Here is a 57,473-nt window from a genome sequence, read left to right on the forward strand (position 1 = left end):
CCCCAGGGCACCTCCACGGTCGCGACGCGGGGGACCACCTGGCTGGCCAGCGGCAGGCTGCGCGGATCCACCTTCAGCGCATGGCGGCCGGGGCGCAGGTGCGGGCCGCCGGTGAGGTCCGGCACGCGCGAGTCCACGCCGGTGAGGTGGTAGCGGCCGAAGGCATCGGTGCGCACCTCGCGGCCGGTGGCCAGCACCAGGCGCACGTCCGAGAGCCCGGGCTCGTCGGGTCCACAGAGCCCATCTCCGTCCACGTCCACGCAGACGCGCCCGGCGATGGTCGCCGCCTGCGTCGGCAGGTCCGAGGACAGCGACTGCGCGGACGCCACGGTCGACAGCAGGAGCAGCGCGAGCAGGAAGCCCGCGGATGCGCCCGGCACCGAGGCCCTCCCCCCTGCCCTCAAGGCCGCACCTCTTCCACCGCCGTCACGCCGGTGCGCACGTCCGCCACGGAGACGCTCACAGGGGTCTTCACGCCCTGCACCGTGAAGCGCGTGAGCCCGTCCTGCACGGACACATCCCCCTTCTCACCCTCGGACAGCGCGACGTGCAGAGGGCGGTCCTTCAACACCTGGCCGCGCGGGTCCTCCACCCAGCACGTCACCCGGGCGCCCTCCACGCGCACGCGCACATTGACCGGCAGCGGCGGCGCCAGTTCCACCCGCGCATCGATGCGCGCGGGCACCAGCGGCTCGGACTCCGGGAACACCGGCCCCTGGGGACCCAGCACGTGCACCGTGACGTCGAGCCCCGGCCACACGGCGTGCGACACGCGCACCTTGCCGGGCACCATCCCGCCCACGAACACCGTCCCGTCTTCTCCCGTCGTCCGCGACATGCCGTTCATGAGCAGCGGCTGCCGGGGCACTGGCCAGCCCGCCAGATCCACCACGCCCGCGACGAGCCCCGCGGCCTCCCGCCACACCGCGAGCCGCGCGGGCTCCGTCCCGAGCGGACCGTACGCGCGCGCCATCACGGACGTGTTCGCCTGGGACCTGTTCTCCGGCGCGGTCCACGGGACCGTGAACGTCCCCGGAGGAGACTCCACCGCCGGCCCCACGGTCCCCGCGTTGGAGGCCACCTCCACCTTCGCGTCCGGCCGAGGCTGCCCGGCCGCGTCCCGCGCCGTCACCACCACCCGCGCCACCGAACCCGCATGTACCAGCTGCTCGGACAGCGACACCGTCACGTCGCGCACAGCGCCCTGCACCAGCTGCATCGGCAGCGACTCGCGCGAACCCGGGCCCCGCTGAGGCCATGCCGCCTCGATGCGCTCATCCGCCGCGAGCGTGCGCGGCGCCGTGTAGCGCCACTCCAGCATGCCGTTCGCGTCGCGCTGGGGCCCTTCCAGCCGGCCGTACTTCGCCTTCACCGTGACGCGCGCATCCGCGACGGGCTTCCCCTTCGGATCGCTGGTCGCGCACAAGAGCCGGGCCTGGGACACGCCGTCCGCGGGCAGCCGCTGCGGGTTGAGCACGCACGCCAGTCCATCCGTGGGCGGCAACTGGAGGTCGATGGCGATGCGCTCCACGTGGCCCGATTCGTCCTTCACCTCTCCCTGGGCCAGCGAGTAGCCCGGAGGCACCACCAGCGGCAGCACGAAGCGCCCTTGCGCGTCCACCGGCACGGGCCCGAAGCGCGTCCCCGCCACCTCCAGCGACACCTGTCCGCCGGGTTCGCTCTGGCCGGGCAGGTTCACCGACGTGGCCAGCGGCACCAGCAGCCGCCCATACGCGCCATGCACCGACTGGGGATGCGGCCACGCGGACAGTGCGACGAGGATGGCTGCTTCGGGAAGGCGGGTTGGCGGCAACACGTAGCGAGCGGTGTACGTGCCCGGCCCCGTGTGCTGAAGCCCCTCCACCTGCCCGGTGCTCGCGCGCAGCACCGGTGGCGCGCCGCTGTCATCCGGCGTCCCATCCGCCCGCAGCCGCCGCACCGTGAGCGTCGCCTCCTTGTCGCGCCCCTTCACCGGCAGCGGAGGCTCCAGCGACAGCTCCATGTGGCTCGCGGGCGGCCCCACGGCGTAGCGGGCCTGGGCCTCCTCGCCGTCGCCCTTCACGCGCACCACCACCTCGCGCGCCTGGGCCTTCGGCACCACGACCCAGGTGCGCAGCGGCGGAGCTTCCGGTCCGGGTTTGAGCTCCGCGCCCTCCGCCGTCACCGACGACGGGGTGAACGCCACCGGTTGGCCCCCGGCGTCCCGGCGCACCACCGCGACCGTGAAGCCCTCTGGAGGCACGGGCACGTCCGGGCCGAGCAGCTCCAGCGAAGCCGCCCAGACCGGGGCACAAACCAAGACCATCGCGGAGAGCAGGAGACGTTTCAGGGCTTCCCGACTCTACAAGGCCCTCCGCCGGGACTGCACCACTTTGGTGCCTCGGGCCGTGCGAAGGGACTCTCCGTCGAACCCGCGGACACTTCCGGCAACCCACCTCACCCGGCGGGTGGGCCCCTTCTTGGGGGACCCGCAGGCCCGCCTGGCGGATCAGGGTGAGGTGCCGTCGGAACTCTCTTGGAAGATCTTTGTATCGACCTTCATCGTCCCCGTCCTCGGTGGCGGTGGCGGCGGCGGCTCGAAGGTCAGCTCCTGCTGCTCGGTCTGGCGCGCACCGCCCACGTTCACGGCGGTCACCTGAACGGGGTTGGGGCCATTCTTGAGCGCGAGGTTGAGCGTGAACTTCCCATCCGCGTCGGTGGGCACGTTGGCGCCGTCCACCGTCACCCGGTTGCCCGGATCCGTGTGGCCGACAACGGTGACCTCGCGGTTGCGCTGCGTGCCCGTGGGCCACTCCATCTTCACGAACACGGTGCTGGGGATGGTGACTGGCGTGGTGGGCTCCTGGCCGGGGCGGACGATGGACCGCTGGCCGGCGCGGACGATGACGAACTTGCCCTCCTTGCCCGTCAGCTTCACGTCGCCTTCGCGCGTGCCCACGCTCACGGTGCCCTTGCCGTTGTTGCTCATGGTGAAGGTGCCCTGGGCGGTGCTGGCCTCCGCGTCGGCGCCCTTCGCCTTCAGGATGAAGGTGTGGCGGACGTTGGAACGGCCCCGCACCGTGGCGGTGGCCAGACCGCTGCCCAGCATCACTTTCGACAGCTCGTTCGAGATCTCCTCCACGGAGATCTCCGTCTCGGCCTCCATGCGCAGCTCCACGGACTCACCGTTGAGCACCACGGCCCAGGACCCACGCCCGGTGCGCACCACGTCCGTGGGCCGCAGCGGCATGTCCTTGCGCGCGGGTTCCCACGGTCCGTCGCCGTGCTTCACGTCCACCGTGCCTTCGAAGGAGCTCAGCACCAGCTCCACGGCCTTCTTCGCCTCCTCCTGCGTGACGGCGGGACGCGGCGGCGCCTGTGGCGGCAGCGGCGCGGGAGGCTCCCGCAGGAAGACGAACCAGCCCACCGGCAGCGCGGCCAGGATGAGCACGAGCCCGATGAGGAACGGCGCCTGTCGCCTGCGGGATGGGGGAGCAGCCATGCGTTAGCCCTAGCTACCACACGCGGCGGGCTTCATGCCCGGGGCAGCACCACGGTGAACCGGGCCCCCTGCCCCTCTTCCGAGCGGACCTCCAGCGTCCCCCCGGCCTCCGTGACGATGCGCCACGCGACGCTCAGTCCCAGGCCCACATTGGACCAGATGTCCTTGGTGGTGAAGAAGGGCTCGAAGATGCGCGGCCGGATGCTCTCCGCGATGCCCCGGCCGGTGTCCTCCACCTCCAGGGTGCACATCCCGTCACGCTCGCCCGTGCGCAGGGTGAGGCGCTTCACCGGCGTCTTCAGCATGGCGGTGCGCGCGTTGGACAAGAGCGCCAGCACCACCTGCGACAGGTGACCGGGGTCCGCCTTCACCCGAGGCACCTCCGTGCCCAGCTCCGTCACCAGCTCGATGCCCTCCCCGCGCGTCTGGTTCTCCGTGAGGCTCAGCGCGTCGCGCACCACCGCGTTCAAATCAATGGGCCGCAGGTCCGGGCGCTCGCGCTGCTGGGAGAAGCGCAGCAGGTTCTGGGTGATGTCCTTGCAGCGCTTGGCGCTCTGCTCGATCTTGCGCAGCGTTTCGAAGTCCATGTCGTCCGGCGCCCGGTCCAGCAGCAGCAGCTGCACGTTGCCCAGGATGCCGGCCAGCGGATTGTTGATTTCGTGCGCCACGCCCGCGCCCAGCTGGCCCACCGCCGCCAGCTTCTGCGCCTCCACCAGCTGCAGCTGCGCCGCGCGCAGGTCCGCCGTGGCCTCCTCCACCCGGACCCGCAGGTCGTCGTTCCAGCTCATCAGCCGCGCGCGAGACGCCTCCAGCTCCTCGCCCATGCGGTTGAAGGTGGACGCAAGCTCGCTCAACTCGTCGTGGCCCTCCACGCGCAGGCGGCGCTCCAGCTCCCCGCGCCCATAGGCCTCCGCGCCCTGCACCACGTCCGCGAGCCGCCGGTCCAACCGCCGCGTGAAGAGCGCCCCCAGCGCCAGGAGCACCACCAGCGCGCCCGCCACGGACGCGAGCACCGTGGTGCGCAGCTCCCGCACCGGCGTCAGCGCCAGGGCCTCGTCCTCCGTCACGACGATGCCCATCTCCAGCGTGTTCACCCACGCCACGCTCACCCTGCGCGCGGGGTCCTTCAGCTGGAAGCTGCGCCCGCCCTCCGCGCCCGGGGCGGACTTCAGCGCCTCGCGCAGCTCCGGCTCCAGCGCCACCATGCGCCGCGTGGCCAGGGAGCTGGCCACGACGCGCCCTTCGGAGTCCACCACGTCCAGGCGCTGTCCGTCGTTCGCGCGCCGGGCGAGCAGCGCCTCCAGCTGCGTGAAGACGAGCTCCGCGATGGCGTACGGCGCGTCCTCCGAAGCGCCCAGCTTCACCGCCACCGCCACGGCGGCCACGCCCGAGCCCGCGTGCACATACGCGCTGCCCAGCGCCGTCTGGCCCTTGCCCCCGTCCCGGAAGTTCTCCACCGGCACCGCGTGCGCCAGCTGACGGACGTGCGCGGCGTCGAAGGCGGGATGGCGCTCGAGCGGCTCCTCGCTCCGGAACACGGCGGGCCCCAGGGGCTGCCCGTTCGCGTCCGCCTGGATGACCGCGCTCACCGAGGTGGACTGGCCATACAGGAGCATCAGCATGCCGCGCACCTCTTCGGGCGTGGCGCGCTCCCAGGGCAGCAGCTCCGCGGAGCGGGCCAGGCCGTTGACGACCTCCATCAGGTTCGCCTCCACGGCCTCGGCGGTGGCGGTGGCGAGCGCGCGCTGCTGCTCGTCGATGCGCTGGGCCAGCGCGTGCTCCGAGCGCGAAAGCAGCAGGAAGCCGACGATGGCCAGGGGCAGCACCGTCGCGGCGAGCATGAAGAGGATGAGCTGCTGGTAGAGCCTCATCCAGTGACGGACCGGACCACGCGCTCTAAGTCGCTGCGCAGGAAGACGGAGCCGGGGATGGCCTTGGCCCGCTTCTTCATGTCCGCGGCCCGGCGCGCCAGCTCCGCGTGGTCATGCGCCACGCCGTCCGTCATCACCGCCACGACGGACACGCTCATGATGGGGAACTCGCGCTTCTCCCCGAAGCGGTCCTCCGCCTCGATGTGGCCGCGCTCCCGGTCCTGCCGGTCGTAGTAGAGCGGGATGATGCGGTCGAACTGCTCAATCGCCCGCTGGCACACCCGGTCCACGGACTCCACGGAGGTGATGAAGACGAAGTCGTCTCCGGCCACGTGGCCCAGGAAGTCCCCCGGGGCGCCCTCCTGCTGGAAGACCTCCCGCATCAGGTCGCCCGTCTGGCGCACCACGCCGTCCGCCTTCGCGAAGCCGTAGTAGTCGTTGTAGGCCTTGAGGTTGTCCAGGTCCAGGTAGCAGAACGCGAACGGCTGGCGCGCGCCCAGCCGGCGCTGCACCTCGCGCTCGATGGCGGTGGAGCCGGGCAGCTGCGTGGTGGGCGACGAGGACAGCTCCTGCTCCTTGCGCCGCAGCATGCTCTCCACGCGCGCGCCCAATTCCAGCGCGTCGAAGGGCTTGGTGATGTAGTCGTCCCCGCCCAGCTTCAGCGCGCGGACCTTGGACGACGTCTCCGTGCGCGCGGAGATGAAGATGACGGAGATGTGGCCGCTGGCGCGCTCGGCCTTGATCTCCTCCAGGAACGCGAACCCGTCGCCGTCCGGCAGCGTGACGTCCAGGAGCACCGCGTCCGGCCTGCGCTCGCGCAGGGAACGCCGCCCCTCCTCCACGCTGTGCGCGACGCCGACCTCGAAGCCCAGGCCCTCCAGGACCTCGCGGCAGATGGAGGCGATCTTCGCGTCGTCGTCCACCACCAGCACGCGTCCGTGCTGCGCCCCGGCGCGGCCCCGCGCCAGCGAGTCCACCGTGGCCAGCAGCTTGTCTCCGGCCAGGGGGCGCACGAGGAACGCGTCCGCGCCGGCCCGGAAGGCGCGCTGGCGCTCGTCGAACGCGGAGGTGAGCAGGAGCGGCGCGCGGCGCGTCTCCGGATCATTCCGGAGGATCTCCGCCAGCCGCAGGCCGTCCACGTCCGGCAGCCGCACCGACACCAGCACCACGTCCGGGTGGAGGTTGCGCGCGGCGGACAGGCCCTCCTCCGCGGAGGCCGCCAGGCGCACCCGGTAGCCCCGGGCGCCGAGCAGCGCCTTCATGATGTGCCCCACCTCGGGCTCGCCCTCGATGATGAGCACCTTGCCGCGCGAGTCCGCGCGGACGGGCTGCGGCGACGGCAGCAGCGTGTCCACGGCCGCCTGGGACAGCACGTCCTGGGGCGGCTCCGTGGGGAGCACGGCGATGAAGCGCACGCCTGCCTGGCACGGCTCGGACCAGATGCGGCCGCCGTGGGCCTCCACGATGTTGCGGCAGATGGGCAGGCCCAGGCCGGTGCCGCGCACGGTGCGGTTCGCCTGCGTGCGCGCCTGCTCGAAGCGGTCGAAGATGCGCTCCAGGCTCTCTTCCGGGATGGGGTCGCCGCTGTTCCAGCAGGAGAGCACCACGTAGCCGGGCAGGCTGGACGTGGCGCGCAGCTCCACGCGCACCTCGCCGCCCTCCGGCGTGAACTTCACCGCGTTGTTGAGCAGGTTGTTGAGCACCTGGTTCACGCGGTTGGGGTCCACCATGGCGCGCAGCGGGTGCTGTGGCAGCAGGGGCACCACGCGGATGCGCTTCTCCGCGAAGGCGGGCCCATACTTCTCCACCACGCGCTGGACCAGCTCCTCCAGGTAGATGCGCTCGAAGCTCATCTTCAGCCGGCCCTGCGCGTACTTCGACAGGTCCAGCAGGTCATCCACGATGCTGTTGAGCTTCTCCGCGGAGTCCTTGGCCAGCGACAGGTAGCGGTGCTGCCGCTCGTTGATGTCCCCCGCCATCCGGTTGAGCACCAGGTCCAGGGCGCCGGTGATGGAGGTGAGCGGCGTGCGCAGCTCGTGGCTCACCATGGAGACGAAGGTGTCCTTGCGCTCCTCCAGCCGCTTCTGATCAGTGATGTCGCGCAGCACCACGCACACGCCGCGCAGGGTGCCGCGCGCGTCGTTGACGGGCGTCACGGTGGTCTGCACGGTGCGGTCGAAGAGCTTCACGTCCTCGCGCAGAACCTGGTGGCCGCTGTACTCCAGGTTGCGGACCAGCTGGAACGGCTGGAAGCCCAGGCGCTCCTCCAAGAGCCGGTTGGAGGGCCCCTGCCCCTCCTCCCCCGCGTGCAGGATGCGGCGCGCCGCGGGGTTCATCACCACGATGTCGTTCTTCTCGTCGGTGAGCACCACGCCGTCCGCCATGGACGCGACCATGCGCTCCATGCGGTGGCGGGCCTCTTCCTCCGCGGAGCGCAGCGACTGGATGGCGTCCGCCGTCTGGTTGGCGAGCACGTCCAGCAGGAGCCCGTCGTCCTCCGTGAACGCGTCCGCGCGGTGGGAGAACAGCGACAGCATGCCCACGGGCTTGCCCGCGGCGGTGAGGTTCACCGTGAGCTGGTTGGGGTAGACGACGGGGGACGCGGAGTCCTGGGTGGTGGTGCCGGTGACGCGGGTGATGACCCGGTCCTCCGGCAGCGTCAGGCCGCTGCTCTTGCGGTACGCGCCGAGCATGGACTCCTTGACGCCCAGCAGCGCCTCTTCTCCCACGTTGCCCACGCAGCGCAGGCGCAGCGTGGCGCCCCGCTGTCCGTCCGGCGCGATGAGGGCCGCGCCGCAGTCGTACGGCAGCACGCGGGCCACGGCGGTGAGCACGCGGTCGATGATGGCGTCGTAGCTGGCCGGGTCGTTCGCGCTGGCGCGGCTGACCTCATAGAGGACGAAGAGGGCCTCCACCCGCTGGTGCAGCTGGCGGATGAGCTTCTCCTTGTCCTTCTTGAGCTGGGCGAACTCCACCGCGTTCTTCACGGTGATGAGCAGGTCGTTCACGTCCCAGGGCTTGGTGACGTAGCGGTACACCTGGCCCTGGTTGATGGCCGCGATGATGTCCTGCGGGTCCGTGTAGGCGGTGAGCAGGAGCGTCGTGACGTCGATGCCCTCCGCCCTGGCGGCGTTGACCAGGTCGATGCCGGTCATCTCCGGCATGCGCTGGTCCGTGACGAGCACGTCCACGGACTCCGTTCGCAGGATTTCCAGGGCTGCCTTGCCGTGGGGGGCGGTGAGGACGCGATAACGCCGCTGGAACATCCGGCTGAGGATGTCCAGGACGTCGGCCTCGTCGTCGACGAAGAGCAGCGTGTGGCGGAGGTCGGACACGGCGGCGCCAAGTGTACGCCGAGATCAACGCGCATCCTCAAGCGGCGAGAAAGACGGGCTGAGGGCAGCACGGGGGGTATGGGTGGGGGTACTGAACAGATTGACTCTACACGTATGTTCAGGGAGCATGGGCCACTGAAATTCTGTTGCCCATCACCGCCAGAGCAGGCGGGCGACCGAGCGAAGGAGTGCGGCCATGGAAGAGCTCACGGAGCGCCAGCGCGAAATCCTGACCTTCATCGTGAAGGAGACGGAGGTCCGAGGCTTCCCCCCGACCATCCGGGAGATTGGGGAGCACATGGACATCCGGTCGACCAACGGGGTGAACGACCACCTGAAGGCCCTGGAGCGCAAGGGCTACCTGACCCGGGGCGAGCAGCAGAGCCGCTCGCTGGTGCCCACCAAGCGGGCGAGGCTGCTCCTGGGCCTGGGGATGAAGAGCCGGGAGTCCGGCATGATCGAGATCCCCCTGCTGGGCAAGGTGGCGGCGGGTGCGCCGGCGCTGGCGCAGGAGCACATGGAGGACTCGGTCAAGATCGACAGCTTCCTGCTGGGCGGGGTGAACGGCCGGGAGGTGTTCGCGCTGAGGGTCAAGGGCCAGTCGATGATCGACGACGGCATCCACGACGGGGACTACCTCTTCGTGAAGAAGACGCCGTCGGCGCAGCCGGGTGAAATCGTGGTGGCGCTCATCGAGGACGAGGCCACGGTGAAGCGCTACTACCCGGAGCAGGACCGCATCCGCTTCCAGCCGGCGAACGCGACGATGCAGCCCATCTACGTGAACCGCTCGGACTTCCGCTCCACCATGATTCTGGGGCAGGTGGTGGGCGTGTACCGGAAGCTGCAGGGCGGCAGGACGTAAGCGCCGTGACTTTCCGCCCGGGCACGGTGAGCCCGGGCGGGAGGCGTCAGCGGACGGGGCAGGCGCCGCAGTCGAGCGCGGAGCCGCAGCCGTCCGGAACGACGCTGCCGCAGGAGCGGCCCAGGGAAGCGCAGGTCGCGGGCGTGCAGCAGGTGTTGTCCGCGGTGCAGGTCTGCCCCTGGGGACACACGCCACAGTCGATGCGGCCGTGCGTGGTGTCCTTGAAGCCGCAGGCGACCTGGAGGCTGGCGCAGATTTCGGGCGCGGGGACGCCGTTCATGTTCCTGCGGCCCCGGACCTTCTCCTTGAGCACCTCCACTGAGAGGTAGGAGGTGACGGGAGCATCGGCGGAGGGGGTCTGGATGTTCACGCCCCAGCCCTGGGGTCCCAGCGCGCGCGTCAGTTCTCTCTTGAATTCAGCTCCACGCAGGGTCGGGTCTTCCCAGGAATCGTACATCCACAGCCCGGCCTCGGTTCCAGGAGGGGGCGCTTCCGTGAGGAGGACGGTGGGCCAGAGACCGGAGGGCCAGGTGATCATCTCCGCGAAGCGGTCCCCCAGCACCATCAAAGGCGGCGACATGGCAGCACGGGGCAGGAACTCCACCGGGCTCAGGCCATTGATCCGGATCAACAGCCCTTCGTGGACGGTGACCTCTTCTTGCGTTTCGCCGCGGAAGACCGTGAAGCCCCGGGTGATGTGAACGCGCTCCACTGACGTCACGGTGCCAAGCCCGGAGTTCTGGGAGCGCGGCCAGGTCCGGGGAGTGGGGGGAGGTGGTGGCTCCGTACAAGCCAGCGTCAGGCCCAGCAACAGCAGACCGCACAAGCGCAACATGTGTCTCCCCCTCGGACTCCAGGCACGGCGTGACAATCAGACTTCGGTGAACCGTATTCCCGTGGCGCGGATGCGCTCCAGCGCGACCTTGATGTCCTCGGAGACGATGAGGGCGATGGACCATCCCCATGTCCTGAAGACCCGGGCATCGCCGACCTGGGCTGGGTCAATGCGCATCCCGTCAACGTCGCGATACTCCCCGACCCGCTCCGGCCGGCCATCTTGAGGCGCCCACCGGATCACCTCTTCGGAAGCTTCGTCATCGATGCAGCGGATGAGCCGGGTCGCCACGAGGATGGCATGCGGCCCCTCATGTCCCTGGACGTCGACGGGCACGAGTTGGATGTCCTGCGCTGCAAGCGCTGAAAAAACTGCTGCGACCCGCGCGCTCACGACGGGCGTACTGAACCCAGCCAGGGAGAAGTCGAGGGGCGTTCCAGGATGTTCAAGCGGAACGAGCAGCTCCTGTTGCGGAGGAAGAGGTCGACCCTCTCTGAACATCCAAGGGTCTTCGACCTCGCGCCCACCCGCATCCAAAGGGATGCCCAGCTCCCATCGATCTGGGAGGGTGATGTCATCAAGAAGCCGGAAGTAGCGCCGTGGCAAAGGTCACACGGGGGTGAAGTGCACGCCCGTGGCGCGTACGCGTTCCAAGGCGAGCTTGATGTCCTCGGAGACGATGAGGGCGATGGACCATCCTTCCAGCCGGAAGACCTTGGCCTCGCCGACCCGCAGTGGATCGATGTGCAGATCATCCACGGCGTAGTACTTCCCGACTTTTTCGGGCAGTCCATCCTCGGCGGTCCAGAATTGGACCTTCGAGCGCGGCTCGTCGATGCAGCGGATCAGCCGGGTCGCCACCAGGATCCGGAAGGGGTCTTCCTCTTCTTCAACGTTGGCGTGAATGAGCTGGACGTCGTTGGGAGCCAGGTTCGCGAAAATGGCCGCGACACGCTGACGGACAACCGGGACCATGGACGCGGTCTGCGTGAAGTCGAGCGCCTGCCCGGGATGTTCCACGGCAATCCGAATGCGCCCTTCGATCCGCACGCGATGCCCGCGATTGAAGTCGCGAGCGTCCTCCAGTTCCTGCAGACCCGCGTCCATGGGGTCATCCAGGTGCCAGCGTCCAGGCCAATAAACGTCATCTGCGAGTTCGAAGAAGCGTGCCCCCATCCTCATGCCTACGGGCACTTCACCACGCCACCATCCGTCGCCGCCGTGGCCACCCGGGCACAGGCAGCCTGCACGGTGGCCGTGTCCTTCAGGTCACGCGCGAGCCTCGCGGTGGACAACTGCAACTCCAGGTTCTTCGCGTGCCCCGGCTCCGCCCCCAGGCTCGTCAGGATGCGCAGCGCGTCCTGCTTGCGCCCCATCGCCGAGAGCAGGTCCGCCAGCGCCTGCATCTCCCCCACGTCCGCCCCCGACACCGTGTCCAGGGCCTTCTGCAGCTCCCCTTCCGCCGCCGCCCGGTCGTCCACCGTCAGGTGGGCCTTCGCGAGCGCCACGTGGACGACAGCGCGGTCCTTCACCTTCAGCGATTCGCCGTAGGCCTTCAGCGCCTCTTCGCGCTTGCCCAGCTTGAGCTGGATCTCCGCCACCAGCTCCCACAGCGTCGGATCCTTCGGCGACTTCTTCGCGGCCTCCTCGTACGCCGCCGCCGCTTCCGGCAACCGGCCCGCGCGCACCTCCGCGTCGCCCAGCGCCGTCAGCACCTCCGGCGTGCGCACGCCCTGCCCCGTCACCTTGCGCAGCAGCCCGAGCACCTCGTCCTGCCGCCCCTGCGTCGTCAGCACGTCCACTGCCCGCACCAGCAGGTCGGCCTTCGACGCGTCCGGCGCGGCCTCGGCCGCCTGCGTGAAGTCGCGCACCGCCTCGTCGTGGTCACCGCGCTCCTCGGCCAGCTCGCCCAGTTGCTCCAGCGCGTTGAAGTCCTTTGGATGCAGCACCAGCGCCTTCTGCAGCGACTGCCGCGCTTCGTCCTTCTTGCCCAGCTGCGCCTGGATGAACCCCAGCCGGCTCCAGTTGGTGGAGCGCTTCGCATCCAGCCGCAGCGCGACCTCGAACTCCTTCGCGGCCTCCTCCAGCCGGCTCATCGACAGGAGCACCTCGCCCCTCGCGGCGGGCAGGCGCGGATCCGCGGGCGCCAGCGTCTTCATCTCGTCGAAGGACTTGAGCGCCGCGTCGAGGTTGCCCTTGAGGTACTCGGAGTTGCCCTGGAGGTAGAGCCCTTCCGCCTGGTCCTTCGGGTCGAGCTTCGGCGTTTCGGTGCAGGCCCCGGAGGCCAGCAGGGCAATGAGCGGCAAGGCACGCAGAGGCGAGGACATGAGAGGCTCCGGAAGACTCAGAAGTGATACGCGATGCCGGCGTTGACATCGAAGTTGAGGCCGTCGCCCGCACCGTCGTCCGCGAGCCCCAGCACCGCCTGCGCGATGTTCGTTCCCAGCTCCAGCTGGAAGCCCACGTGGCCCGCCAGCAGGTACTCCAACCCCACGAACCCCACGACGGACGGCAGCGGGCCCGTGCTCTGGAAGATGCCGTAGTCGCCGAACGACAACTGCACGCCCAGGCCGAAGCCCCAGTACGGCCGCAGGTCCTTCTCCAGGCGGTGGTAGTGCCGCGCCCCCACGATGCTGGGCAGCACGTTGAGCTCGCCCTCGGCGTCGCCGCCGGCATGCACCCAGGTGAAGCCGACCTGGACGAAGCCCTGCCATTCCGGGTGGAACCAGTAGCCCATCTCCAGGTCCAGGCCCGGGTTCAAGGACGACACCTTGTCGATGAAGCTGTTGTTGAAGCGCAGCCCCAGTGTCAGCCCGCCCCCCGGCGACGACGCGACCGCGCCGCCCAAGAGGGGCCGGGCCTGGACGAGCTCACCGGGAGACTCCAGCGCGATGCTCAACTCGTCGGTCACGGCGACGACCGCGCGCAGGAGCTCGCCGTCCTCGGAGGCCTCCGTGCGCGGCCGAGCGAGGGTGCGGCCATCCCGCGTATCCACGAGGCTCGCGTCGAGGAGGTACTGCCCCCCGAAGCGATCCAACCGGCCCGTGAGGACGTAGCGCGCGCCCGTCAGCGAGGACAGCTCCTGGACGCACTCGCCCTTCTCGCAAGGGGCGCGGTCCACCAGCTCCAGCTGGCGCTCCGTACCGACCCGCTGCTGGAGCTCCCGCTGGGACAGCACGCGCAGCCGGGGCGACTCCGAGAGCCGTCCCGAGATGAGCGACGTGATGCCCTGCGCGGCATCCCTCCCCGCCGCGTTGGCCGCCAGGGGCAGCACCGCCACCGTGAGCGGCTCGGCGACGGCCGCCTCCTCCTGGGCGAAGACAGGCGACGACAGCGCGACGAGGCACGAGATGAAGAGCCGGGGGAGGCGGGACACGGCCGACACTCTACCCTCCTCCAGGCCCGCGCCCAGGCCTTCCGTGGCCGCTTCCCTGCCCGCTCACCCCTGATGGTTGAGCTTCGCCGCCAGGGAACGCACCACGACGCGCGGGCTGACCCGCACCGAGAAGGCCGCCAGCCAGTTGAGCACGCCGTGGATGGAGACCACCCGCCCCTTCATCATCGCCGCGTAGGCATGGCCCGCGACCTCGGGCGCCTCCGCCACGCCCGGCCGATTGAACAGGAGAGACTCCGCGTTGCCGGCGCGCCCGGCGAACTCCGTCTTCGTGGCGCCCGGGCAGTGGCAGGTCACCGACACGCCCGTGCCCTCCAGCTCGACCGCGAGCGCCTCCGTGAACGACAGCACGAACGCCTTCGTCGCGTAGTACGTGGCCATGTACGGCCCCGGCAGGAAGCCCGCGGTGGACGCGATGTTGAGGATGCGCCCCTGCTTGCGCTCGCGCATGGGCCGCGCGAACAGGTGCGTGAGCTTGAGCAGCGCGACGCAGTTGACCTCCACCATCTCCGCCTCGCGCCCCAGGTCCTGCTCCAGGAACGGCCCGGAGGAACCGAACCCCGCGTTGTTCACGAGGAAGTCCACCGCGAGCCCCAGCTCCTGCACGCGCGCGAAGAGCTGCTCTGGCGCGGAAGGATGTCCCAGGTCCGCAGGCAGCACGTGCGCCTTCACCCCGTGCGCCTGCTCCAGCTTGCGAGCCAGCTCCTCCAGCTTCGCCACGCCGCGCGCGACGAGGATGACGTCGTGCCCGTCCTTCGCGAACTGCTCCGCGAACCGCACCCCGAGCCCCGCTGACGCGCCGGTGATGAGCGCCACTTTCCGCGACATGGTGATGCCTCCCGACGGCCGATATAGCAGCACCGGTGAGCAGAAGGCCCCAAGCCCGCGCACAAAGCGGTTGCCCGTGGGGATCCACGGCCATATTCGGAAGAGGACCCCGAGGACGTGGAGCCCGGCATGGAGCGGATGGACACCCTCGAAGCGCTGCTCGCGCGCGGACGGACGGAGGACGTAGCGCTCGGTGCGCCCGGCAGGCAGGGCATGACGTACGGCGCGCTGCGGGACCTCACCGCGACAGTCCGCGAGCAACTGAATGCGTGGGGCCTGGGACAGGGAGACCGCGTCGCGCTGGTGCTGCCCAACGGCCCGGAGATGGCGGCGGCGTTCCTCGCCGTGGCCAGCGCCGCGACGACCGCGCCGCTCAATCCCGCCTATCGCGCGGACGAGCTCACGTTCTACCTGGACGACCTCCAGGCCCGTGCCCTCCTCGTGCTCGAAGGAGCGGAGGGACCGGCCCGCGAGGTCGCGCGCGCACGCGACCTCCCGCTCATCGAACTGCGTCCGACGCTGGAAGGGCCCGCGGGGCACTTCACGCTCGTGGCGGGGCAGCCGCTGTCGGGCATGGCGCTCCGTCCCGGCCCCGCAAGCGCGGACGACGTCGCGCTGGTGCTGCACACGTCGGGCACGACGGCGCGGCCCAAGCAGGTGCCGCTGACGCACGCGAACCTCCGCGCCTCCGCGCGGCACATCGGCGCGCAGCTGGGGCTGGGTCCCACGGATGCGTGCCTCAACATCATGCCGCTGTTCCACATCCACGGGCTCGTGGCGGCGGTGCTGTCCAGTCTGGCGGCCGGCGGTCGCGTGGTGTGCACGCCCGGCTTCAACGCCCTGCGCTTCTTCTCCTGGTTCGAGGAGGTCCGCCCCACCTGGTACACGGCCGTCCCCACCATGCATCAGGCGCTGCTGGAGCGCGCCCACCGCAACGCGGACAGCCTGAAGGACCACCGCCTGCGCTTCATCCGGTCCTCCTCCGCGTCGCTGCCGCCACAGGTGATGGAGGAGCTGGAGCGCGTCTTCGGCGTGCCCGTCATCGAGAGCTACGGCATGACGGAGGCCGCGCACCAGATGGCCTCCAACCCGCTGCCGCCGCGTCCCCGGTACGCAGGGTCGGTGGGGCTCGCCGCCGGGCCGGAGGTCGCCATCATGGACGACTCGGGCACGCTGCTGCCTCCGGGCACGACGGGCGAAGTGGTCATCCGCGGCCCCAACGTCATGTCCGGCTACGTGAACAACTCCGAGGCCAACGCGCGCGCCTTCACCCACGGATGGTTCCGCACGGGCGACCAGGGGACGCTCGACGCACAGGGCTACCTGCGGCTCACCGGACGGCTGAAGGAGCTGATCAATCGCGGCGGGGAGAAGGTGAGCCCGCTGGAGGTGGACACCGTGCTGTTGGATCATCCCGCCGTGCAGCAGGCCGTGACGTTCGCCCTGCCCCACCCCAGGCTCGGCGAGGACGTGGCCGCCGCCGTCGTCCTTCGCGAGGGCCACGCGCCCACCGAGCGCGAGCTGCGCGACTTCGTGGCCTCCCGCGTGGCGGACTTCAAGGTGCCCCGCCGCATCGTGTTCCTCACGGAGCTGCCCAAGGGCCCCACCGGCAAGGTGCAGCGCATCGGGCTCGCGCAGCGGCTGGGGCTCACGTCATGAGGATCGCCATCTTCGGCGCGGGCGCCATCGGCGGCTTCCTGGGCGTCAAGCTGCTCCAGGCCGGCGCGGACGTCACCTTCATCGCGCGAGGCGCCCACCTGGACGCCATGCGCGCCCACGGCGTCACGCTCACCAGCGGCGGCGAGACGGTCACCGTGCATCCCCATTGCACGGACTCGCCCGACGACGCGGGCCCGCAGGACTACGTCTTCCTCACCCTCAAGGCCCACGCCCTGCCCGCCGCGGCGCCCCAAATCGCCCGGCTGCTGGGCCCGGAGACGGCGCTCGTCACCGGCATCAACGGCGTGCCCTACTGGTACTTCCACGGACTCGAAGGCCCGTACACCGGCCGCCACGTCGAGAGCGTGGACCCCGGCGGCGTCATCCTGCGCACCCTGCCTCCCGAGCGCGTCATCGCCACCGTGGTGTACCCGGCCGCGGAGGTCGTCTCCCCCGGCGTCATCGTGCACACGTACAACGACCGCGTGACGCTGGGCGAACCCGACGGCGGCAAGAGCCCGCGCGTGCAGGCCCTGTCGCAGCTCATGATGAAGGCCGGGCTCAAGTCGCCCGTGCGTCCGCGCATCCGCGATGAAATCTGGGTGAAGCTCTGGGGCAACCTCGCCTTCAACCCGCTGTCCGCGCTGACCGGCGCGACGCTCGACGTGCTCGCCCGCCAGCCGGACCTGCGCGCCGTGGCCCGCACGATGATGCTGGAGGCGCAGGCCGTGGCGGAGACGCTGGGCACGCGCTTCCTCATCGACGTGGATCAGCGCATCCAGGGCGCGTCCCAGGTCGGCGCGCACAAGACGTCCATGCTCCAGGACCTGGAGCGCGGGCGCCCCATGGAGATTGATGCCCTGCTGGGCGCCGTCGTGGAGCTGGGCCAGCTCACCGGCAAGCCCATGCCCACCTGCGAGAACATCCTCGCCCTGGTGCGCGAGCGTGCCCGCCACGCTGGCGGCTACCCGCCGCGCGCGACGCCTCCCGCGCCCGAGGAAACCTAGTCTTCAGCGCGTCCAGCGCCTTCTTCTCCGCCTGCTTCAGCTCCAGTCCAGGAGGTCCCCCCTTCTTGCAAGTCCCGGGTCGACCTGCGGATGCTCGCTCGACGGGAGGAGCGGCGGCGCGGGCCTGGACGGTCCGCTCCGCCGTGTCGAGCGCATGGACCTGGAAGAGTTGCGTGCCTTTGTCGGCGTCGCGGAGACGGGCTCGTTCCTGGCCGCGGCGGACATCCTGGGAGTGTCCAGGACGACGCTGCGGCGTCGCGTCGAGGCGCTGGAGGCTCGCGCGGGCGTACCTCTGCTCAAGAGCACCCGAACGGGCGTGGTGTTGACGGAGGCGGGCGAGGTGCTCGCCCGTCGCGGCCGGCTGATGATGCAGGAAGCGCGCGCGCTGGTGGCCTCACTGCGCGAGGTCGGGCAGGCCCCCGCAGGGCTGCTGCGCGTGGTGTTGCCGGTGGGCCTGCCGCCACACCTTCTGTCGCCGCTGTTCGGCTTGCTGCGGAGCACCTATCCACTCCTGAGGGTCCACGCATGCTTCAGCGACCATCCGCTGGCGGAGCCGCTCGACGACGTGGACCTCGCGGTGCACTTCGGGGAGGACATGCCCCGTGGCCCCTGGGTTTCCCAGGTGGTGCTGCGGGTTCGCGAGCGCCTCTGGGCCGGCGCGGACTACCTGCGTGAGCGCGGTCCGCCAGACTCCGTGGAGGCCTTGCGGAGCCACGAGCTCTTCTCCTGGCAGGGCCCGGGGGGCGACGCATGCCTGTGGCCCCAGCTTCGCGGCCCCGCGTTCCAGGTGGAACCCGCCCTCATCTCCACGGACATCCATCTCATCCGGGCGTGCTGCCTCGCGGGGCAGGGCATCGGGCTGATCCCCAGCGTGGACCTGGCGGACCCGGGCGAGGTGGAGGGGGCGCTGGTCCCCGTGCTCGCGGACGTCGTGGGGCGTGAGCAGCCGCTGCGCGTGAGTGTCCCAGAGGCGCTCAGCGAGCTTCCGAAGATCCGGCAGGTGCTCGAACACATCCGGCGGATCATCGCTCCGTTGTGAGGCGCGCCCGTGGACTGAAGCCGGTCATCGGGTGGCCACTTTTGGCCATCCCGGGGGCAGGCGTCCACGCTACGCCATGAGGCGTTCCCCTCGTGCTGGAGTCCGCCATGCGAATCCCCATGTCCCTGACCCTCGTCCTGACCCTCGGAGCGCTGTCCTCCCATGCCAAGGACCCCGCGCTCGGCGCCACGACCTTCACCGTCTATGAAGCCTTCCTCAGCCCCGCTCAGGAGCCCGGCGAGGAGTCCGAGACCCCCAAGCCCCTGCAGAAGAGCCTGGGGGCCACCGCGCCCTCGACGCCGAGGGAGCAGCGCATGTCCCGGGGCCATGGGGTGCTGCGCTTCTCCAAGGACCTGACCCGGGCCTATGTCGAGGTCGAGATGACCGGCGTCAATCCCGCAGACATCCTCATGTTCCACATCCACTGCGGCCCGCCGGGCGTCCTGGGCCCGGTGGTGGTGGATTTCGGCGAGTCGGGCAACCTGACGAAGACGCTCGCCAACGGACGCTGGGCGGTGGAGCTGACCAACGCGAACATCACCTTCGTCAAGGACATGAAGGGCATGAAGCCCGGCCTCCCGGAGAGCTGTCCGGCGGAGCTGGGCTTCCTGGCCCAGACGCGGACGCTGGCCGGGCTCGAGTCGCTCGCGCGCAAGGGCGTGCTCTATTTCAACCTGCACACCAAGGCCCATACCTACTACGGAGAGATGCGCGGGCAGCTCTACGCCGTCCAACCCTGAGCGCCGCCCACATCCGGCGGAACGAGGACTAGTCGTTCGCGGACGGCATCACGCCCAGGTACTCCAGCGGATCCGCCGGCTTGCCGTCCACGCGCACCTCGAAGTGCACGTGCGGGCCGGACGTGCGGCCGGACTCGCCCACCGTGGCGATGACCTGCCCGCGCCGGACCTTCTGCCCCGTCTTCACGCGCAGGTCGCGGTTGTGCGCGTAGAGCGTGATCAGCGGCGACGCGTGCTCCACGATGACGATGAGGCCGTAGCCCTTCTGCTCGCCCGCGTAGAGGACCGTGCCCGCCTGCGCCGTCTTGATGGGCGTGCCCGCGGGCGCCGCCAGGTCGATGCCGTCGTGCGGCTCCTTGCCCTTCTTGCCGAAGCGGCCGTACAGCACGCCCCGCAACGGCCAGTCGAGCATCCCCTGCGTCGCGAGCCTCGGACGCGACGGCGCGCCCGGCCGCCCCGACACCACGCGCGCTCGCGGCGGGTCCTCGCGGCGCGACACCGCCGGCACCGAGCGGCGCGGCGTGGACACCGGCGCCTGCCCCGGCTTGGAGAGCACCAGCTCTGGCTCCTCGTCGGACAGCGGCCCCGGGTCGCCATACTTCGGCGGCTCGCTGCCCGGAATCATCAACTCCTTGCCCACCGCCAGCTCACGCGGATCCTTGATGCCGTTGGCCTGCGCCAGCTCGTCCACCGTGATGCCGTACGTCTTGGCGATGCGGTACATCGTCTCGCCCGCCGCCACGCGGTGGCGCACCGCCACCAGCTCCGGCTCCTCGTGCGTGGGCCTCAGCGCGAAGGACAGCGGCTTGCCGTTGCTCGTGGCCTCCGGCCGCACGCCCGCAGTGTCCAGCTGCGAGGAGGAGGCGGCCTGGGTGCCCGCACAGCCGCTGAACAGCGCGGCCGCGAGCAACACCCAGAGCGCCCTGCCCGCTCGGCTGGAGCCGCCCGGCCCCAACCTCAGGCACCGCCGCCGGAACCGTGCCGCTTGAAGCCCTGCAGGTTCCACCCCGAGAGCTCGGGGATGCGACCGTGGTCGGTCATCTCGAAGTGCAGCGGTGTCACCGACACGCGCTTCTCGTCGATGACGGTGTTGCAGTCGCTGCCCGGGATGTCGTCGTGCGCGTACTCCGTGCCGCCAATCCAGTAGTACTTGCGGCCGCGCGGGTCCTCCTTCTCCACGACGTTGCTGCCGTAGGAGTGCCGCCCCTGCCGGGTGATGACGTAGCCGTCCGGCTCCACGCCGCCGGGGATGTTCACGTTGAGGAGCATCCGGGGCGGCAGGGGCCGCGTCAGCGCCTCCGTCACCAGCGCCCGCGCGAAGCGGCCCGCCGGCCCGAAGTCGAACGGCCCCCGCGTCACCAGGCTGAACGCGATGGCCGGGATGCCGAGGAACGCGGCCTCCATGGCCGCCGCCACCGTCCCGGAGTACATGATGTCGTCCGCCAGGTTCGCGCCGTGATTGATGCCGGAGACCATGAGCTGGGGACGATTGTCCTTCAGCAAGTGGTTCACCGCCAGATACGAGCAATCCGTGGGGGTGCCGTCCACGGAGAACCACCGCTCGCGCACCTCCTTGATGCGCAGCGGCCGGTGCAGGCTGATGGCATGGGAGGCGGCGCTCTGCTCGCGGTCAGGCGCCACCACCCACACCTCGCCCAGGGGGCTCACCGCCTCCACGAGCGTCTGCAGCCCTTCGGAGAAGTAGCCGTCGTCGTTGGAGACGAGGATGCGGGGGCGAGAGGTGCTCACGGTCACTGCTTCTTCGCGAGCGAGCGGAAGGCGGTGCGGCCCGCGTACCGCGCACCGGCGCCCAGCTCCTCTTCAATGCGCAGGAGCTGGTTGTACTTGGCCACGCGGTCGGAGCGCGACGCCGAGCCCGTCTTGATCTGCCCGCAGTCCAGCGCCACCGCCAGGTCCGCGATGGTGGTGTCCTCGGACTCGCCGGAGCGGTGGCTCATGATGGACGTCATGCCCGCCTTGTGCGCCATGCGCACCGCGTCGAACGTCTCCGTGAGCGAGCCAATCTGGTTCACCTTCACCAGGATGGAGTTAGCCGTGCCCGTCTCGATGCCCTTGGACAGGCGCTCCACGTTGGTGACGAAGAGGTCGTCGCCCACCAGCTGCACCTTGTCGCCCAGCGCGTCGGTGAGCTTCTTCCAGCCCTCCCAGTCATCCTCCGCCATGCCGTCTTCGATGGAGATGATGGGGTACTTCTGGGACAGGCCCCGGTAGTACTCCAGCAGGCCCTGCGAGTCGTACTCCTTGCCCTCGCCCTTGAGCTTGTACTTCTTGGAGCCCTTGTCGAAGAACTCGCTCGCGGCCACGTCCAGCGCCAGGAACAGCTGCTCGCCCGCCTTGAAGCCCGCGGCGTCGATGGCCTCCATGATGAGCTTGAGCGCCTCCTCGTTGGCCGGCAGGTCCGGGGCGTAGCCGCCCTCGTCGCCCACGCCCGTGGCCAGCTTGCGGGCCTTCAGGATCTTCTTGAGCGCGTGGAACACCTCCGCGCCCCAGCGCAGGCCCTCCGCGAACGTCTTCGCGCCGGCGGGCACCACCATGAACTCCTGCACGTCCACGCGGGTGTCCGCGTGCGCGCCGCCGTTGAGGATGTTCATCAGCGGCACGGGCAGCGTGCGCGCCTGCAGGCCGCCCACGTAGCGGTACAGCGGCAGGCCGTGCGCGTCCGCCGCGGCGCGCGCAGTGGCCATGGAGACGGCGAGGATGGCGTTGGCGCCCAGCTTGGACTTGGTGGACGTGCCGTCCAGCTCGATCATCCGCTGGTCCACGGCCACCTGGTCCACGGCGTCCATGCCGATGAGCGCCGGCCCGATGGTGTCGCGCACGTGGTCCACGGCCTTCTTCACGCCCTTGCCCAGGTAGCGGCCCTTGTCGCCGTCACGCAGCTCGTGCGCCTCGTGCTCGCCGGTGGAGGCGCCGGAGGGCACCGTCGCGCGGCCACGCGAGCCGCCCACGAGCAGCACTTCGGCCTCCACGGTCGGATTGCCACGGGAATCGAGCACTTCACGCGCCAGGATTTGAGCGATCTCGGTCATAGGGCGCCGGTTCTACGAAGCACGGGCGGAACGGGCAAGCACGCTCGCACCGGCCGCCTGCTACAGTGTCCAGCCGTCGAATGCCTCCTCCTCCCAAGCGCCGCGCCACGGGCCCCGACCCGCTCCCCGGGCAGCGCGCCCGGGGCGCCCTCCTGGGCCTCGCCATCGGCAATGCCCTGGCCGTCCCCACCGCGGGGAGGCCCTTCTTCGCGCCGGCCTTCCCCCAGCTCGCCGAGGGGCCGTACCAGGGCATGCACGGAGGCGGCCCGCACGACCTGCGCAAGGGGCAGGTGACGGAGCCCACCCAGCTCGCGGTGGCGCTGGCCCTCAGCCTGCGGGACATGAAGCGCTACGACGCGGGGGATGCCCTCAAGCGCTACCGGGCCTGGCAGTCGCACGCCATCTCCGTCAGCGAGCCCATGAGGGAGCTGTTCCAGGAGTGCGACGCGAGCCTCCCGCCCCACCTGAAGGACGCCGGCAAGCGCGTGTGGCAGAAGAACCTCCGGCGCCTGGCCCCTGCGGGCGCCCTGCCGCGCGTGGTGCCCCTGGGCGTGCTCCTGACCCGGGACTCCTTCGCCCTGGCGAAGGCGGCGCTGGAGGACACCGCCCTCACCCACTTCGACCCGCGCAGCCAGCTGGCCAGCGCGGGGCTGTGCGCCGCCATCGCCAAGGCGGTGACGGGCGGCCCGGACCTGAAGGCCGCGGACCTGCTGCCCGCCGCGGAGGTGGGCATCTCCCTGGCCGCCGCCGCCCTGGGGAAGCAGGAGAAGGACTACGTCCAGGAGGTGGCCTTCGCCGCGAAGCTCCTGCGCGAAGACCTGGCCCTGGCGGCGCAAGACGACCCGCAGCTCTACGGCCCGGAGTTGCACATGCACCGGCCCGGCAATAACGCGGTGCGTGCAGCGTTCCGGCTGGCCTTCTGGGAGCTGCTCCATGTCCCCACCGCGGAGGCGGCGCTCCTGGACGTCATCCACCGGGGCGGCGACACGGAGGTCCACGGCGCCGTCACCGGGGCGCTGGTGGGCGCCTTCCACGGCGAGGGGGCGCTGCCGGAGGAGTGGCGCCAGAAGGTCCTCCTGGCCCTCCAGCCCTACAACCCCCTCCAGAAGGGGACGGTGCTGTGGGAGGTGTACCACCCCCGGCACCTGCTGCTGCTGGCCCCGGCGTGAGGAGGCCCGCAAGTGCGAAGCCCGCGGGGGCTGTCCGCTGAGGGACAGCCCGGCCGCGGGCTCCGGGACACGCCGTGGCACCGGGGCCACGGGTGGGATGGGTCATCAGCCGAGCAGGTCGATGACGACGACGCCTCGTGACGGCTTCTCTTCCTCGGTGTCCGTCCTCCGGTGGGGACGGTCATCGGGTGCAGGCAGTGGGAGCTCCACCACCGGCCGCTCGTAATCCTCGCGGCGGAGCCGCTCGCGGCGCTTGATTTCTTCAATGATGAACGCGTCGAGCATGGGTTCGGTTTCTCCCTCAGCCTACGTACCCCAATGTACGCCCGCCGTCCCGCCCCCTTACCACTTCCACATCTCTTTGATGCAAATTAAGAACCCCGGTTTCTTTCTGGGGATGGCGACCTGATTTCGCATGGCTGCTCGTCCAGCTCCCGACATCCGGGACAGGGCGACCGTGCCACGGATGTCAGGGAAGCGTCCGTGGACGTTCAAAATTCGCCTGATCCTAATGCGTCCGCCGCGCGCCGCAATACGACTCATTTCAGGTGGCCCCCCTCCGCTCGCGCGGCACGGCTCCAGCCAAAAAGGGCCCGCCCGCCCCCCTGCTCCCGTGCACGGCACGGGCCGTACGGGATGACAGGCAGGCGGGCGGGAAACTGACGCGGACCGTCAGCGGTGACGAAAGCCGTCGACGACAGGCGTCAGGGGGCTTCCGCGCGGCGCTTGAAAGCCTCCAGCATCTTGGGGAGCTGGGTCTCCGTCAGGGTGTTGATGATGGCCTTGGGGATGAGGGCGCCCAGGGCCATCTCCACGTTGTAGGTCGCGCGCGTCTTGCCTTCGCCCTCGGGCTCCAGCGTCCAGCTGCCCTTGTTGTCCTTCATCACCTCGCCCTCGACGAAGGTCCAGGACATGCGCTTGGGGCGCTCCTCGGTGACGCGGATGGTGTAGCGGATGCGCTTCACCACATCGACCTCGTAGTGCACCTGGACGGTGTTCCCCTGGCGCTGGGAGGTGGAGACCTTCTTCACCTCCGGGAGGAACTCCGCGTAGCGGTCGTAGTTGGTGACGATGTCGAAGACCTTCTCGACGGGAGCGTTGATGGTGATGGTGCGCGTGGCGCCGGCCATGGTGGTGTCTCCGGTGGAGTGAGGGACGAGGCTGACGGACAGCTTACGGCGCGTAGCCCGGCTTCTTGTCGAACTTGTGGTTGGACTGGATGAAGCGGACGGTGCCCGTCTTGCTGCGCATGACGACGGAGTGCGTCTCACAGCCGCCGCCGAAGAAGCGCACGCCCTTGAGGAAGTCGCCGCTCGTCACGCCGGTGGCGGCGAACATCACCTCGCCGCGGGCCAGCTCTTCCGCGGTGTAGATCTTGTGGATGTCGGTGATGCCCATCTTCTTGGCGCGCTCGATCTCCCCCTGGTTGCGAGGCACCAGCCGCCCCTGCAGGTCGCCGCCGGTGGCGCGGATGGCGGCCGCGGCGATGACGCCTTCCGGCGCGCCGCCAATGCCCATGAGCACGTCCACGCCGGAGCCCTCGAAGCAGGTGGCGATGGCGCCCGCCACGTCACCGTCCTCGATGAGGCGCACGCGCGCGCCCGCGGCGCGGACCTCCTTGATGAGGTCGGCGTGGCGCTCGCGGTCGAGGATCATGACCGTGAGATCCTCCACGTAGAGCTTCATGCGCTCCGCGATGGAGCGCAGGTTCTCCGTGGGGGACTTCGTCAGGTCGATGGCGCCCCTGGCGCGCGGGCCCACGGCCAGCTTCTCCATGTACGTGTCGGGCGCGTTGAGCAGGCCGCCCTGGCTGGACATGGCGACGACGGAGATGGAGCCCGGGCGGCCGTAGGCGCACAGGTTGGTGCCCTCGAGCGGGTCCAGGGCGATGTCCACCGAGGGGGCACCGGCGGTGCGGGCGCCCACGCGCTCGCCGATGTAGAGCATGGGCGCCTCGTCGCGCTCGCCCTCGCCGATGACGACCGTGCCGTCGATGTTCAGCGCGTCGAAGGCGCGGCGCATCGCGTCCACTGCGGCCTGGTCGGACTCGTCCTTGTTGCCGCGGCCCATGAGGCGGGCGGAGGCGATGGCCGCCATCTCGGTGACGCGCACGACCTCCATTGCCAGGTTGCGATCCATTGTCGGGTGCTCCTCGTTCGGGATTTCAGGAAGGGAAAAAGGTCAGGTGTCGGAGTCGTCCGCGGCCTTCAGGCGGGCGATGGCTTCAGGCAGCCGCTGCGGTTTGCCGTCGCGCCCCACGCAGGCGTGCATGGTGCGGCCGGTGCAAAGCAGCGTGGGGGAGTCACCGTCGCGCAGCAGCTCGTAGGTGAACACGAGTGACGCGCGGCGCAACTCTCCCAGGGTGGCGCGGATGAGGAGCATGTCGTCGTAGCGCGCGGAGGCCTTGTAGTGGGCGCTGGCCTCCACCACGGGCAGCAAGAGCCCGGTGCTCTCCAGTTCGCGGTAGCTGCCTCCGTGGGCACGGAAGAACTCACTGCGGGCGAACTCGAAGTAGCGGAAGTAGTTCGCGTAGTAGACGACCCCCATCTGATCCGTGTCGCCGTAGATGACGCGCAGCCGTGCCTCGACCATTGAGGCGGCCATATCAGGGCGGGGTGACGTGTCCAAGCGGTGGGCGTGCATGTTGGTTGCTTCTGTTCATCCGGCCGGAGAGGCTGCCGCACCATGTCGCGCCTGATTGCCGCCCTCCTCGTCCTGTTCGCCCTGCCCGCCTCCGCCAAGGCCCCGAAGCTCACGCTGTTCATCAGCGTGGACGCCATGGGCAGCGACGTCCTGCTGCGAAACCGTCCCCGCCTGACGGGGGGCCTGGGCCGGCTGCTCTCCACGGGCGCGTACTACCCCTACGCCCGGTATGCCTACGCGGAGGCCCGGACGGCGCCAGGGCACGCCACGCTGGCCACGGGCGCGAACCCCTGGCGCCACGGCATCGTGGACAACGACATCTACGACCGCGCGGCCGGACAGGCGGTGCAGGTCTACACGGACCCGACGCATCCGGTGCTCAACGGGGCGACGCCTCCCGGGTCGGACACCAGCCCGGTGAACCTGCTGGCGGAGACGCTGGCGGACCGGCTGCGCGTGTCCACGCAGGGCCGGGGCAAGGTGGTGGCGCTGTCGTACAAGTCGCGGGCGGCCATTCCGCTGGCCGGGCGCCAGGGCCAGGCCTGGTGGTTCGACGAGTCGACGGGCCGGATGGTGACGAGCACCTGGTACGCGAAGGCGGAGCCCGCGTGGATGCAGGCGTTCAACGCGCGCAAGCTGCCGGACGCGGCGTTCAGCAAGACGTGGGAGCTGCTGCGTCCGCGCGCCGAGTACGTGGGCGAGGACGACCGCCCCATGGAGCCGGAGGCCTACGGCATGGGGCGCGTGTTTCCCCATGCGTTGAAGGGCGGGCAGCAGGCGCCCGGGCCGGCGTCGTACCGCGCGTTCGCGGTGTCGGGGTTCTCGCATGACCTGCTGGTGCAGGCGGCGAAGGCGGCGCTGGAGGGCGAGGGCCTGGGCAAGGACGACGTGCCGGACATCCTCGCGGTGAGCTTCAGCGGGACGGACGCGGTGTTCCACGCGTTCGGGCCGTACTCCTGGGAGATGCAGGACACGATGCTGCGGTTGGACCAGGCGATGGGAGAGCTCATCGCCGCGGCCGAGCGCGCGGCGGGGGGCAAGGCGAACCTGGTCATCGCGTTGTCTGCGGACCACGGCGGCGCGGAGATTCCGGAGGCGTGGGCGCAGGCGGGCGTGCCGGCGGCGCGGCTCAACCCGGTGGAGGCGGCGAAGGGGCTGGCGCAGGAGCTGAAGGCGAAGTTCGGCGTGGACGTGACGGTGAAGCTGCTGGAGTTGGACGTGTACCTGGGCGGCAAGGCGCTGGAGGACGGCAAGGTGGACGCGGTGGCGGTGCGGCGCGCGGCGGCGGCGTGGCTGGCGAAGCAGCCCTATGCCGTCTGGGCGGTGGCGAAGGATGACCTGGACACGGCGCCGGACCAGGGCGGACTCATGGCGGCGATGCGCCGGGGCTACTACCCGGTGCGCAGCGGTGACGTGGTGTTCATGGCGAAACCGTTCCAGGTCGTCAGCGACTATCCGCGCGGCACGAACCACGGCACGCCGTATTCGTATGACACGCAGGTGCCGGTGGTGTTCGCGGGCAAGGGCGTGAAGCAGGGGCTGTACCTGGAGGAGATCAACCCCGTGGACGTGGCCCCTACCCTGTCCGCGCTGCTGGAGATGGGGATGCCTGCGTCGGCGGAGGGCAAGCCTCGCGTGGAGGCGCTCACCGGCGCGCGGTGAGCCCCCGCCCTCCACACCGCGAATGAAGCCCTGCCTCCGCCCTACGCGGAGCGGGGCTTGCGCGCGGGCTTCTTCGTCGTCGCGATCTCCAGCGACAGGTCCATGGCCCGCGCCGAGTGCGTCAGCGCGCCCATCGACACGAAGTCCACGCCCAGCTTCGCCAGCCGCGGCAGCCTGTCCAGCGTGACGCCGCCCGACACTTCGATGGGCACGCGGCTCGCCGTCAGCTTCACCGCTTCGCGGATCTGCGCGTCGTCCATGTTGTCCAACATGATGACGTCCGCGCCCGCGGCGATGGCCTCCTCCAGTTGCTTGAAGTTGGTGACCTCCACTTCAACCTTCACCAGCCGGGGGCCGTTCAGCTTCGCGCGGCGCACCGCTTCGGTGATGTCTCCGCCCACCGCCGCGATGTGGTTGTCCTTGATGAGGATGCCGTCGAAGAGGCCGAAGCGGTGGTTGGAAGCGCCGCCCATGCGCACCGCGTGCTTCGCGAGGCCCCGCATGCCCGGCGGCGTCTTGCGCGTGTCCAGCACCCGCAGCTTCGAGCCCCGCACGGAGGTCATCGCCTGCTGGGCCAGCGTCGCGATGCCGGCGGCGCGCTGCACCAGGTTGAGCGCGGTGCGCTCCGCGGCCAGCAGCGAGCGCAGCTTGCCGTGGACGCGCGCGGCGACCACCTTCGGTTTGATCTCCTCGCCGTCGCGCTTGAGGACCTCCACCTCCACCTCCGCGTCCACCATGTGGAAGACGCGGACGAAGGCGTCCAGGCCGGCGACGATCATCTGCTCCTTCGCGACCAGCTCACCGCTGCCCTCCGCTTCGGCGGGGACCACCGCCAGCGAGGTGACATCCCCCGCAGCACCCAGGTCCTCGTCGAGGGACAGCGCGATGAGCCGATCGAGATAATCCTGCTGCACTTCCGCCTCCTACCGGCGCGCCTTGCGAGCCGGCTTGCCCCGAGTGGTCTTCTTCGCCGCGGCCTTCTTCGCGGCGGTCTTCTTCCCCGCCGCCTTCTTCGCCGAAGCCTTCTTCGCAGGGGCCTTCTTCACCGCCGCCTTCTTCGCGGCCGCCTTCTTGCCCGCCGCCTTCTTCGCGGAAGCCTTCTTCGCGGAAGCCTTCTTCGCCGGAGCCTTCTTCGCGGCGGACTTCTTCGCCGGAGCCTTCTTCGCGGCGGACTTCTTCGCCGAAGCCTTCTTCGCAGGGGCCTTCTTCACCGCCGCCTTCTTCGCGGCCGTCTTCTTGCCCGCCGCCTTCTTCGCGGAAGCCTTCTTCGCCGGGGCCTTCTTCACCGGCTTCGCCGAACCCTCCGGCGCCTCGCGGGTGTCGCCGCCCTCCTTGGCCCGGTCGAACTCGCGCATCGCGTCGTCCACGAGGCCCATGCTCATGTACGCGACGCCCAGGTCGTGGTGGTCCGCCGCGGACAGCCCTTCCTTGGTGCCCTCGCGCAGCTTGTTGAGGGCCTCCTCCACCACCGGATCCGCAGCCTGAGGCTCCTGAGCGGCCTCCTCGGCTTCAATCTCGCCCTTCAGCTCCTGGCCCAGGTTCACCGCCTCGTCCTTCGGTGCCCGCGGCTCGGCGGCCACCTTCACCTGGGCGGTCTCGGGCGCGACGGACTCGGACGCTTCAGGGGCTTCGGACTCGGTGCTGCCCGGTAACGGTGACGGCGTCTCGGACATGGGGGGCTCCGGGGCGATGCGCTGGAGGTGATCCTGCAGCTTGACCGTGCGCTCCTGGAGCTCCGTCACCCGGGCCTTGTCCTTCTCCACCACGTCCGGCGGAGCACGGGCCACGAAGTTCGGGTTGTCCAGCTTGCGCTGCAAACTGGCGAGTTCCTGCTCGGCGCGGGCGATCTCCTTCTTCAGGCGGTCGCGCTCCGCGTCCAGGTCCACCAGGCCCGCCAGGGGCACGTAGATCTCCAGGTTGCCGCTCACGAACGCCGCCGCCTGCGGAGGCTTGGCGCCCGGGGGGCCCACCACCACCTCGGACAGGCCCGCGAGCGGCATCAGGTACGCGCGCCAGCGCTCCAACAGCTCACGCGTCGTCGCGTCCGGGCTCTGCACCACCGCCTTCACCTTGGCGGACGGCGGCAGGTTGCTCTCGCCGCGCAACGTGCGCAGGCCTTCGATGGCCGCGATGACCGGCGCCATCTCGCCCTCCGCGGCCGCGTCCACCCACGCCGTCTCCGGCTCCGGATACGTCGCGATGCAGATGCTCTCCGTGGGCCGGGACATCGGCAGCTTCTGCCAGATCTCCTCGGTGATGAACGGCATGAACGGGTGCATCAGCCGCAGGATGCGGTCCAGGCACGTCACCAGCACCGCGCGCGTGGTGTCCTTGGCCTCCGCGTCCTCGCCGTACAGCGAGCCCTTCGCCAGCTCGATGTACCAGTCGCAGAACTCCGCCCATAGGAACTGGTACAGCGTGGACGCGGCCTCCGCGAAGCCGAACGCCTCCAGCGACGCGCGCGTCTGCTCGGTGGCCTTCTGCAACCGGGAGAGGATCCACCGGTCCGCCAGCGTCAGCTTGCGGCCCTCCAGCGGCGTCTTGTCCAGGTTGAAGTCGCCCATGTTCATCAGGGCGAAGCGGCTGGCGTTCCACAGCTTGTTGCAGAACGCCTTGTAGCCACCCAGGCGGTCCATGGACAGCTTGATGTCACGGCCCTGCTGCGTGAGCGACGCGAGCGTGAAGCGCAGCGCGTCCGCGCCGTGCGCGGGCATGCCCTGCGGGAAGCGGTTGCGCAACGACGGCTGCAGCGCGTCCGCCTTCGCACCCAGGATGACGTCCAGGGGATCAATCACGTTCCCCTTCGTCTTGGACATCTTCTCGCCCTTCTCGTCGCGCACCATCGCGTGCAGGTACACGGTGCGGAAGGGCACATCGCCCATGAAGTGCAGGCCCATCATCATCATCCGGGCGACCCAGAAGAAGATGATGTCGTGGCCCGTCTCCATCACGGAGGTCGGGTAGAAGGTCTGGAGGTCCGCCGTCTGCTTCGGCCAGCCCAGCGTGGAGAACGGCCACAGCGCGGACGAGAACCAGGTGTCCAGCACGTCCGGATCCTGCATCAGGTCCTTGCCGCCGCACTTCGGGCAGGACTCCGGCGCCGTGCGCGACACGATGACGTCCGCCGTGTCCTTGGCGCGCTCCTCCGCCGGGGTGCACGCCGCGCAGTACCACGCGGGGATCTGGTGGCCCCACCACAACTGGCGGCTCACGCACCAGTCGTGGATGTTGTTCATCCAGTGGAAGTACGTGTTCGTCCAGGACTCGGGGACGAACTTCGTGCGGCCCTCCTCCACGGCCTGGATGGCGGGCTTCGCCAGGGGTTCGATCTTGATGAACCACTGCGGCGACAGGCGCGGCTCCACCACCGTGGCGCAGCGCTGGCAGGTGCCCACGTTCAGCTTGTGCGGCTCCTCCTTGTCCAGCAGGCCCTGCTCCGTCAGGTCCGCCAGCACCTGCTTGCGAGCCTCGGTGCGCTCCACGCCCGCGTACTTGCCGGTGTCCTTCGTCATCCGCGCCGCTTCGTCCAGGATGGACAGCATCGGCAGCTTGTGGCGCAGGCCCGTCTGGTAGTCGTTGAAGTCGTGCGCGGGCGTGACCTTCACCACGCCGGTGCCAAACTCCATGTTCACCAGCTCGGCGTCCGCGATGACCGGAATCTCGCGGTCGGTGAGCGGCAGCGCCACGCTCTTGCCGATGAGGTCCTGGTAGCGCGGATCCTCCGGGTGCACGGCGACGGCCGTGTCGCCCAGCAGCGTCTCCGGGCGCGTCGTGGCCACGGTGAGGAAGCGCTCCGTGCCCTTCACCGGGTAGCGGATGTGCCAGAGCGAGCCGTTCTTCTCCTCGTGCTCCACCTCCAGGTCGGAGAGGGCCGTGCGGCAGGACGGGCACCAGTTGATCAGCTTCTGGGCCCGGTACATCAGGCCCTCTTCGTACAGCCGGACGAACACCTCGCGCACCGCGGCCGAGGACTGCTCGTCCATGGTGAAGCGCTCGCGGCTCCAGTCCAGGGACGCGCCCAGGTAGCGGTGCTGCTCGCCGATGCGCGCGCCGAACTTGCCCTTCCACGTCCAGACGCGCTCGAGGAACGCCTCGCGGCCCAGGTCGTGGCGGCTCTTGCCCTCCGTCTTCTTGAGCTCCTTCTCCACCACCATCTGCGTGGCGATGCCCGCGTGGTCCGTGCCCGGCAGCCAGAGCGCGTTGAAGCCGCTCATCCGCTTCCAGCGCGTGAGGATGTCCTGGATGGTCGCGGTGAGCGCGTGGCCGATGTGCAGGCTGCCCGTCACGTTGGGCGGCGGCAGCACGATGCTGAACGGCGGCTTGGAGGAAGGGGCTTCGGCGCGGAAGTAGTCACGCTCCAGCCAGTGGTTGTACCACCGCGCCTCCACCTCGGAGGGCTCGTAGGCCTTGGACAGTTCAGTCGTGTCAGTCATTGCGAGCGGCCGGCCCCCGACGGGGCCGGCGGGGAATCAGGGGGGACTGCGAATCAATGCTGGGTCTCGCGGTCCTTGATGAGCCGCTCCAGCTCTTCCCGGATGATGGTCTCCGCCAGCTGCGGTACGACCTCCCAGGCGATCTTCTCGATGACCTCGCGGGACGCCTTCGACAGCGCCTCGCGAAGCAGGGCCTCGCCGCCATCCGCGGCAGGACGGGCGCGCGCGGGCGGAGTCGCCGGCGAGGGGCCGCCGATGTCCAGGGAGATCTCCTCCGCGCCGCTGGGCTCGGGCAGCGAGTCCTCGATGCGGATGCTCTCCGTCCGCGCCTGCGCGGCGGGCGGAGCGGCCGGAGCGCCCAGCCCGAACGGATCCCGGGCACGCGCAGCCGGAGGCACCGCGGCGGGCGGGGGCGCGGCCGGCAGCGGGGCGGCGCCCGGAGGACGCGGGAAGCCGCCCGGGATGTTCGGGGCGCCAGGGCCCGGAGGACGCGCGGCCATGCCCGGAGGCGGCGCACCCGGGGGACGCGCGCCCGGAGGCACGGCACCCGGCGGAGGACGCGCACCCGGCGGCATGGCGCCCGGAGGCGGCGCACCCGGAGGACGCGCGCCCATGCCCGGAGGCGGAGCACCCGGCGGAGGACGCGCACCCGGCGGCATGGCGCCCGGAGGCGGCGCACCCGGAGGACGCGCGCCCGGCGGCATGGCACCCGGCAGCGGACGCGCGGCGCCCGGAGGCGGCGGCACACCCGCGCCCGGAGGACGCGCACCCGGAGGCGGCATACCCGCGCCCGGAGGACGCGCACCCGGAGGAACAGCGCCCGGAGGCGGCGCACCCGCGGGACGCGCACCCGGAGGCGCGGCGGCGGCGGGCGGCGGACTGGCCGGGGCCACCGGAGCGGCGGTCTGGGGCAGCACGCGCGTCGCGGCGGACGCGGGCATCGTGTTGGACTTCTGGCCCACCAGCGCCTTCACCTTGTCGAGGAGGATCTGGCTCTCGAAGGGCTTGGTGATGTGGTCGTCCGCCCGGGCGGCCTTCGCGCGGTTCTCGTCGAACGCCTCGAAGGTGCCGGCCAAGAGCAGCACCGGGATGGCCTGCGTGGAGGGGTCGCTCTTGAGCGCCTCGCAGACCTCGTAGCCGCTCTTGCCCGGCATCATCACGTCGGCGAGCACCACGTCCGGACGCAGCTCGCGCGTGCGGGAGATGGCGTCCAGCCCGTTGTCCACCGCGGTCACCTGGAAGTCTTCCGTCGCGAAGATCATCCCGATCACCTTGCGGATGGTGAGCGAGTCGTCGGCGATCAGTAGATTCTTGGGCATCGGCTCCGGCCTCGGGGGGCGCATACCCCCCTGAATTCGTTTGAGATTTCGGGCGAGCAAGCCTGCCTGCACGCCCTGTGTCAATCGGAGAAGCTTAGGATTCGCGCTTTGGGCCGATCAAGAAAACATGCGCTGCAGGTCCAGTAACATCACCGGATCCGGCAGCCCCGGCGCCCGGAACGTTCCGGGAAGCTCGGCCGGCTTGAACTTCTGCAGCACACCGAGCACCCGGGTGGCCGCCAGCCCCACGTTCCGCCCCGCCAGTTCCGTGAGGACGAACAGCTCCTCCACCCGGGCCGGCGCTCCCAGCAGCGCTGGAATCGAACAGATGGGCCACAGCGCCTGCGCGTGCGGATAGACGCCCGCCACCGGCCCGCTCTGCACGGGGAGCACGCTGAACGCCTCGCCCCGGGGCACCACCTGGGAGACGCAAGCGAGCGGGACGCCGAACAGCACCCCCTGGGACTCCAGCACCAGCGCCCGCTCCGGGGGCTCGTCCGCCCAGTGCACGGGCCGGGGCTCCGGCGGGGTCGCGCGGGGGCCCGCCCGGTGCGGCAGCGCCTCCACGATGAGCTCCAGGTACAGCCGGTCCTTGTGCAGCACCGCGCCCCGGCTCAGCGGCGCCAGCGAGTCCGCCAGGCCCGGGGGCAGCAGGAAGAACGGATCCCTCGCGACATCCCCGACCTCCACCACGGAGCGCACCCGCACCGCGAGCGTGGGGCTCACATCCAGGACCACCACCATGCCCGGCACGTCCTCGGGCAGGCCGCCGAGCAGCGCGGAGAGGTCCTTCACTTCCAGTACGCCGCGCAGGCTCGCGCCGCGGGCGCCCGGCATCGCGACCTCGATGACGGACGTGGCCTCCACCGCGTAGCGCGTCTCACCGGCCTCCACCAGCAGGCAGAGCCGCCGTCCGCTTTCAAAGGGCACGGCTGGGGACCCTAGCAGCCTTCCAGCGTTGGGTGCTAAGCCCTGAACAGTCATGGCGCGACTGCTCCTCGTCGACGACGAAAAGATCGCCCGCAATCTCTACGGCGACTACCTCACGGCCGCGGGACACCTCGTCACTGCGGTGCCCACCGTGGCGGACGCGAAGGCCGCCCTCTCCGCGGAGCGGTTCGACGCGGTGGTGACCGACCTCATCCTCCCCGGCGGCGACGGCATGGAGGTGCTTCGCCACGTGCGCGAGCGCTACCCCGGCGTGGAGGTGCTGGTCATCACCGGCCTGGACAAGGTGGCCCCCGCGGTGCGCGCCATCAAGAGCGGCGCGGCGGAGTACCTGGTCAAGCCCGTGGCGCCGGAGGCCCTGGAGCACGCGCTGCGCCGCGCGCTCACCACGCGCGACCTGATGCGCGAGAACGCGTCCCTGCGCCAGCACGTCGCGCTGCTGGAGGCGGGCCAGAGAATCGCCACCACGCTCGACCGCGAGCGGCTGTCCAATGCCGCGTCGGACGCGCTGGAGTCCATGGCCAATGCCTCCGCGGTGATGCTCCTGGAGCGCGACCCCAACGGCGCGGGCTTCCGCTCGCACGGCATGCGCGGGCTGCCGGTGGACCTGCACGAGGCGTTGGTGCCCCAGCTCATCGAGCGGCTTTCGGGCGCGCGCACCCCGGTGGAGCTGGACGGACTTCAAGTGCCCTGGCCGCGCACCCTCTCCTTCCCCGCCGTGGACGGAGAGCTGGTGCTGGGCCACGCGGTGCTCTTCCACGACAGCGCGCCCGCGGAGCACCACGCGGAGACGGTGGGCTTCCTCGTGCGCAACTGGGCGCTGGCCCTGCGCAACCTGGGCCGCTTCGCCGCCGTGGAGGACCTGGCCTACGTCGACGACCTCACCCGCCTGTTCAACACGCGCTACCTGCACCTGGTGCTGGACCGCGAGGTGAACGAGGCCCTCCAGACGGAGCGCCCCTTCTCCCTGCTGTTCCTGGACCTGGACCGCTTCAAGGCCATCAACGACACGCACGGGCACCTGGTGGGCTCGCGGGTGCTGGTGGAGGCCGCGCGCGTGCTCAAGGGCTGCGTGCGCGACCCGGACGTGGTGGCGCGCTTCGGCGGTGACGAGTACGTGGTGCTCCTGCGCGGCACGGACTCCGGCGGGGCCCTCAAGGTCGCCGAGCGCATCCGCCGCACCATGGAGACCCATCAGTTCCTGGGCCGCGAGGGGCTGGCGCTCAAGCTCACCACCTGCATCGGCGTGGCCAGCTTCCCCGAGCATGCCCAGGACAAGGACCACCTGCTGGACCTGTCCGACCGGGCCATGTACCGGGGCAAGCGGGGCACCCGGAACGTCGTCTACATGGCGGCGCAGGACCTGGAGGCCACCCCGGCCGAGCGCCGTCAGAATCCCCCGCCCCCGCAAGGACAGGGCTGAAGGCCGGACGCGCGCGCTACTTGCGCAGGCTGCCCACGGTGAGCCGCTTGGGCAGCTCCACCTCCGCGGGCGCGCCGCCACCGCCCTCACCCACCGCCTCCACCTCTTCGTGGGAGGCGCCGGTGGTGATGAGGCGGTACTTCTGGGACGCCTCGCGGTCGTGCTGGGCCTGCTCCGGATCCAACCGCGCGATGAGCTGCCAGAAGAGGGCCGCGTGCTCGCGCTCCTCGTCCATGACGTGCCGCAGGATGGCCTTCGCCTCCTCGTTGTCCGTCGCGTCCAGGTGCGCGGCGTAGAGGTTGATGGCGTCCAGCTCCGCCTCGATGTTGAGCCGGATGGAGCGGGCCAGTTCGGAGTCCGTCAGCTTCCGGGGCACCAGCGAGTGGAACGGGTTCGTCTGCGGCATGAGGACCTCGGCGACCAGGGCCGGGCTGGAGGGCGGGCGCGAGCATCCGTTCGGCCGCAGGCGCGGTCAACCGAATCCCGCGGGGGGTGCGTTGCGCGTGAACACCTGCCTCCGCCATGCTCCCGGGCATGGAGACCCCCTCGCCGCTCGCGCAGCTGCTCCAGGCCCTGGACGCGGGGGACCTGGAAAAGGCACGGCTCGCGGCCGTGGCGCTGCAACGCGCGAACGCCCACACCCATCAGGTCGCCGCGGAGGTCCTCCACGAGCTGCGTCAGCCCCTGCTGGGCGCCAAGGCCTACGCCCAGCTGCTCGCCGAGGAAGGGGGCTCCAGCGGCCCGCTGAAGCTGCTGCTCGCGCAGGTGGAGCGGATGGAGCAGATCGTCTCCGACTTCATCCGCCTGGCCAGCGAGCGGCCGGCCCCGCAGCAGCGGCTGTCCCTGGCGGCGCCCATCTGGGCGGCGGCGAAGGTGTTCAGCGTGAACCCGGACTCGGCGCGCATCTCCCTGGAGGTGGAGGCCCCCGAGGACCTCACCATCCAGGGCAACGCGCGGCTGATAGAGCAGCTCACGCTCAACCTGCTCAACAACGCCCGCGATGCCATGTCCGGCCGGGGCCGCGTGAAGGTGACGCTCGCGCGCGACGGCGCGTCCGCGGCCCTCTACGTGTCCGACTGGGGACCGGGCATCCCGGACGAGCTCAAGACGCGCATCTTCGAGCCCTACGTCTCCGCCAGCAAACGCGGCACGGGCCTGGGGCTCGCCGTCTGTCGCCGCATCGCGCAGGAGCACCACGCGCAGATTGCCCTGGTGCCGCCCACGACGCTGCGCGAGGTGCCGCCTCCCGCCACGGTGTTCCGCGTGCTCTTCCCGCCCACGGACGCGCCGCGCCCGCCGCGCAAGCGCCTGCTGGTGGTGGACGACGAGGGCATCATCCGGATGGTCTTCAAGGACCTGATGGACAAGGAGTGCGAGGTCATTGAAGCGGCCACGGGCGAGGCCGCGCTCGAAATCCTCCGCTCGTCGCGCGTGGACCTCATCGTCACGGACAAGAACCTGCCTGGCATCTCCGGCCTGGAGCTGGCCCAGCACGCGCGCAAGCTGGACCCCGCGTCGCGCGTCATCCTGATGACGGGCTACCCGTCGCTGGTGACGACGCAGCAGGCGCTGCAGCTGGGCGTGGTGGACTACCTGCTCAAGCCCTTCGACGACATCCGTCAGGTGCGCGCGCTGTTGCGGCAGGCGCTGTACACGCCGGCCGCGCCGCCCGTCCCGGCCCCCAGCGCTGGCGTGCGCCGGGTGGACGTGCTGGAGGACAATCCGGCCACCGCGCGGCTGATTTCGGAGGCGCTGGCCCTGCTGGGCCTGGAGGCGCGCATCGTCGCGGGCGCGGAGGTGGCCGCCATGGAGCCGCCCGTGGGCGTGGTGGTGTCGTGGGACTTCGCGCCGGCCTACGGCAAGAAGGCGCTGGAGCTGGCCCGGGCCCTGAGCCAGGGCGCGCCCTTCGTCGTCCTGGCCGAGCACCTCACCATGGACACGGCGCTGGCGTCGCTGCGCGCCGGGGCCGCCGCGTGCCTGCCCAAGCTGCTCTCCGACACCCCGGCGCTCAGCCGCGAGCTGGGCATGGCCTTCAAGAAGACCGCCTCCTGAAAAGACTCCGGCCCCGGGCGCCCCGCTTTCGCGAGGCCCACCGGGGCCGGAAAACCCTTTACGGAGCTACTGAGCCGTCAAGCCGGCTCAGTAGTCCATGTCGTCGCCGCCGTACTCCGGCATGGCGCCGCCGCCCGCGCCGCCCTTGGCCTTCTTCTTGGGGCGCTCGGCGATCATCGCCTCGGTGGTGAGCAGCAGGGACGCCACGGAGGCGGCGTTCTGCAGCGCGGTGCGCTCGACCTTCGTCGGGTCGATGACGCCGGCCTTCTCCAGGTCCTCGTAGACCTCCGTGCGCGCGTTGAAGCCGAACGCGCCCGTGCCGTCCTTCACCTTGTTGATGACGACCGCGCCTTCAACGCCGGCGTTGCTGGAGATCTTGCGCAGGGGCTCCTGCAGCGCCTTGCGGATGATGTCCACGCCGAAGTCCTGCTCGCCGCCCAGCTTCAGCGTGTCCAGGGCCTTGAGGCTGCGGATGTAGGCCACGCCGCCGCCGGGGACGATGCCCTCTTCGACGGCCGCGCGGGTCGCGTGCAGCGCGTCCTCCACGCGGGCCTTCTTCTCCTTCATCTCCACTTCGGTCGCCGCGCCGACGTTGATGACCGCCACGCCGCCCACGAGCTTCGCCATGCGCTCCTGGAGCTTCTCGCGGTCGTAGTCGCTGGTGACCGTCTCAATCTGGGTGCGGATGAGCTTGATGCGGCCCTCGATGTCCGCCTTCTGGCCGGCACCGTCCACGATGGTGGTGTTGTCCTTGTCCACCGTGATGCGCTTGGCGCGGCCCAGGTCGTTGAGGGTCAGGTTCTCGTACTTGTGACCCAGCTCCTCGCTCACCACCATGCCGCCCGTCAGCGTGGCGATGTCCTTGAGCATCTCCTTGCGGCGGTCACCGAAGCCCGGCGCCTTCACCGCGGCCACGTTCAGCACGCCGCGGATCTTGTTCACCACCAGGGTGGCCAGGGCCTCGCCCTCGATGTCGTCCGCGATGATGAGCAGCGGCTTGCCCGAGCGCGCCACCTGCTCCAGCACGGGGATCATGTCCTGCATCGACGAGACCTTCTTCTCGCTGATGAGGATGTAGGGGTCGTCGTGGACGACCTCCATGCGGTCGCGGTTCGTGACGAAGTACGGCGACACGTAGCCGCGGTCGAACTGCATGCCCTCCACCACGTCGAGCGTCGTCTCCAGGCCCTTGGCCTCCTCGACGGTGATGACGCCCTCCTTGCCCACCTTCTCCATCGCGTCCGCGATGATGGTGCCGATGGTCTCGTCACCGTTCGCGGAGATGGTGCCCACCTGCGCGATGGCCTGCTTGTCGGACGTGGGCTTGGAGAGCTTCTTCAGCTCCGCCACCACCACCTCCACGGCCTTGTCGATGCCGCGCTTGAGGTCCATGGGGCTGTGGCCGGCGGCCACCAGCTTCAGGCCCTCCTCATAGATGGCGCGCGCGAGCACGGTCGCCGTCGTGGTGCCGTCGCCGGCCTTGTCGGAGGTCTTCGACGCGACCTCCTTCACCATCTGCGCGCCCATGTTCTCGAAGCGGTTCTCGAGATCGATCTCCTTGGCGACGGTGACGCCGTCCTTGGTGATGGTGGGCGAGCCGAAGCTCTTCTCGATGACGACATTGCGGCCCTTGGGACCGAGCGTCACCGCGACCGCGTCCGCGAGGACCCGGACGCCGCGCAGGATGGAATCGCGCGCGGACTGGTGGAAGAAGATTTCCTTCGCTGCCATCGCAACCTCCTAGAATACTTGGGGAATTTCTACGAATGGGGGTGGCCGTTAGCACTCGGCCATGTCGAGCGCCAACATAAGGGCCGCATCGACGATGTCAACGGAAAGGGGCAGGCGTGTGGGCCTGAGGACGCCTTCCGGCCCGCCCGGGTGGGGGGCGCGGGCAGCCGAAAGGAAGGCCCTACTCCGCGAAGCGCACGAGGTTGAGCAGCTGCCCCATGTCCAGGGGCTTCTGCAGGGTGATGGCGACGCCCTTGCGCAGGCCCCGGTCGGAGATGTTCTCGTCCCTGCTGGCGGTCATCATCAGGACGGAGATGTTCTGGAAGCGGGGGTCCGCCTTCAGCATCTCCGTGAAGTGGATGCCGTCCAGGTGGGGCATCAGGTAGTCGGTGATGACCAGCCCCACGGGGTGACGCTCCATGATGTCCAGGGCCTGGAGCGCGTCCGACGCCGAGAACACGGTGTAGCCATGCATCTCCAGGTAGCGAGAGAGCATGGTGCACAGCTCGTAATCGTCGTCGACGACCAGGATGTTCACGGGGTTCGGGCCGAAACGGGGCGCTGGAAGGTAACAGCGACGCCGGTCGTTGACAACGCGAAGGGCGGCTTCTTAGCTGCCTGCCCGTATGGCGAAGCGCATGGCGAAGCAAGGGGAGGCGCGGGACCTGGACGCGCGGCTGGAGGGGGTCGCGGACGCCTTCGAGGCGAGGGACTTCGAGGCCGCGCTCGCCAGCGCCGACGCCCTGCTCCGGGACGTTCCAGACTCACCAGAAGCCCTGCACTACCGGGCCGCCGCGCTGGTGGAGGTGGGCCGCCTGGAGGACGCGGGCAAGGCCTACGGCGCCGCCCTCAAGATTGCCCCGGAAGACCTGGAGATCCTCTTCGGCGCGGCGGAATTCCTCGTCTGCCGCACCGGCGAGGACCGCGAGGCGGTGGAGGAGGGGCTGGAGTGGTGCGGCCGCGGGCGGAAGCTGGCGCAGCGGGACGACGACGTGGAGCTCGTCTACGAGTTCCTCCTCCTGGAGGGCATGGGCCTCAACCAGTTGGGGGAGTGCGAGTCCGCGCTGAAAATCCTGGACCAGGCGCTGTCGCACATGCCGCGCTCGCCGGACGCGCAGCTGGAGCGGGGCATCGCGCTGTTCGAGCTGTGCCGCTTCGCCCCCGCGCAGGAGGCCTTCGAGCGGGTGTTGAAGGACGCGCCGGACGAGGCGTGGGCGCACCACTACCTGGGGCTCATCGCCGAGCGGCGCCAGGATGCGAAGGAGGCGAAGAAGCGCTTCCTGCGGGCGCAGACGCTGGCGCCGGAGGAGCTGCCGCCGCCCGTGGCGCTGGAGGAGGCGGCGTTCGACCGCGCGGTGGAGGACGCGATGCGCGCCCTGCCCTCGCAGGTGAAGCAGTACATGGACAACGTGACGCTGGCGGTGGAGGACCTGCCGTCGGATGAGGACCTGCTGGGTCAGCAGCCGCCGCTGTCGCCGTGCATCCTGGGGGTGTTCCGGGGCACGCCCGTGGGCGAGCGCAGCGTGATGGACGCGGCGGATCACTTCCCGCCCGCCATCGTGCTGTACCAGAAGAACCTGGAGCGCTTCGCGCGCACCCGCGAGGAGCTCATCGAACAGATTGGCATCACGGTGATGCACGAAGTCGGTCACTTGATGGGTCTGGATGAAGACGACCTGTGGGAGCGGGGTCTGGACTAGCGCCGTCCTCCCCTGCCCTGATGCGCGCCATGCATGCATGGACGAAGCTGGGGCTGATGGCGGTGCTGGGCCTGACGGGCTGCCTGGGCGACGACACCGAAGAGCCGCGCACGTGTCCGCAGGTGGTGGTGTTCGCGCGCTCGGACAGCGAGACGTGCCAGTCCTTCCCGACGCCGTGTGACGTGCCGGAGGGGTACGTGGAGTGCTGCGGCGGCCTCTTCGGGGGCTGCGCGGGGAACGTGTCCGGGAACACCTGCGTGGATGATCCGACCGACACGTGCCAGCCCGGGGGCAGCGCGGACTGCCCGGGCATCTGCCAGTAGGCGTCAGGCGGCGCGCGAGCCCTTGTCCTCGAAGTAGGCGCGGCGGGCGCGGGCGCAGGCGGGGCACTGCCACTGCACCAGGGTGAGGTGGCGCTCGCCCAGGACGACGGCCTCGTGGCGCAGCGACTCCCGTGGGGCCTCGCCGGTGGCCCCACAGGCGCAGCGCAGCCGGTCCAGCGTGGACAGCAGCTCCTGAGCGCTGGTGATGGGGATGGCGGCCCCTGCGCTGTCGCCCCGGTGGTCGGCGTCGAACTTGCGCGCGAAGGCGCGGCGCCGGCCCCAGGCGCGGCCCTTGCGCCAGAGCCCCACCGGACCGCCCTGCGCGATGACGAACCACAGACCGAGGCACGTCGCGACGACGCCCAGGAAGAGGGCCCCCGCCTCACCGGACGGAGCGGACGAGCCCTGGCGGCGGGCGGCCCGGCGCCTGAGTTGGATGGCGTAGCCTCGCTGGTCCTCGGTGGCGCGCACGGCCTTCACGTGCTCGGCGATGCGCTCGGGCGGGACCGAGTCCGCCGTGCTGCGGTAGGTGTAGTCGAGCAGCAGCGTCTGGCCTCTGGCGCGGGTGTCGGCCACGAAGCGGAAGGCCGGACCGTCCACGACCTCGTACTCCGTCCTGACAGGGGGGAGTTCGCCGGCCTTCAGCGTGATGCGGTGGCGAGCGAAGACGGGGTGCTCCACCGCCAGCGGGAAGGCGCGGTGGGAGTAGTTCGGCACGGCGAGGGACTGGCGCAGGCCATGCGCGCGGAACTCCCGGCGGCCGTCCGAGGTCCAGAAGTCCTCGATGCGGTAGTGCTCTTGCGTGACGAGCACGTTGTTCACGGTGTCGTCGTCCACCGACATGGGCTTCGCGATGGAGATATTCGCGTCCGTCTTCGCGTAGAAGTTGAAGTAGAAGCGGGACACCTCGGACAGGGACGTGCCCGCGAGCGCGCGGCGCATGGCGTTGGCGGACTCCCCCGTGCGCGTGGTGACGACGTCGAGTGTCGCGGCCCCGTCGCGGTCCATCGCGACGTAGGTCTCATCCACGAAGAACGAGGGCTCCGTCAGCGTGGGCGTGGGGATGACGGAGAGCGCCGTGGTGCCAGGGGCGACCAGGAGGGCCCGGCCGTAGGAAGGCGGCGCGTAGCTGTCGAGCCCGCCGCGCTCCAGCGTCGCCGTGGGATCCACCCACAGCTCGCGGCCGGACACGGTGGCGTGGACGATGGCGTGGTTGAACGCGGTGGCGGTGGGACGCAGGCCGTCCAGCAGCTGCGCGAGGTCCGTGCTCACGAGCGCCGGCTGCGCGTCGATGCCCAGCCCCTTGAGGAGCGATACCAAGAGGAGCGACTTGTCCTTGCAGTCGCCGAAGCGGCGCTGGAGGACCTCGTCGGGAGGATGGGGCTGGTGGGAGTTGGGGCCCATCTCGATGCCCAGGTAGCGCACCTCGTCCTGGACGAAGCGGAGCGCGGCGAGGAAGCGCGCCTCGGGGGTGGGCTCCTTCGAGAGCCGGCGGACCTCCTGCGCCACCGCCTTGGAGCGGGCGGGCACCTGGAACAGCGTGGAGGCCCAGCGCGCGACGTCGTTCCAGTCCTTGTATTCGCTGAACTGGATCCACGGGTAGACGGGCTGCCAGCCGGGGACGTCGTCCTCGTGGCGGACCGCGGGCACGTGGTGGCGCTCCAGGATGATTTCGCGCTCGCCGTTGAGCATCGACTCCGAGCGCGACAGGCCCGGCGCGGCGAAGTCCCGGATGAAGAGCGTGCGCCCCCGCCCCTCCGGCCACAGCAGCCGGTAGGCGAAGTGGACCACGGGATAGGGATGGCCCACGCCGACGACGTCGGAGAAGCGTCCGCCAAAGACAGGGTTGGCGCCTTCGAAGGAGTACGCGACCTCCACGGTGTCGCCCACGCGCACGTCGCGGAGGAAGGGCACCACGGAGAGGGCGCCGTTGTAGAGCCGGTTCTGGAGCTCGGTCTCCTGCTGGATGACGCGGGCCTCGGCGGGCTGGAAGACGTCCTCGCGCCGGCCGTCGCGGATGCGCCAGATGCCGTGGACGGTGAGCTTCTGGTACGTCGGATCGAAGCGGAACTGGATGTCCGTGACGCGGTCGATGCCCCGCGGCGAGAGGACCTTCTGCGCCGAGTGCAGGTAGTGCTCGCGCGAACGGCCGGACACGCGCACCTGCTCCTCGATCAGCAGCCGGGAGACGCTGGTCTCCTCCTCGCCCTCGGGCGCCGGGCCGGGGTCTGGAGGAATGGGCAGCGGCTTCACCCACACGGCGGGAGGCCCGACGCGGAACGGCCGGGCGTTCGTCGCCGGTGCCGCCCCGGCGCGCAAGGACAGACACAGGCACAGCAGCAGGACGGACGCCGGCAGGAAGCCCGGTGCCAGGGGGACGGGACGGAAGGTTCGGCGCATGGCGGAAGAGGGCGCCCATCATGGAGCCCGGAGGACGCGCCGGACAAGGCGCCCCCTGGGACGGAGGGCGGGCGTCCCCTCACCTTTCACCAGTGAAAACCGGCAGACAGGTCAGGACCGGAATCGCCGTGACAAGGACTAGGGTTCCGGCGGTCGGATGGAAGGCCCAGGAGGCTGGCGATGGTCAACGTGAGGCAGGTCGCAACGAGGCTGAAGAGTGCGCTTCTGGCGGACCCGGAGCGTTTCTACACGAACGAGACAGGGGCCTGGGTGGCGGGGATGCCGACGCCACAGGACATCCGGGTGACGACGGGCCGTGAGCCCTTCTGGATCAACCTGGGCTACTGGAAGCACGTGGAGAAGGTGGACGACACCAACGTCGAGCGCGTGGGGGAGCTGTTCCGGTCCGCCCAGGCGGAGATGGCGCGCCTGCTCGCGAGGACGGCGAAGCTGGGGCCTGGGGATGCCGGCCTGGACTGCGGCTTCGGGTACGCGGACCAGGACCTGCTGTGGGCGGAGGAGTTCAGGCCCGCGAGCATCCTCGGGGTGAACATCACGCCGAACCAGGTGAAGGTGGGCCGGGAGCGCGTGAAGCTGACGGGGCTGGAGGACGTGGTCCGCCTGGAGGTGGGGAGCGCGACGGCGCTGCCGGGTGCGGGGGCGTTCGACGTGGTGTTCGCGCTGGAGTCCGCGATGCATTTCCGGACGCGGCAGGACTTCCTGCGCGAGGCCTTCCGGGTGTTGAAGCCGGGAGGCCGGCTGGTGATGGCGGACATGGCGCAGAAGACGGACCGCGAGTCGGGCGCGGGGCTGCGGGCCAGGCTGCGCTACCGGTACTGGCGGGGACTGATTGCGTTTCCGGAGGAGAACGTCTGGTCGACGGAGCGATACCGGGAGGAGCTCAGGCGGGCGGGGTTCCAGGACGCGAAGGTGGAGTCGATTGCCGACGACGTGTACCCGGCGGTGAACACGGCGCTGGCGGCGCTGCGGGGCATGACGCAGTTGGAGCGCAATCCGGGGAGCACGTCCCTGCACCAGGTGCGCGCGGACGTGCACAAGGCGATGCGGATGACGCCGGAGCAGCTCCAGTGGCCCGCGCTGTTCAACTGCGACGAGTACGCCGTGGTGTTCGCGCGCAAGCCGTGACGGTGGTTGACGGACCAGGCCGGAGCGGCGGTAATCGGAAGCGGTAGGGCCTCCGGACCTGGTGGCCGGCCCGGTCTTCAAAACCGGTGGGGGGCTGCGAGAGCAGTCCCTGGCGAGTTCGATTCCCGTGCCCTACCGCCAGTATTCTCCTTTGTAACCAGGCGCCATGGTTTTCCCTTGGGTTCTCGGCCTCGTTCGCTCCCTCAGGGGAAAAGGCGGTCGGCCAGCATTGAGCCGCAGGCATGACGAGGTCCGGGCAGTGGAGAGCGGATTGGTGCCCAGGAAAGCAACGCGGAGGCTAGACCTGTGGGTGCTCGTGACAGCCCTGCTGGTTGGCGCGTTGGGCCAGAGCGGATGCGCCCACGGACGTGGCTTGGTCATTGGACGCATTACACCGGGACATTTCCGCTTCAAAACAGTCGTCGCGGTGGACACCGCCGAGATGCAGCCTGATGGCTGGCGAGCTGTCTGCATCCATGCGCGCATCACGGAAGGCGATTCAGGAGCTACCGATGTATGCAAATTCGAGGTAGGTGTTCCGATCCGCAACGCCCAGCAGGGAGAAGTTCCTCTGGAGGTTGCCCAGCAGGCTGCTGCCTATCTGGCCAACGCGGCAGCACATGAGGTTCTATCCAAGACTCAGCCAGGAGAGCTGATTGCCATCCTGTGCCGCCGATTCAAGAACAAATATGAGCACCCGATCAGAGAACGCATTGCCGGAGCGCGTGTGTCGAAGTGCCAGACCCCAGGCTTGGAGCCCATCTACTTCGACATTCCACGGAAGGGAGCGGCGAATGACTGAAGGCTCGCAAGAGTCATTGATTGAGTTCGCGCAGCGGCACTACCCAACCGGGTTCCCAGTGGAAGAGGATGAGCCAGCCCACCAGCGCACACCTGAGCATGCAAGGTTCATGGCGGCATGGGACAAGGCCTTGAATGGGCCCCATTGGAAGAACCTCATGAAGGGACTCAAACGCGCCTTTCCAGATGAAAACATCGGTAACGGAACCCAACCCTACGTCTCGGCGTGCATGCGCTGTTTTCTCTACCGCACAGAGCCGCTGCCTGGAGGCGAGCGACTCGCGACACGCATCGCCGCGGCAGTCAGTGTCCTGGCGCCTTTCTACATTGTCTATGTCACGACCCAGGTCTGGCATCCCACCTATACTGAATACCCCACTGCGGCGGCCCCCCACCCCAAGAGAGGGGACGCAGGCGATGAGTCCTTTCACCTCCAGCACTTTTCCCCACCCCAGCTCACTTTTGATCCGCCCGCGACAGTCAGGCAGGAAGTCAATGCGCTGGAACACCAAATAGAGGAAGTGCTCGGCTATCGCCGCTTCCCCTTGGCTTTCGCGGGGGTGGCGCTTCCAGGGCTTCAAGTGGGCTTCTTCAATGGCGAAGATCCTCCCACGCTTTTGGATGCGCTCTTCTCCGACAATCTCGCCTACCTGCCTTGACGAACCGCATTCGCGGCATTGCTTTACGGAACCTGTCAACACTTCGGGCTTCTGGCCATCGAGAACGTGAGGAAGGGGCTCTGGTGATGAAGTTGCAGGACCTTGTCGAGCAGTTCGTCGAGAACGTGGTCGCGCAGAACGAGGCCATCTTCCGGGGAGACGCCAAGACTGGAAACAAGCACGCCAGGAAGTACGGTGCCGCCGTCGACAAGCTCCTGGCCCACGGCAATCCCGGACGTGACGCGCTCTGCGTGCTGCTCAAGCATGAGCGCATGGACGTGCGCGTGATGGCTGCCGCGCATCTGCTCCGCTATCGGACGGCCGAAGCCAAAGCGGTCCTGGAGGAAGCTGCCAAGGGGCAGGGCCTGGTCCCGTTCGGAGCGCAGCAGGCATTGAAACGCTGGGAAGAAGGAACCTGGGCGCTTGATCCGGAGTAGCCCGCGAGAGCCGTCCCTGGCGAGTTCGATTCCCGTGCCCTACCGCCATGCTCCCATGCCCCATTCAGGCATGGCGAGCACGAGCCCCACTGGCAGGAACCGCTCCCCCAGCACCGCCGCGTATCGCAGCAGCATCGCGGGGTTCTTCACCGCGAGAGACAGACACTCACCCCAGCGGCCGGCGTGCAGGGGTTCGCGGAAGCTTGCATCCCCCAGCTCATCCCACTTGCGCCGCCGGTAGCCTTCCAGCGCAGTGACAATCTCTCCGTGTGTCTTTGCATCCACGTCGCGGATGAGCGCGTCCGTCATCTCAAGAATCCGCGAAAGACAGCTCACGGGGCTGGCGACGAGCGAGTCACTTCGCGCCCTGTAGAAATACAAGGCTTCATGCGACACCACCATCCTTCCGGAGGCCAGCAGGCACCGCAGCAGCATCTCGAAGTCCTCGCCCGCCCGGAACGCGGGGTTGTAACGGATGCCATTGGCGATCAGGAACTCACGCCGGAAGAGAGGCTTCAGGATGCCATAGTCATCCACCACCATCTTCAGCGCTGACACCTCGAACGGACCGTCAATCCGCCCCAACCGCCCGGCGTGCACCGTGAACAACGTGGACCGCGGCTCATGCGCCCCCTCCGGGACGAGCAGCAGGTCATCACAGACGATGTCGGCCCTGCGCTCCTCGGCCAGGGCCAACAGTCGCTCCAACCGCTCCGCCCTCCACCAGTCATCCGAGTCCAGGACGGCGATCCACTCCCCCCTCGCCTGCGCGATGGCCGCGTTCCGGCTCCAGGCGGGCCCCTGGTTCCGCTCATTCTCGAAGACTCGCACCCGGGCGTCGCCGTAGCCCCTGGCCACCGCCACCGTGCCGTCCGTCGAGCCGTCGTCCACCACGACGACCTCCACGTCCTCCACCGTCTGCCCCAACGCCGAGTCCAGGGCCGCGCCCAGATAGCGCTCCACATTGAAGGCAGGAATGACCACGGAGACTTGAGGCCTCATGAGCTCCAGGTTCCTCATCTTGCGGGGCTTCCCATCCTGCCTGTCTGATAGCGTTCCAAGCCATGGCGAAAATCGTCTTTCTTCCGCTTCCGGAGGCGGGACACATCCACGCGACGTTCGGCCTGGCGAAGCAGCTTGCGTCGCGCGGGCATGAAATTGGTTACATGGCGCCTCCCGACGGCGAGGCCTTCCTGCGCCGACAGCCGTGGCCCTTCACCCCCATCCTCGAGGACGTGCTCCCCCGGGGATATCAGGCGGAATTGCACTCGCGGCTGGCCGACCCGGACCTCACCCCCGCCGCCCACAAGGAGCTGACCCGTGAGTTCATCCGCCGACGCGGTGAACGCAACCGGGAGATCCTCTTTGGCCCCACCTTCGAGTCACGGCTGCGTGACAGCGGGGCCGACCTGCTGCTCGTGGATGCCACGTTCACCCTTCCGGCGCTCGCGGCCCACAAGGTGGGCATCCCCGCGTTCCAGCTCTGTACCAACCTGGCGCTCCATCGCGACGCGGCTGTACCTCCCCTGACGTCACACCACATTCCAACCGGCAGCCTGCGCTCCCGGATCCGCATCCGCGCCGCGTGGGAGTGGCTCTACCTGCACACGTTCATGCCCGGCGGGGAACGGATGCGCGCCCCGGTGCGCGAGTTCTACCGCCGGTACCCTGAAGCAAGCCCTGGCGACTTCCACGCCCACCTCCAGATTGGCCCGCATCTGAAGGTGCCCACCCTGGTGACGTGCACCCCCGGGTTCGACTTTCCCCGGGCCTCGGGCGGCATCCACTACCTGGGGCCCTGCGTCGACCGCGAGCGCACCGAGCCTCCGCTTCCTCCAGAAGCCGCCTCCGGGGAGGCGCCCCTCATCCTGTGCTCCCTGGGCAGCCACGGCGACCGCGTCCGCGCGCACCGCCACTTCTTCCAGGCCGCCATCGACGCCGTCGCGCGCAGGCCCCAATGGCGGATGCTCATGGCGGTGGGGGGACAGGTGGGCGCCGGGGGTTTCGGCCCCCTGCCCCCCAACGTCACCGTCGTGGAGCGCGTGCCCCAGCTCTCCGCCCTGAAACGCGCCTCGGTGATGATCACCCATGGCGGCCTCAACAGCGTCAAGGAGTGCATCTGCCTTGGCGTCCCGATGATTGTCTATCCGCTCGTGTTCGATCAGCCGGGCAATGCCGCCCGCGTGGTCCATCACGGCCTGGGCCTGCGCGGCGACATCCGTCAGGCCTCGGTGCAACAGCTGAGCGCCCAGCTCGATGAGGTGCTGGGCAACACCGCCTATCGCGCCCGCGTCCAGGCCCTCCAGCGGGACTTCCTGGACGCCGACGACTCCGGGCTCGGGGCCCGGACGATTGAGCAGCTCCTTCCGCAACCCGAAGCCCGCGCCACCCCGCGGCGAAATCGAGCCACCCCATGACCCGTCGCGCCACCCTGTTCCTGGAGGCGGCGCCCTACGCGAACGCCTCGGGCTACATCAACGCCCTGCTCGCGGAGGAGCTGTCCCGGCTGGGCTACACCCACGAGGCCCACGTCGGGCAACACCCCGTCGCGGGCAACATCGTCACGCCCCTGGCCACCGCGGACCGGCTCCGGCGCATCCGAGCGGCGCCGAAGGCCGACCTCGCCATCTATTGCGACCGCGCCCTCGCCATGCGGCTGCCCACCCGCGAGCAGGCTCGCAAGACGCTGGTGCTGTTTCACGGGCTGATGGGCACACCCTCCACGTGGCTCGAGTCCCCTGTCATCGACGGACACTGGGTGCTCTCCCCCTACATGGAGCGCGCGCTGACGTCCCTGCTCGCGCTGCCGGACTGGCGCCGACGTCAGTGCCTGCACCCCCGGGCGTTCCAGACCGTGTCCCTGCTCACGCCGCCCCTCCCCTGTGTCGATGAAGCCCGGGGCCATCCCGAGCTGAAGGGCGCGGAGCTGCCGCCCCACCTTCGCGAGGCACTGGAGTCCACGGACGTCATCGGCCATGCCGTCCAACCCGGCAAGCCGGACTGGGGCGCCGTCACCGCCATCATGCTCAACCTCAATGCCCTGGCGCGGGAACATGGCCAGCGGCGCCGCTTCCGGCTCGTCATCGAGGCGGAGGACTTCGCGCTCGTGAGGCACGCCTTCGCCCGGGGCGACGGGAGCGCCGAGGCCGCGCGGATGGGCCTGGACGCGCTCGGGCTCACCCTGGAGGACGTGCTCGTCCCCGTGGAGAAGCTCAGCCAGCCGGCCCTCTTCCAGCTGTTCCGCTCGGCCCGCTTCGGCCTGGCCTACAACGGCTTCCCGGAGCCCTTCGGCTTCTACGTGCTCGAGTCCGTGTTCAACGGCTGCCCCGTCTACACCAATGGCAGTGGGAACAACCGGTTCGCCCTTCCCCCGGACCACGGCATCCATGTCCACGAGACCGCGGGCATGTCCTTTGGCGACGTGGGCGCGTTCGCGGAGGTGGCCTCGCGCATCTTCGCGGATCTGGAGGACCCCGAAGCGCAGGCCGCGTCCTGCCTCCGCGGCCGCGAGCACATCCAGCGCACCTTCACCCGCGCCGCCTTCGCCCGCTCCGTGGAGACGTGCCTGCTGCGGCTGGAGGGCTCACCCGCGGAGCCCGTCCCCTTCGAGACCCTGGAGGTCGAGTCCGGCCCGCTCGTGCGTTGCCTGGACGAGGAGGGACACGTCGTCTCCGACTTCGAACACGTCGTCCTGGAACCCGCCGAGCTCCAGCTCCTGCGCGACGTGCGGGGCCGCAACGCCGGCGAGGTCGCGGCCCGCCTTCCTCCAGAGAAGACAGACATGCTCCAGGAGCTCTTCTCACGCGGGATGCTGACCCTGAGGCCCCCCGCGCTGTGACATTTCCTGTCACAACCTTTTCTCAGGACCCGAGAAGCGCAGCTGGCTTGTTTCTCAGTTTTAACGGAAGTTCCTTGACCAGAAATTGTTCACTCACGGTAAATGCAGCGGAGGAATGGCGACCTTCGTAATCTCTCCGATGGATGACCATGGACATGTCAATCCGACGCTCCGGATTGCCAGGGTCCTGCGTTCGAGGGGACACCGGGTCGTCTACTGCGGGATTCCGGACCTGGAGACGCTGGTCGCGCCCGAAGGCTTCGAGTTCCTTCCCGTCCTGGAGGAGCTCTGCCCCAAGGGGTTCCAGGCGGAGATGCTGGCCCGCGCCAGCGAGCTGCGTGGACTGAAGCTGCTGCGCTTCGCGCGGGAGGTGCAGCGCCACGAAGACCGCTACCACGCGGCCTTGCTGGCGGGCGCCTTCGACAAGCCGTTCGCCCAGCTGCGACCGGATCTGCTCCTGTGTGACGTGCTGCTGCCAGAGCCCCCGCTGGCCGCGCACGGGGCGGGCGTGCCGTGGCTGCTCCTGAATACGACGCTGCCGCTGCGGCAGGAGGCGGGACAGCCCCCGCTGACGTCCCCCCTGCTGCCTGACGGAGGCGTCGCCTCCCGCGTCCAGCTGCGGCTCGCGTGGTGGCGCGCGACGTACCGCCACCGGCTGGGGCTCTGGTTCCGCTCCCGTCCGGTCAGCCACCTGCTGCGCCTGGCCCGGCACCATGGCTTTCCTCGCGAGCGCCTGGACTTCGACGGCATCACCCTCAAGCCCTGGGGGCCGGAGCTGGTGCTCTGCCCCCGCGAGTTCGCGGAGCTGACGCCGCCGCGGGGCGCGACTCGCGGCGAATACCTCTACGCGGGCCCTTCCGTGGACCTGGAGCGCCAGGAACCGGACTTCCCATGGGAGCGGCTGCGCGACGGCCGGCCGCTCGTGCTCGTGTACCTGGGGACCCTGCCCTACGTGACGGACCTGGATGCGCGCCTCTTCCGCGCGGTGCGCGACGCGGCGGCCCTCAGGCCCGGCTGGCAGTTCGTGCTGTGCGTGGGCCGCAAGTTGGATCCGGCGGCCTTCGACGGTGGCGCGCCCAACGTCATCGCCGTGCGGCGCGCGCCCGTCGTGTCGCTCTTGCGGCGGGCCGCGGCGATGATCACCCACGGCGGCTTCAACAGCGTGAAGGAGTGCATCAGCCTGGAAGTGCCGATGGTGGTCCTCCCCATCCAGTACGACCAGCCCGGCATCTCCGCCCGCGTGGTGCACCATGGCCTGGGGGTGCGCGCCGCGCCCGCGAGCGTCACCCCGCGGACCCTGCTGCGCCTCTTGGACGAGGTCGTCACCGTCCCCCGCTACCGCGAGAACCTCCGCCGCCTCCGCGCCCGCTTCGAGGAGGCCGAGCAGCAACGGCCCGCGGCCGACGTCATCGAGGACTTCCTTCATCACCCCAGGCGGCCCGCCGCGAGGTCCGCCGGACCGCTTTCTCCTTCCGTCCCTACCGCCCGAGCCCTGCCATGAGCCCCCAGCCTTCCGCCTCCACCGACTCCGCCACGACGGTGTTCGAACAGCGAGAGTCCAACGTCCGCCTGTACTGCCATTCCTTCCCGGCGGTCTTCACCCGCGCCAAGGGCTCCACGCTCTTCGACACGCAGGGCAAGCGCTATCTGGACTTCTTCGCGGGCGCGGGCGCGCTCAACTACGGACACAACCCGGAGCCCATCAAACGCAAGGTGATGGAGTACCTGGAGTCCGACGGCATCGTGCATGCGCTGGATGCGTACACGGCTGCCAAGCGCGACTTCCTGACGCACTTCGAGAAGACGATCCTCGCCCCGCGCGGGCTGGAGCACAAAGTCCAGTTCTGCGGCCCCACGGGCACCAACGCGGTGGAGGCCGCGCTCAAGCTGGCGCGCAAGGTGACGAAGCGCACCGGCCTCTTCGCCTTCACCGGCGCGTACCACGGGATGACGCTGGGCAGCAGCGCGGTGACGTCCAGCCGGGGCGTGCGCTCGGCCGCGGGCATTCCGCTGGGCCACACCACCTTCATTCCCTATCCGGAGGGGCCCAAGGGCGCCTTCGATTCGCTGGCCTTCATGGAGCGGATGCTGGAGGACAGCTGCTCGGGCGTGGACGTGCCCGCCGCCGTCATCGTCGAGAGCGCGCAGATGGACGGGGGCATCTACGTGGCCAGCGAGGAGTGGCTGCGCGGGCTGCGCAAGCTGACGGAGAAGCACGGCATCCTGCTCATCGTCGACGACATCCAGGCGGGCTGCGGCCGCTCCGGCCGCTTCTTCTCCTTCGAGCGCGCGGGCATCGTCCCGGACCTGGTGACGCTCTCCAAGTCCATTGGCGGCTATGGCTTCCCCATGTCCCTGCTGCTCATGAAGCCCGCGTTGGATGTGTGGCGGCCGGGCGAGCACACGGGCACCTTCCGCGGCAACCAGGTGGCGTTCGTCGCGGCCACCGCGGCGCTCGACTACTGGGCGCAGGATGACTTCACGCAGGGCCTGACGGCGAAGTCGCGGCTGCTGGGGGAGCTCACGCGCCAGGCGGCCCCCGGGCTGGAGGTGCGCGGCCTGGGCATGGCGCACGGCATCGACCTGAATGGCCACGGCGGCCACGAGCGCGGCCTGCGCGTCCAGCAGCGCTGCTTCCAGCGCGGGCTCATCCTGGAGCTGTGTGGCCGCGACGACACGGTCATCAAGCTGCTGCCGCCTCTCACCACCTCCGTGGACGAGCTCCGCGAAGGCACCGCCATCCTGGCGGCGGCCCTCTCGGAGGGCTGAGGCAGCGCGCCCCTGCCGGCGCCTTCAAGCGCATGGCCTGGGGGCTCCTCCCCGTAGGAGCCCCACACGCTGGCGCCATGTCCGTTCCTACTTGAGCCCGCCGGTCCTCCCGGCGGGTTCGTGATCCCCTGGCCGGGGGCGCGCATCGCGCCCCGGCGCACCTCTTCGCGGTCCCCCGAAGGTCCCCATGGCACCGGTCCCGTCCAGCGGCTCCCTGGAAATCCCCACGCTGATCGACCTGCTCCAGCGGCGCGGCGAGCAGCGCTTCGGGGAGGATGCGTACATCTTCCTGGAGGACGACGGTCCGCTGCCGGTGACCTTCGGGGAGCTGGACCGGCGCGCCCGCGCCGTGGGCGCCCTGCTCCAGCAACAGTCCGCCGTGGGCGAGCGCGCCATGCTCCTGTACCCGCCGGGGCTGGACTACGTCGCGGGCTTCTTCGGGTGCCTCTACGGCGGCGTCATCGCCGTGCCCGCGTACCCGCCGGATCCGTCCCGCCTGGAGCGCACGCTGCCACGGCTGATGGCCATCGTGCGCGACTCCCAGGCCACGGTGGTGCTCACCACGTCCTTCATCCTCTCCATGGCGGAGGGGCTGTTCGAGATGGCCCCGGAGCTGGCGAAGCTGCGCTGGGTGGCCACCGACGACGTGGCGGCGGGCATCGAGTCGGCCTGGAGCAAGCCCGGCGTGGGCCCGGACTCGCTGGCCTTCCTCCAGTACACGTCCGGCTCCACCGGCACGCCCAAGGGCGTGATGCTCAGCCACGCCAACCTGATGCACAACCTGGAGGCGGCCCGGCAGAAGATGGGCGGCCACCCGGGGACGCGGTTCGTGTCCTGGCTGCCGCCCTACCACGACATGGGGCTCATCGGCGGCATCCTGTCCCCCATCCGGTGGGGCTGCGAACGCGCCGCCGTGATGATGTCCCCCTTCACGTTCCTCAAGCGGCCCCTCCGCTGGCTGGAGGCCATCTCCGAGTACAAGGCGACGCTGTCGGGCGCGCCCAACTTCGCCTTCGACCTGTGCGTGCGCAAGAGCACGCCCGAGCAGCGGCGGGCGCTGGACCTGAGCACCTGGGAGGTGGCCTTCAGTGGCGCGGAGCCCATCCGCGCGGAGACGCTGGAGCGCTTCGAGGAGGCCTTCGCGCCCTCCGGCTTCCGGCGCCAGGCCTTCTACCCGTGCTACGGGCTGGCGGAGAACACGCTGATCGCCGCGGGCGGCGTGAACGTGGAGGCCCCCATCGAGCGGACGGTGGAGGTGGAGCCCCTGGAGCGCGGTCACGCGGTGGCCTCCAGCCCGGGGCGGCCCGGGACGCGGCGCCTGGTCAGCTCCGGGCGCACCCTGTCCGATCAGCGGCTGCTCATCGTGGATCCGGAGTCGCTGAGCGCTCGCGCGGACGGCGAGGTCGGGGAGATCTGGCTGAAGAGCCCCAGCGTGGCCAATGGGTACTGGCGGCGGCCCGAGGAGAGCGAGCGCACCTTCCAGGCTCGCGTCGCGGGCACCGGCGAGGGCCCCTTCCTGCGCACCGGCGACCTGGGCTTCGTCCTGGACGGTGAGCTCTTCATCTCCGCGCGGCTCAAGGACCTGGTCATCCTCCACGGGCGCAATCACTACCCGCAGGACCTGGAGGCCAGCGTCGAGCAGAGCCACCCGGCGCTTCGGCCCGGCTGCAACGCCGCCTTCTCCGTGGAGGAGGCGGGCCAGGAGCGGCTGGTCGTGGTGCAGGAGATGGACACGCGCCACGCCTTCGACGTCGAAGAGGTCGTCCAGGCCGTGCGCGCCGCCGTGGCGGAGCGCCACTCGGTGCAGCTGCATGGCCTGGCGCTCATCGCCGCGGGCAGCATCCACAAGACGACCAGCGGGAAGATCCAGCGCCGCGCCACCAAGGCGGCCTGGTTGGAGGGGACCCTGGAGCCGCTGCACCAGTGGCGCGCGGAAGCCGTCGTCGAGGCGCCCCCTGCGCCCGTCGCGCCCACGCCCGTGGCTCCAGCCGCCGAGGCGCCCCGCGTCTCCGCCTCCGTCCGGCAGTTGGAGGCGTGGATCGTGGACGCGCTCTCGCGGGCCATGAACGTCCCGGCGGAGCGCCTGGACGTGGCCGCGCCGTTCGCCCAGCTCGGCGTGGACTCCGTGGCGGGCGTGCAGCTCGCGGGGGACCTGGAGGCGAAGCTGGGACGCAAGCTGCCTCCCACGCTGGTGTGGGACTTCCCGTCCATCCACGCGCTGGCGCTACAGCTGGCGGACGTGGCGCCTGAGGCGGTGGCCGCTCCGGCCGCTCCCCGTGAACTCGCGGCCGAGGAGCCCATCGCCATCATCGGCATGGGCTGCCGCTTCCCGGGGGCGGAGGACCCCCAGGCCTTCTGGCGCCTGCTCCAGGAGGGCCAGGACGCCATCCGCGAGGTGCCCGCGGATCGCTGGGACCTTGGCGAGTACTACGACCCGGACCCCACGGCCGCGGGGAAGATGACCACGCGCTGGGGCGGCTTCCTGGAGCAGGTGGACCGCTTCGACCGGACGTTCTTCGGGCTGTCACCGCGCGAGGCCTCGCGCATGGATCCCCAGCAGCGGCTGCTGCTGGAGGTGGCGTGGGAGGCCCTGGAGGACGCGGGCCTTCCGGCCGAGCGGCTCGCGGGAAGCCGGACGGGCGTGTTCGTCGGCATCTCCACCAGCGACTTCGGCGCGATGCAGCTCACCCGCCGCGGGCTCGCGGATGCCTACGCGGGGACGGGCGGCGCGCTGAGCATCGCGGCCAACCGCATCTCCTACGTGATGGACCTGCGCGGCCCCAGCATCGCGGTGGACACCGCGTGCTCGTCATCGCTGGTGGCGACGCACCTGGCGTGCCGCAGCCTGCGCGCCGGTGAGTCCACGGTGGCCCTGGTGGGTGGCGTCAACGTGATGTTGTCGCCCGCGCTCACCGTCAACTTCAGCAAGGCCGGCTTCATGGCGCCGGACGGCCGCTGCAAGGCCTTCGACGCCAGCGCCAACGGCTACGTGCGGGGCGAGGGCGCGGGCGTCATCGTGCTCAAGCCGCTGTCGCGCGCCCTGGCGGACGGCGACACCATCCACGCGGTCATCCGGGGCAGCGCGGTGAACCAGGATGGGCGCTCCAACGGACTCACCGCGCCCAACCGCTTCGCGCAGGAGGCCGTGCTCCGCGCCGCCTACCGCGACGCGGGCGTGGCGCCGTCGCAGGTGCAGTACGTCGAAGCGCACGGCACCGGCACGTCGCTGGGAGACCCCATCGAGGCGCAGGCCCTGGGCGCCGTGCTGGCCGAGGGCCGGGCGGCGGACGCCCCGTGCGCGCTGGGCTCGGTGAAGAGCAACATCGGCCACCTGGAGGCCGCGGCGGGCATCGCCGGCATCATCAAGGTCGCGCTGTCGCTGCGCCACGGCATGGTGCCGGCCAGCCTCCACTTCCAGACGCCCAACCCGCACATCCCCTTCTCCGAGCTGCCGCTGCGCGTGCAGGACCGGCTGCTGCCGTGGCCCGTGACCGCCGGCCCCCGGCTCGCGGGGGTGAGCTCCTTCGGCTTCGGCGGCACCAACGCCCACGTCGTGCTGGAAGGCCACGAGGCGGGCACCGCGCGCCGTGAACCGCCTCCCGGGCGCGCGCACCTCATCCCCCTCTCCGCCCGGAGCCCGGAGGCCCTGCGGGCCCTGGCTCGCGGTCACCTCGCGCTCCTGCCCCGGGGCGACTCGCCGGTGGAGTCGCTGGGGTTCTCCGCGGCCACCCGGCGCGGCCATCAGTCCCACCGTGCGGCCGTCCTGGCCTCCACCTGGGAAGAGCTCCAGGCCCGGCTCCAGGCGCTGGCGGACGGGCAGCCCCATCCCGGCGTGCTCACCGGTCCGGCCGTTCCCGGGGCGCGTCCGCGCATCGCGTTCGTGTTCTCCGGCCAGGGGCCCCAGTGGTTCGGCATG

Annotated in this window: 46 protein-coding genes, 1 tRNA gene and 1 pseudogene (1 of these 48 running past the window's edge); 21 read left to right on the forward strand and 27 right to left on the reverse strand. The window is 70.1% G+C overall.

The features are described 5' to 3' along the window. The 5 genes and pseudogenes from D7W82_RS06390 to D7W82_RS06410 all read right to left on the reverse strand — a co-directional run. Window positions 1-380, reverse strand: a pseudogene (locus tag D7W82_RS06390) (flagellar motor protein); the annotation flags it as partial. A 20-nt stretch (window positions 381-400) separates the two neighbouring features. Beyond that, window positions 401-2,305, reverse strand: a complete 1,905-nt coding sequence (locus D7W82_RS06395) for an Ig-like domain-containing protein (RefSeq protein ID WP_120617479.1) — start codon at window positions 2,303-2,305, stop codon at window positions 401-403. A gap of 183 nt (window positions 2,306-2,488) precedes the next feature. After that, window positions 2,489-3,481, reverse strand: a complete 993-nt coding sequence (locus tag D7W82_RS06400; protein WP_120617480.1) for a FecR domain-containing protein — start codon at window positions 3,479-3,481, stop codon at window positions 2,489-2,491. A gap of 32 nt (window positions 3,482-3,513) precedes the next feature. Beyond that, on the reverse strand, window positions 3,514-5,352 hold the full coding sequence (locus D7W82_RS06405) for a sensor histidine kinase (RefSeq protein WP_120617481.1): 1,839 nt from the start codon (window positions 5,350-5,352) through the stop codon (window positions 3,514-3,516). After that, window positions 5,349-8,687 carry a response regulator gene (locus D7W82_RS06410; protein ID WP_120617482.1) on the reverse strand — a complete coding sequence of 1,113 codons (3,339 nt, stop codon included), beginning with the start codon at window positions 8,685-8,687 and terminating at the stop codon, window positions 5,349-5,351. The genes D7W82_RS06405 and D7W82_RS06410 overlap by 4 nt, the downstream gene beginning before the upstream one ends. A 196-nt stretch (window positions 8,688-8,883) precedes the next feature. On the opposite strand from D7W82_RS06410, the gene lexA reads away from it, so the two are divergent. Beyond that, window positions 8,884-9,552, forward strand: coding sequence for a transcriptional repressor LexA (gene lexA / locus D7W82_RS06415; protein ID WP_014396152.1), 669 nt, complete (start codon window positions 8,884-8,886; stop codon window positions 9,550-9,552). 46 nt (window positions 9,553-9,598) lie between these two features. On the opposite strand, the gene D7W82_RS06420 is transcribed toward lexA, so the two are convergent. The 6 genes from D7W82_RS06420 to D7W82_RS06445 all read right to left on the reverse strand — a co-directional run bounded on the left by D7W82_RS06420 (window position 9,599) and on the right by D7W82_RS06445 (window position 14,609). Beyond that, window positions 9,599-10,273, reverse strand: a complete 675-nt coding sequence (locus D7W82_RS06420; protein ID WP_158617600.1) for a hypothetical protein — start codon at window positions 10,271-10,273, stop codon at window positions 9,599-9,601. 150 nt (window positions 10,274-10,423) lie between these two features. Then, window positions 10,424-10,993: an imm11 family protein gene (locus D7W82_RS06425; protein WP_120617484.1), complete on the reverse strand. Its 570-nt coding sequence runs from the start codon at window positions 10,991-10,993 to the stop codon at window positions 10,424-10,426. A 3-nt stretch (window positions 10,994-10,996) separates the two neighbouring features. Then, window positions 10,997-11,563 carry an imm11 family protein gene (locus D7W82_RS06430; RefSeq protein WP_120617485.1) on the reverse strand — a complete coding sequence of 189 codons (567 nt, stop codon included), beginning with the start codon at window positions 11,561-11,563 and terminating at the stop codon, window positions 10,997-10,999. Between the two features lie 8 nt (window positions 11,564-11,571). Then, on the reverse strand, window positions 11,572-12,714 hold the full coding sequence (locus D7W82_RS06435; protein ID WP_120617486.1) for a lipopolysaccharide assembly protein LapB: 1,143 nt from the start codon (window positions 12,712-12,714) through the stop codon (window positions 11,572-11,574). A gap of 17 nt (window positions 12,715-12,731) precedes the next feature. After that, window positions 12,732-13,763 (reverse strand): CsgG/HfaB family protein, encoded by a 1,032-nt coding sequence (locus tag D7W82_RS06440; protein ID WP_233587338.1) that lies wholly within the window; start codon window positions 13,761-13,763, stop codon window positions 12,732-12,734. 63 nt (window positions 13,764-13,826) lie between these two features. Further along, window positions 13,827-14,609, reverse strand: a complete 783-nt coding sequence (locus D7W82_RS06445; RefSeq protein WP_120617488.1) for an SDR family oxidoreductase — start codon at window positions 14,607-14,609, stop codon at window positions 13,827-13,829. A 138-nt stretch (window positions 14,610-14,747) separates the two neighbouring features. Between D7W82_RS06445 and D7W82_RS06450 the strand changes: the two genes are divergently transcribed. From D7W82_RS06450 to D7W82_RS06465, 4 genes are all read left to right on the forward strand, one after another. Continuing rightward, a complete protein-coding gene (locus tag D7W82_RS06450) occupies window positions 14,748-16,268 on the forward strand; it encodes an acyl--CoA ligase (protein WP_233587339.1) in 1,521 nt (506 codons plus the stop codon). Further along, window positions 16,265-17,275: a 2-dehydropantoate 2-reductase gene (locus D7W82_RS06455; protein ID WP_120617490.1), complete on the forward strand. Its 1,011-nt coding sequence runs from the start codon at window positions 16,265-16,267 to the stop codon at window positions 17,273-17,275. The genes D7W82_RS06450 and D7W82_RS06455 overlap by 4 nt, the downstream gene beginning before the upstream one ends. Window positions 17,276-17,429: 154 nt before the next feature. After that, window positions 17,430-18,314 (forward strand): LysR family transcriptional regulator, encoded by an 885-nt coding sequence (locus D7W82_RS06460; RefSeq protein ID WP_120617491.1) that lies wholly within the window; start codon window positions 17,430-17,432, stop codon window positions 18,312-18,314. Between the two features lie 107 nt (window positions 18,315-18,421). Further along, a complete protein-coding gene (locus D7W82_RS06465) occupies window positions 18,422-19,054 on the forward strand; it encodes a CHRD domain-containing protein (RefSeq protein ID WP_120617515.1) in 633 nt (210 codons plus the stop codon). A 28-nt stretch (window positions 19,055-19,082) separates the two neighbouring features. Here D7W82_RS06465 and D7W82_RS06470 read toward each other — a convergent pair whose 3' ends face one another. From D7W82_RS06470 to eno, 3 genes are read right to left on the reverse strand one after another with little or no spacing between them, the layout of a single operon-like run. Then, window positions 19,083-19,967 (reverse strand): peptidoglycan DD-metalloendopeptidase family protein, encoded by an 885-nt coding sequence (locus D7W82_RS06470; RefSeq protein ID WP_233587340.1) that lies wholly within the window; start codon window positions 19,965-19,967, stop codon window positions 19,083-19,085. A 44-nt stretch (window positions 19,968-20,011) separates the two neighbouring features. Continuing rightward, window positions 20,012-20,803: a 5'/3'-nucleotidase SurE gene (gene surE, locus D7W82_RS06475; RefSeq protein WP_120617516.1), complete on the reverse strand. Its 792-nt coding sequence runs from the start codon at window positions 20,801-20,803 to the stop codon at window positions 20,012-20,014. 2 nt (window positions 20,804-20,805) lie between these two features. Continuing rightward, window positions 20,806-22,104: a phosphopyruvate hydratase gene (gene eno, locus D7W82_RS06480; protein WP_120617493.1), complete on the reverse strand. Its 1,299-nt coding sequence runs from the start codon at window positions 22,102-22,104 to the stop codon at window positions 20,806-20,808. Between the two features lie 80 nt (window positions 22,105-22,184). Between eno and D7W82_RS06485 the strand changes: the two genes are divergently transcribed. After that, window positions 22,185-23,273: an ADP-ribosylglycohydrolase family protein gene (locus D7W82_RS06485; protein WP_120617494.1), complete on the forward strand. Its 1,089-nt coding sequence runs from the start codon at window positions 22,185-22,187 to the stop codon at window positions 23,271-23,273. Window positions 23,274-23,378: 105 nt separating this feature from the next. On the opposite strand, the gene D7W82_RS06490 is transcribed toward D7W82_RS06485, so the two are convergent. The 4 genes from D7W82_RS06490 to D7W82_RS06505 form a co-directional block, all read right to left on the reverse strand. Further along, entirely contained in the window at window positions 23,379-23,558 is a 180-nt protein-coding gene (locus D7W82_RS06490) for a hypothetical protein (RefSeq protein ID WP_043321424.1), read from the reverse strand. 419 nt (window positions 23,559-23,977) lie between these two features. After that, entirely contained in the window at window positions 23,978-24,403 is a 426-nt protein-coding gene (locus D7W82_RS06495; RefSeq protein ID WP_120617495.1) for a type II toxin-antitoxin system RatA family toxin, read from the reverse strand. A gap of 43 nt (window positions 24,404-24,446) precedes the next feature. Next, the gene (gene glpX, locus D7W82_RS06500) at window positions 24,447-25,412 is read right to left on the reverse strand and encodes a class II fructose-bisphosphatase (protein ID WP_120617496.1); all 966 of its coding nucleotides are present in this window, start codon (window positions 25,410-25,412) and stop codon (window positions 24,447-24,449) included. 42 nt (window positions 25,413-25,454) lie between these two features. Further along, on the reverse strand, window positions 25,455-25,865 hold the full coding sequence (locus tag D7W82_RS06505) for a thioesterase family protein (RefSeq protein ID WP_120568292.1): 411 nt from the start codon (window positions 25,863-25,865) through the stop codon (window positions 25,455-25,457). 93 nt (window positions 25,866-25,958) lie between these two features. On the opposite strand from D7W82_RS06505, the gene D7W82_RS06510 reads away from it, so the two are divergent. Further along, complete coding sequence (locus D7W82_RS06510) at window positions 25,959-27,578, forward strand: alkaline phosphatase family protein (RefSeq protein WP_120617497.1); 1,620 nt, start codon at window positions 25,959-25,961, stop codon at window positions 27,576-27,578. A 41-nt stretch (window positions 27,579-27,619) separates the two neighbouring features. On the opposite strand, the gene nadC is transcribed toward D7W82_RS06510, so the two are convergent. The 4 genes from nadC to D7W82_RS06530 form a co-directional block, all read right to left on the reverse strand. Continuing rightward, window positions 27,620-28,492 (reverse strand): carboxylating nicotinate-nucleotide diphosphorylase, encoded by an 873-nt coding sequence (gene nadC, locus D7W82_RS06515; protein ID WP_171422571.1) that lies wholly within the window; start codon window positions 28,490-28,492, stop codon window positions 27,620-27,622. Window positions 28,493-28,501: 9 nt separating this feature from the next. Beyond that, window positions 28,502-32,011 (reverse strand): valine--tRNA ligase, encoded by a 3,510-nt coding sequence (locus D7W82_RS06520; RefSeq protein WP_120617498.1) that lies wholly within the window; start codon window positions 32,009-32,011, stop codon window positions 28,502-28,504. 53 nt (window positions 32,012-32,064) lie between these two features. After that, window positions 32,065-33,330, reverse strand: a complete 1,266-nt coding sequence (locus tag D7W82_RS06525) for a PleD family two-component system response regulator (RefSeq protein ID WP_120617499.1) — start codon at window positions 33,328-33,330, stop codon at window positions 32,065-32,067. 117 nt (window positions 33,331-33,447) lie between these two features. Then, window positions 33,448-34,260 carry a chemotaxis protein CheW gene (locus D7W82_RS06530; protein WP_233587341.1) on the reverse strand — a complete coding sequence of 271 codons (813 nt, stop codon included), beginning with the start codon at window positions 34,258-34,260 and terminating at the stop codon, window positions 33,448-33,450. Between the two features lie 52 nt (window positions 34,261-34,312). On the opposite strand from D7W82_RS06530, the gene D7W82_RS06535 reads away from it, so the two are divergent. Beyond that, the gene (locus D7W82_RS06535; protein ID WP_120617501.1) at window positions 34,313-35,701 is read left to right on the forward strand and encodes a diguanylate cyclase; all 1,389 of its coding nucleotides are present in this window, start codon (window positions 34,313-34,315) and stop codon (window positions 35,699-35,701) included. 16 nt (window positions 35,702-35,717) lie between these two features. Here D7W82_RS06535 and D7W82_RS06540 read toward each other — a convergent pair whose 3' ends face one another. Then, window positions 35,718-36,107 (reverse strand): demethoxyubiquinone hydroxylase family protein, encoded by a 390-nt coding sequence (locus tag D7W82_RS06540; RefSeq protein WP_120528314.1) that lies wholly within the window; start codon window positions 36,105-36,107, stop codon window positions 35,718-35,720. A gap of 128 nt (window positions 36,108-36,235) precedes the next feature. Between D7W82_RS06540 and sinK the strand changes: the two genes are divergently transcribed. Next, window positions 36,236-37,753, forward strand: coding sequence for a hybrid histidine protein kinase/response regulator SinK (sinK, locus tag D7W82_RS06545; protein ID WP_158617601.1), 1,518 nt, complete (start codon window positions 36,236-36,238; stop codon window positions 37,751-37,753). Window positions 37,754-37,840: 87 nt separating this feature from the next. Here the strand turns inward: sinK and groL are convergent, their stop codons facing one another. Then, window positions 37,841-39,484, reverse strand: coding sequence for a chaperonin GroEL (gene groL / locus D7W82_RS06550; protein WP_120617503.1), 1,644 nt, complete (start codon window positions 39,482-39,484; stop codon window positions 37,841-37,843). 181 nt (window positions 39,485-39,665) lie between these two features. Then, entirely contained in the window at window positions 39,666-40,022 is a 357-nt protein-coding gene (locus D7W82_RS06555) for a response regulator (protein ID WP_120617504.1), read from the reverse strand. 88 nt (window positions 40,023-40,110) lie between these two features. Between D7W82_RS06555 and D7W82_RS06560 the strand changes: the two genes are divergently transcribed. Together D7W82_RS06560 and D7W82_RS06565 are read left to right on the forward strand one after the other, a co-directional pair. Next, window positions 40,111-41,184 (forward strand): metallopeptidase family protein, encoded by a 1,074-nt coding sequence (locus D7W82_RS06560; RefSeq protein WP_199727692.1) that lies wholly within the window; start codon window positions 40,111-40,113, stop codon window positions 41,182-41,184. 29 nt (window positions 41,185-41,213) lie between these two features. Continuing rightward, the gene (locus tag D7W82_RS06565) at window positions 41,214-41,507 is read left to right on the forward strand and encodes a hypothetical protein (protein WP_147439243.1); all 294 of its coding nucleotides are present in this window, start codon (window positions 41,214-41,216) and stop codon (window positions 41,505-41,507) included. Between the two features lie 3 nt (window positions 41,508-41,510). Here D7W82_RS06565 and D7W82_RS06570 read toward each other — a convergent pair whose 3' ends face one another. After that, window positions 41,511-43,907 carry a DUF3857 domain-containing protein gene (locus tag D7W82_RS06570; RefSeq protein WP_120617506.1) on the reverse strand — a complete coding sequence of 799 codons (2,397 nt, stop codon included), beginning with the start codon at window positions 43,905-43,907 and terminating at the stop codon, window positions 41,511-41,513. Between the two features lie 180 nt (window positions 43,908-44,087). Between D7W82_RS06570 and D7W82_RS06575 the strand changes: the two genes are divergently transcribed. The 5 genes from D7W82_RS06575 (at window position 44,088) to D7W82_RS06585 (ending at window position 46,950) form a co-directional block, all read left to right on the forward strand. Beyond that, window positions 44,088-45,053, forward strand: a complete 966-nt coding sequence (locus D7W82_RS06575; RefSeq protein ID WP_120617507.1) for a methyltransferase domain-containing protein — start codon at window positions 44,088-44,090, stop codon at window positions 45,051-45,053. Window positions 45,054-45,095: 42 nt separating this feature from the next. Beyond that, window positions 45,096-45,194 (forward strand) — tRNA-Sec (locus D7W82_RS06580). A 175-nt stretch (window positions 45,195-45,369) separates the two neighbouring features. Next, on the forward strand, window positions 45,370-45,855 hold the full coding sequence (locus D7W82_RS39985) for a hypothetical protein (RefSeq protein WP_147439244.1): 486 nt from the start codon (window positions 45,370-45,372) through the stop codon (window positions 45,853-45,855). Continuing rightward, a complete protein-coding gene (locus D7W82_RS39990) occupies window positions 45,848-46,513 on the forward strand; it encodes a hypothetical protein (RefSeq protein ID WP_147439245.1) in 666 nt (221 codons plus the stop codon). The genes D7W82_RS39985 and D7W82_RS39990 overlap by 8 nt, the downstream gene beginning before the upstream one ends. An 86-nt stretch (window positions 46,514-46,599) precedes the next feature. Beyond that, a complete protein-coding gene (locus D7W82_RS06585) occupies window positions 46,600-46,950 on the forward strand; it encodes a DUF2019 domain-containing protein (protein ID WP_120617508.1) in 351 nt (116 codons plus the stop codon). Between the two features lie 39 nt (window positions 46,951-46,989). Here D7W82_RS06585 and D7W82_RS06590 read toward each other — a convergent pair whose 3' ends face one another. After that, on the reverse strand, window positions 46,990-47,952 hold the full coding sequence (locus D7W82_RS06590) for a glycosyltransferase family 2 protein (protein WP_158617602.1): 963 nt from the start codon (window positions 47,950-47,952) through the stop codon (window positions 46,990-46,992). A gap of 62 nt (window positions 47,953-48,014) precedes the next feature. On the opposite strand from D7W82_RS06590, the gene D7W82_RS06595 reads away from it, so the two are divergent. The 5 genes from D7W82_RS06595 to D7W82_RS06615 all read left to right on the forward strand — a co-directional run. Further along, on the forward strand, window positions 48,015-49,367 hold the full coding sequence (locus D7W82_RS06595) for a glycosyltransferase (protein ID WP_120617510.1): 1,353 nt from the start codon (window positions 48,015-48,017) through the stop codon (window positions 49,365-49,367). Further along, complete coding sequence (locus tag D7W82_RS06600) at window positions 49,364-50,788, forward strand: glycosyltransferase (protein ID WP_120617511.1); 1,425 nt, start codon at window positions 49,364-49,366, stop codon at window positions 50,786-50,788. The genes D7W82_RS06595 and D7W82_RS06600 overlap by 4 nt, the downstream gene beginning before the upstream one ends. A 115-nt stretch (window positions 50,789-50,903) precedes the next feature. After that, entirely contained in the window at window positions 50,904-52,289 is a 1,386-nt protein-coding gene (locus D7W82_RS06605) for a nucleotide disphospho-sugar-binding domain-containing protein (RefSeq protein WP_120617512.1), read from the forward strand. After that, entirely contained in the window at window positions 52,286-53,557 is a 1,272-nt protein-coding gene (ectB, locus tag D7W82_RS06610; RefSeq protein WP_120617513.1) for a diaminobutyrate--2-oxoglutarate transaminase, read from the forward strand. Before D7W82_RS06605 ends, ectB begins: the two co-directional genes overlap by 4 nt. Before the next feature lie 187 nt (window positions 53,558-53,744). Further along, window positions 53,745-57,473, forward strand: part of the annotated coding region (locus D7W82_RS06615; RefSeq protein ID WP_120617514.1) for a non-ribosomal peptide synthase/polyketide synthase (this coding region is incomplete at its 3' end). Its footprint extends 20,973 nt past the window's final position; 3,729 of its 24,702 annotated nt are in view.

Source organism: Corallococcus sp. CA049B (assembly GCF_003611685.1).
Classification (GTDB): domain Bacteria; phylum Myxococcota; class Myxococcia; order Myxococcales; family Myxococcaceae; genus Corallococcus; species Corallococcus coralloides.

What these genes read in the sequence shown, in the direction of transcription:
- D7W82_RS06540 (WP_120528314.1), bottom strand. Translation starts at nt 36,107, where the DNA reads ATGCCGCAGACGAACCCGTTCCACTCGCTGGTGCCCCGGAAGCTGACG.
- sinK (WP_158617601.1), top strand. Translation starts at nt 36,236, where the DNA reads ATGGAGACCCCCTCGCCGCTCGCGCAGCTGCTCCAGGCCCTGGACGCG.
- D7W82_RS06560 (WP_199727692.1), top strand. Translation starts at nt 40,111, where the DNA reads ATGGCGAAGCGCATGGCGAAGCAAGGGGAGGCGCGGGACCTGGACGCG.
- D7W82_RS06575 (WP_120617507.1), top strand. Translation starts at nt 44,088, where the DNA reads ATGGTCAACGTGAGGCAGGTCGCAACGAGGCTGAAGAGTGCGCTTCTG.
- D7W82_RS06565 (WP_147439243.1), top strand. Translation starts at nt 41,214, where the DNA reads ATGCATGCATGGACGAAGCTGGGGCTGATGGCGGTGCTGGGCCTGACG.
- D7W82_RS06535 (WP_120617501.1), top strand. Translation starts at nt 34,313, where the DNA reads ATGGCGCGACTGCTCCTCGTCGACGACGAAAAGATCGCCCGCAATCTC.
- D7W82_RS06505 (WP_120568292.1), bottom strand. Translation starts at nt 25,865, where the DNA reads ATGGTCGAGGCACGGCTGCGCGTCATCTACGGCGACACGGATCAGATG.
- D7W82_RS06465 (WP_120617515.1), top strand. Translation starts at nt 18,422, where the DNA reads ATGCGAATCCCCATGTCCCTGACCCTCGTCCTGACCCTCGGAGCGCTG.
- glpX (WP_120617496.1), bottom strand. Translation starts at nt 25,412, where the DNA reads ATGGATCGCAACCTGGCAATGGAGGTCGTGCGCGTCACCGAGATGGCG.
- D7W82_RS06460 (WP_120617491.1), top strand. Translation starts at nt 17,430, where the DNA reads ATGGACCTGGAAGAGTTGCGTGCCTTTGTCGGCGTCGCGGAGACGGGC.
- eno (WP_120617493.1), bottom strand. Translation starts at nt 22,104, where the DNA reads ATGACCGAGATCGCTCAAATCCTGGCGCGTGAAGTGCTCGATTCCCGT.
- lexA (WP_014396152.1), top strand. Translation starts at nt 8,884, where the DNA reads ATGGAAGAGCTCACGGAGCGCCAGCGCGAAATCCTGACCTTCATCGTG.
- D7W82_RS06455 (WP_120617490.1), top strand. Translation starts at nt 16,265, where the DNA reads ATGAGGATCGCCATCTTCGGCGCGGGCGCCATCGGCGGCTTCCTGGGC.
- D7W82_RS06605 (WP_120617512.1), top strand. Translation starts at nt 50,904, where the DNA reads ATGGCGACCTTCGTAATCTCTCCGATGGATGACCATGGACATGTCAAT.
- ectB (WP_120617513.1), top strand. Translation starts at nt 52,286, where the DNA reads ATGAGCCCCCAGCCTTCCGCCTCCACCGACTCCGCCACGACGGTGTTC.
- D7W82_RS06435 (WP_120617486.1), bottom strand. Translation starts at nt 12,714, where the DNA reads ATGTCCTCGCCTCTGCGTGCCTTGCCGCTCATTGCCCTGCTGGCCTCC.
- D7W82_RS06590 (WP_158617602.1), bottom strand. Translation starts at nt 47,952, where the DNA reads ATGAGGCCTCAAGTCTCCGTGGTCATTCCTGCCTTCAATGTGGAGCGC.
- D7W82_RS06520 (WP_120617498.1), bottom strand. Translation starts at nt 32,011, where the DNA reads ATGACTGACACGACTGAACTGTCCAAGGCCTACGAGCCCTCCGAGGTG.
- D7W82_RS06525 (WP_120617499.1), bottom strand. Translation starts at nt 33,330, where the DNA reads ATGCCCAAGAATCTACTGATCGCCGACGACTCGCTCACCATCCGCAAG.
- D7W82_RS06570 (WP_120617506.1), bottom strand. Translation starts at nt 43,907, where the DNA reads ATGCGCCGAACCTTCCGTCCCGTCCCCCTGGCACCGGGCTTCCTGCCG.
- D7W82_RS06430 (WP_120617485.1), bottom strand. Translation starts at nt 11,563, where the DNA reads ATGGGGGCACGCTTCTTCGAACTCGCAGATGACGTTTATTGGCCTGGA.
- groL (WP_120617503.1), bottom strand. Translation starts at nt 39,484, where the DNA reads ATGGCAGCGAAGGAAATCTTCTTCCACCAGTCCGCGCGCGATTCCATC.
- D7W82_RS06395 (WP_120617479.1), bottom strand. Translation starts at nt 2,305, where the DNA reads ATGGTCTTGGTTTGTGCCCCGGTCTGGGCGGCTTCGCTGGAGCTGCTC.
- D7W82_RS06445 (WP_120617488.1), bottom strand. Translation starts at nt 14,609, where the DNA reads ATGTCGCGGAAAGTGGCGCTCATCACCGGCGCGTCAGCGGGGCTCGGG.
- D7W82_RS06510 (WP_120617497.1), top strand. Translation starts at nt 25,959, where the DNA reads ATGTCGCGCCTGATTGCCGCCCTCCTCGTCCTGTTCGCCCTGCCCGCC.
- D7W82_RS06485 (WP_120617494.1), top strand. Translation starts at nt 22,185, where the DNA reads ATGCCTCCTCCTCCCAAGCGCCGCGCCACGGGCCCCGACCCGCTCCCC.
- D7W82_RS06490 (WP_043321424.1), bottom strand. Translation starts at nt 23,558, where the DNA reads ATGCTCGACGCGTTCATCATTGAAGAAATCAAGCGCCGCGAGCGGCTC.
- D7W82_RS06600 (WP_120617511.1), top strand. Translation starts at nt 49,364, where the DNA reads ATGACCCGTCGCGCCACCCTGTTCCTGGAGGCGGCGCCCTACGCGAAC.
- D7W82_RS06595 (WP_120617510.1), top strand. Translation starts at nt 48,015, where the DNA reads ATGGCGAAAATCGTCTTTCTTCCGCTTCCGGAGGCGGGACACATCCAC.
- D7W82_RS06400 (WP_120617480.1), bottom strand. Translation starts at nt 3,481, where the DNA reads ATGGCTGCTCCCCCATCCCGCAGGCGACAGGCGCCGTTCCTCATCGGG.
- D7W82_RS06405 (WP_120617481.1), bottom strand. Translation starts at nt 5,352, where the DNA reads ATGAGGCTCTACCAGCAGCTCATCCTCTTCATGCTCGCCGCGACGGTG.
- D7W82_RS39990 (WP_147439245.1), top strand. Translation starts at nt 45,848, where the DNA reads ATGACTGAAGGCTCGCAAGAGTCATTGATTGAGTTCGCGCAGCGGCAC.
- D7W82_RS06450 (WP_233587339.1), top strand. Translation starts at nt 14,748, where the DNA reads ATGGACACCCTCGAAGCGCTGCTCGCGCGCGGACGGACGGAGGACGTA.
- D7W82_RS06585 (WP_120617508.1), top strand. Translation starts at nt 46,600, where the DNA reads ATGAAGTTGCAGGACCTTGTCGAGCAGTTCGTCGAGAACGTGGTCGCG.
- D7W82_RS06495 (WP_120617495.1), bottom strand. Translation starts at nt 24,403, where the DNA reads ATGGCCGGCGCCACGCGCACCATCACCATCAACGCTCCCGTCGAGAAG.